Consider the following 57,671-nt stretch of genomic DNA (forward strand, 5'->3'; position numbering starts at 1 on the left):
ATCTTTTATGACAAAAAAAAAAGGGAAGATTACTCCTCCCCTTCTGAATCAATTCCTAGTATGTAATTAGCTGCCTGGTGTGCCTTTTGGGCAGCGTAGATCAGCATCTTTGGATCTTCCTGTAGTGGCTTAAACCATCCTTTTAGGTAAGCCAGGGAATTTTTAAAGTTGGCATCTTTGATTCCAGCATAGGCATTTAGGAAACTAGCTCCCATTTCTGCAATCAATTCTTCTTTCGAATATTCAACAGAGCCGAAACCAACCAATGCAGGTCTTTCTGAAAATCTACCCAAACGGGTACTATGGCCAGTTGAGTGCAACATTTCATGAAAAAGTACAGAATAGTACTGTTCGTCTCCTTTAAATGATTCCTTGCTAGGCATATTGATATAATCAGTTGAGGGGCTGTAAAATGCTTCATGGCCATAGTGAACAATTTTTGGGCAATCTGAATATCCATTAATAATCTGCTCACAAGTTTCAATTGGCTTAAAAACTCTTTCCACTGTTTCATTTATGGCAAATTCGATTCCTTCAATTTGGCCGATGTTGAAAACTGTCCAGATAAATGGAGTAAATTTTCTTCCGAAAAGGTCCTCATCTTCTCCGGCTTCATTTTTTGTTTGACCTTTGACGAATTTGGAGATCTTCCAGAATACCACTTTAGTCCCTTTTTGACCTTTTTTGATATTTCCGCCTAGCTGTTTCGCTTGTTTGAAAGTCAGGAAGTAAGGATGGTCAAATTTTTTTGAAATTGTCACCCAAGCTAACCAAAGCGCATTGAACCCTAAATAAGGGCGATTTGAAGCATAGTTTTTAGGGGCATTTTTCGGATTCCAAACTTGTTCCCAAGTGAGATTTTCATTTTGGATTCCTTCGATGATTTCATTGGTTACGGTTTCCGCTAGTTTGTTGAAGTTTTCCCAAGCTGTCATTTTGATAATAATTTTAGGGTTGAAAAAGAGCCAACTAGTACCAAAGTATCCCCCATCATATCCAAGGATGTAAGGAACATCGACCCGACAAATCCAGAGCTTTTCCCTGGAGTGAGGGGAGCTTGGTTTTTCTGGCAGAGTGGGGATATTTGGCTGAGTAGTGACATTTTTTTTATCCACTGGTGTTGAGGTACCGACCGACAAGCGTTTTCTGGAAACCCTGAAGCTGGATAAGACAAAAACCTGAAGAAAAATGTCGGAGGTAGTCCGTAGGAGACCGCCATTTTGCGGAAGGAAGAAGCGGATTTTTGACGATTCCAGCATCAGGGTTTCACCTTTGCTTGGTTGGACGGTCTAACACCTGTTAAAACTGGAACGGATCAGACAAGCCACTCGGAAGAAAAACGCTCCCTGACGAAAGGAACAGAAAAGCGAAAAACGGCTTGCCCCCCTAAAGGAGGATTGGGGCACTTATTCGAGAAGCGGGTTTCTATTGTTCTAGTCTCGACGGAACAAGGAAAGTAAAGCGGATTGAATGTGTGGCCGTGTGGAGCTGAAAGCTATTTGACTGCAACGAAAGAATGGAGAGAAAGGAAAATTGCTGAAAGTGGAGATTCCGGCACCGGGCCACTGTTGAACTGAATGACCGCCCCATTCCCAGACTTGTTGGGAATGGGTTAAGGGAAGTGGAATAAAACTGTTGCCGTGGGGAATAGTTAATCTCTCCAGGAATAAAGCGCAGCAAGCAGTCATTTAGAAAATGGCGCGCATAAAGCGGAATAAATGGAGTGGTTTATATGGGGAAAATGGCTTAAGGATAGTAGCGATAAGCCTTTCTTAGGAAGTTCAAAAAGGAAGCCTAAAGCTTCCCTTCATCAGCGAAAGAGAAATACCCTTCACTGGTCACTATGATATGATCCAGAACTGGTAGATCCAGAAACTTCCCAGCTTCAACTAGGCGTGTGGTCAATCTTTCATCCTGCGAACTTGGAAGTAGATTTCCACTCGGATGATTGTGTCCAAGGATTACAGACTGACAATTACTTTTTAATGCTGCTGCAAAGACCAATTTGGGATCCACTACCGTTCCGGCTGTCCCACCAGTTGAGATTTCTACTACTCCCAGAACTCTATTTCCTCTGTTCAGCAGGATGATTTTAAAGGATTCAATAAATTGGATTTTATCCTCACCCCATACTTCCTTGAAAATCTGGTATGCACAGTTAGAACTACTCACTTTTCGAGCTTTTTGAACATCAATTTTGGGTCTGTAAACTAGCTCGATTTCGGCGACTTGGGAGGATGTTTTGATCGTTTCCATAATAATAACGGTTAGGAGTTAGAAATTAATTATGGTGCAACCCCAGCTTTTGAGCGATCAAGGCCAATTGGAAACTGAATAAATGAAAGAATGTGGGCAGGCGGTGTTTATGCGGTAGTCTATTGGCCGCTTCAGATGTAAAAAAGGTAATTTTGAGGCATTATTGATATCACTTCCAGATTTTATAGTTCGCTCTACATTATTCGTGGTGGCATTCAGGCCAAACGTTATTATCTTAGGAATCTCCAAAAGCTACAGCAATTTTTGAGTAGCCTCAAATAAAAAAGTTAAATGAACATAGCCCAGATTGAGTCAAACCTTCAAAATCTGATCAAGTCCTTTTCCAAAGAAACTTTCATTTACGATTTGCTCTTGGTGTATGGCCTGCCAAAAGCTTCCATCACAAGATTGCAAAAAGGAAACCTTAACCTATCCAAATCAGAAGGGGAGATTTCCTGGAAAAAGAAACTTCGATTCCAAGAAGAGTATTCAGCCGACTTGCATCTAACTATTTCTGAGCTGGCCCAATCCATCAAGCATGAAGAGCGATTTGTAATCGTGACTGACTATGTGCTTTTCTTGGCAATTGACACCAAAACGGGTGAAAAACTGGACATAGAAATCCAGGATTTGCCGAAGCATTTTGATTTCTTTCTGCCTTGGGCTGGGATGGAAAAAGCCCAACACCGAAATGAAAACCCCGCTGATGTCAAGGCCGCGGAACGGATGGCAAAGCTTTTTGACGAGATCAAAAAAGACAATCCGGTCAAATCAGAGGAAGATTCTCATGCCCTTAACGTCTTTTTGACTAGACTTCTTTTTTGCTTTTTTGCTGAAGACACTCACATTTTTCAGGATGGGCAATTTACGAATGCGATCAGCTCTCACACTGCGGTAGATGGCAATGATCTTCGTCCCTATCTGGAGAGTTTATTTGAAGTGTTGAATACCGCATCAAAAGACCGAAAAGATCTACCGGCTTATTTAAACGCCTTCCCCTATGTCAATGGAGGCTTATTTAAGGATTCTTTCCAGGCACCTGAGTTTAACCGAAAATCTAGACAGCTGATTATCGACGCAGGGGAGATGAACTGGAAGGATATCAATCCGGATATTTTCGGGTCAATGTTCCAAGGAGTCATCGATCCTGAAAAAAGAGGAAGTCTTGGCGCACATTACACCTCTGTACCCAATATCATGAAAGTGATTGAGCCTCTCTTTCTGGATGAATTCAAGGATGAGTTTGAAAAAGCAAAACATAATCCCAAAAAGCTCAATGAACTGCTCTACCGTCTGAGTAAAATCAAAATCTTCGATCCGGCCTGTGGCAGTGGCAACTTCCTGATCATTGCCTACAAGGAACTCCGAAAACTGGAAATAGCGATTATCCATCACCTTCAGGACTTGCAAAAAGCTGCGGCTGGATTTAACAGTAAAAGCGAACAACTTTCCTTTATCCCTAAGGCACAACTTAGCCTTGCTGCATCTTTTCAAGTTGAGTTGTTTTCGAGAATACAACTTAGTCAGTTTTTCGGGATAGAGATCGATGACTTCGCTCATGAGATCGCACAACTATCGCTCTGGCTGGCGGAGCATCAGATGAATGTGGAATTCCATCGTGAATTCGGAAAGACAAGTCCTACCCTCCCACTCAAGGAAGCTGGAAAGATTGTCTGCGGCAATGCCTGTAGGCTGGACTGGGAGGAAGTCTGTCCGAAGAAGGAAGGAGATGAAATTTATATATTGGGAAATCCTCCATACTTGGGAGCAAGAAATCAATCACTCTTACAAAAAAAGGATTTGGAGGATGTTTTTAGTAGCGCCTCGGGAACAAATAGTCTAGATTATATTTCGGCTTGGTTTATAAAAGCAGCAATATATAACGACAAGAATAATTCCCATGCTGCATTTGTTTCCACTAATTCAATAATTCAAGGTGAACAAGCTGGAATATTATGGCCTCAAATACTTGCTGTTAACAATCAAATATTCTTTGCTCACACCTCTTTTCTTTGGAATAATAGTGCTAAAAATCAGGCAGCGGTATACGTAGTAATTATTGGTATTGGAAAAGCATCAGTTAAAAAGAAAAAAATCTTTCTGGGTGATAATGTAAAGATGGTAGAAAACATTTCACCCTATTTGACAGAAGGATCTAATACAATCGTCGGCAAAAGATCAAAACCAAGAAATGGTCTGCCTTCATTAGTTTTTGGCAATCAGGGGATAGATGGGGGACACTTGATTTTATCTAATGAGGAACGAAAGTCCCTATTGAATAAAAATCCAGAATTAGAAAAATTCATCAGACCGTTATTTGGAGCAGAAGACTACATGAAAAATGAAAACAGATGGTGTATTTGGATAAATGAAAGGGATAAAGATGAAGCGCTGGCCTTTCCTGAAATTCAGAAAAGAGTAAAAAGTGTGGAAAATTATAGAAAAGGAGGTGGACAAGTAGCTAGATCGCTAGTCAATTTGTCTTATAGATTTCGATACATTCATGAGGCAAAAAGATCTACTCTTATTTTACCTAGAACGACAACTGAAAGAAGAGACTATTTAGTAGTAGGTTTTTTGGACAAGAAAAATATTGTAACGGATGCTGCTCAAGTAATTTATGACCCAGAGCCATTTGTATTTGGATTGTTATCATCAAAAATTCATATGATCTGGGTCAAGGCAACCGCAGGAAGGTTAAAAATGGACATTAGATATTCAAATTCTATTTGTTACAATAATTTCCCCTTTCCTCCAATCTCGGACCAACGAAAGCAGGAAATCACCCAATGTGTCTTCCGTATTCTTGAGGAGCGAGAGCGTCACTCAGAGAAGACTCTAGCACAGCTGTACGACCCGGACAAAATGCCAGAAGGCTTAAGGGAAGCCCATCGGCAGAATGACCTAGCCATTGAGCGCTGCTACCGCAGTCGGCCGTTTGAATCCGACGAGGAACGTCTGGAATATCTATTCAAATTGTATGAGAAAATGATCGCAGAAGAGAAAGTAAAGGACAGTCTATTTGAAAAAGAGAAAAAGGGAAGGAAGGTAAAAAAATGATGGAAAGTCTACTAAGACAGTTTTTGGCCCAAGATACTGAAACGGAAATTTTGGAATTTAAAGTGGCAAAAACCCAATACGATAAAGACAAATTGGGCAAATACTTTTCAGCCCTAAGCAATGAGGCCAACCTTAAAAACAGGCCTAATGCTTGGTTTATTCTAGGAGTAAATGATAAAAAGCAAGTGGTGGGCACTGAAATCTCGGACAAGCAAATCAACGAGTACAAAAAAGAAGTGTCAGACCATACCTCACCAAATATGACATTCCGAGAGATTCACAAGGTGGAAATCTAAGGAAAAAAGGTTTTGTTATGTGAGATACCTGCTGCAGCTAAAGGCATACCCGTTTCTTGGAAACGGCAATATTATGGTCGAGATGGCGAAAGTCTTGGAGTCTTGAGTCTTGATGAAATAGATAGGATCCGAGAGCAATCAAATGCTTTTGATTGGAGTGCCCAGATAATAGACGGTGCTACCCTGAATGATTTATCACCGGAAGCAATCGCTGTTGCGAAACAAAAATTTGCAGAGAAGAATACTCACATTCACGAAGAGGTTTTAAAATGGGATACCTGCACTTTCTTGAACAAGGCCAAGATCACTATTCAGGGTAAAATCACAAATGCTGCAATTCTACTATTGGGGAAACCAGAATCAGAGCATTTCATCAGTCCTGCAACGGCAAAGATTTCTTGGATTTTGAAAGATAAAGATGGTTTGGAAAAAGACTATCAGCACTTCACCTGCCCTTTGATCCTTTCTGTCCAGTCGGTTTTTTCAAAAATCCGGAATCTCAATTACAGGTATTTGCAGGAAGGTAGCATTTTCCCGGAAGAAGTCAGCCAGTTTGACCCCTACATCATAAGAGAAGCATTAAATAACTGCGTGGCTCATCAAGATTATACTTTAGGCGGGAAAATCAATGTAGTGGAGAGAGAAGATGGCGTTTTGACTTTTTCCAACTCCGGTAGCTTTATTCCTGGAACAGTCGAAAAGGTAATTGACTCCGATGCCCCAGAGACCAAGTATCGCAATCCCTTTTTAGCAAATGCAATGGTGGACCTGAAGATGATTGATACAATCGGCAGTGGGATTCGGAAAATGTTTATCATTCAAAAAAGCAAATTCTTCCCCTTACCCGACTATGATTTCTCTGACAATAAGGTTTCTGTCAAGATTACCGGGAAAGTGATGGATATTAATTACGCCCGGAAACTGGCACAGATGCCGGAGCTATCTCTTCATGATATCATGCTTTTGGACAAAGTTTCAAAAGGTAAAAAATTGACGAATCCGGATATTCAGCTATTGAAAAAAAGGGGCTTGATTGAAGGCAGAAAACCCAATTTTCATATTTCCGCCATAGTTGCTAGGCGATCTAATCAAAAAGCAGATTACATCAAACTGAAAGGAATTGATGATCAATATGCAATGGAATTGATTCGGGAATATTTGAACAAATTTAAAACTGCCTCTAGGGGAGAATTTGAGGAGTTTCTTTTGGAAAAACTTGGAGATAGATTTTCTGAGGATCAGAAAAAACATAAAATCAAAAACCTCCTCCAAAAAATGAAAAAACAGGGAGAAATTAGATTGAATAAAGATCGAAGATGGGAACATGATCCAAGCTATGAGTATGGCGGGATTTAAAGCTTTCTAGACCACAGGAGATTTAGACGAGTTTAGACGGGATTTAGACGAAATTTAGACGAGAATAACGCGCATCATTCTGATTATCATTGTTTTAACAAAACCAAAGATTGGATTTAGACGAAAAAAATGGCAACAGTTCAAACAAAAGTTTTAAGTGAGATCAAAGAGTCTAGAATGATTTCAACTACCAAGAGTACTCCAGATGAAGAGGTTGCAGTACTTCAAAAGTTGGAAGCCTTTGGGGTACTTCAGAAAGAAAACCATTCATTTAGACCCACAGCACGCTTCTATAAGTATGCTGATCAATTAATTGAGCAAGAAATTCCAGTAGAGAAGTTTGCCTTTGATGATCTACCAAGTTCCCAACAAACCTTCAATAATACAATTCATGCTCAAAGCATTGGACAAATAAATCAAGGCTCTGGAAATTTCAGTTTTGAACAGATTAACATTGAAATAGTGAAAGAATCATTGAAAAATGAGTTGAGTGAAGATCAAATGGACGAGGTCATGCAGGCACTAAAAGAAAAGGGGAAAAGTGGTGTTTTTCAAAAGTTGAAAAGCTTTGGAAGTGACGTACTTGCGAATGTAATCGCTGGAATTCTTTCTAATCCGGGACTCTATGGATAAGAGAAAATCTAACTGGCTAAAAAGAAATAAAATATAAATAAATTATTTAAAAAGTGCTTTAGAACTCATTCAAGCCACTTTTTCTCTTTTTGCTGTAAAAACAAATAAAAATAAAGTAAGAGAATAAGGCTGATGTTTAGCAAGTGATGGCATTAAATTCTTATAGAATGGTTAGGTGACAGAAGTCAGAATATCGAAAAGTAGAAAAACTCGTCTAATTCAATATTTAGTTTATTAGGTTAGACGAACTTTAGACGAGAAAACACCTAATATTTTTGATAAACAGCGACTTAAAAAATTAAACTTAGACGGATTTTAGATATACTTTAGACCATTAACCTTTTTGAAATGCCCAATATAGTAGAAGTAAATTATCACCAGACTGGCAAAAGTACCCAAACTAACCCTATGGGAATGCGCGATATGCAAGCCCGGGCATATGAGGCTAGACACGCCCAATATTTATTGCTTAAAGCCCCACCTGCATCCGGGAAATCCAGGGCATTGATGTTTTTGGGACTTGATAAACTTTTCTACCAAGGCATCAAAAAAGTGATTGTCGCTGTACCGGAACGCTCTATTGGGAGTTCCTTTGCCCACACCGATCTAAAATCCCATGGATTTTTTGCAGACTGGGAGCCAAACGATGCCTATAATCTGTGCATGCCCGGAAGTGATGGGAGCATGAGTAAAGTCAAGGCTTTTCACAATTTCATGGCAAACGAAGAGAAGCTTTTGATCTGTACCCATGCCACACTGAGATTTGCATCAGAAGAATTGGAAGAAAAAGTATTTGACAATTGCCTCCTTGCTATAGATGAATTTCACCATGTTTCCGCGGATATCAATAATCGTCTGGGTGATATCCTTCGGAATATCATGCAAAAGTCTTCGGCGCACATTATTGCGATGACCGGCTCCTATTTCCGGGGTGATAGCGTGCCGGTACTTCCTCCGGAAGACGAAGCCAAGTTTGAAAAAGTCACCTACAACTATTACGAACAGCTGAACGGATATAATTACCTGAAATCCCTAGGAATTGGCTACCACTTTTATCAGGGCAGATACACAGAAGCCATTTTGGAAGTATTGGATACGGACAAGAAGACGATTCTTCATATCCCAAATGTGAACTCAGGTGAATCCACTAAGGACAAACACAATGAAGTAGACTTTATTCTGGATGCGATCGGAGAAGTTATCAAGCAAGACACTGAAACTGGTGTGATCTATATCAAACGGCACTCAGATGGCAAAATCCTGAAAGTTGCTGACTTGGTAGAGGATAATTCCAGAGAGCGGGATAAAATCGTAGAATACCTGAGGAAAAGCAAAGACGAGGAGGATATGGATTTGATCATTGCTTTGGGTATGGCTAAAGAAGGATTTGATTGGCCTTATTGCGAACATGCCCTGACTGTTGGTTACCGTGGATCCTTGACTGAAATTATCCAGATTATTGGCCGATGCACACGTGACAGTAGCAATAAAACACATGCACAGTTTACTAATTTAATTGCCCAGCCAGATGCTGCGGATGATCAGGTAAAATTATCCGTCAACAATATGCTGAAAGCTATTACAGCTTCTCTACTGATGGAGCAGGTCTTGGCTCCCAACTGGAAATTTAAAACCAAACTATCCGATGAGGATAAGGCAAAGCCAGGCGAACTCAAAATACGTGGACTGAAAGAACCAAGCTCCAAAAGAGTAAAAGACATTATTGAATCGGACCTAAATGACCTGAAGGCGGTAATTCTTCAGGATGATCAAATGCTCAAGGCTATGCCAGGGAATGTAGATCCAGAGGTAATCAATAAAGTTCTAATCCCGAAGATCATTCAAGTGAGATACCCTGACCTCTCGGCCGATGAAGTAGAAGAAGTTCGCCAGCAAGTAGTGGTCGATTCTGTGATTAAAAACGGTGAAGTCAAAGAAACTGGGGACAAACGCTTTATCCGAATGGCCAATACATTTGTGAATATTGATGACCTTCATATCGACCTGATTGATCAGGTTAATCCTTTTCAGAAAGCTTTTGAGATCTTGTCAAAATCTGTGACCACCAAAGTTCTAAAAGTGATACAGGAAACTATAGAAGCAACTCGAATTTCAATCAGTGAGGAAGAGGTTTTACTTCTATACCCAAAAATCAAGGAATTTATAACCATGTATGGCAAAAAGCCAAACATCAATTCCGGAGATCCATTGGAAAGAAGAATGGCTGAGGCGATCATTTACATCAATGAACAAAGAAGGAAGCATGCAGCATCGTAAAAAGTATTCTTCTTTGGATGAAATTTTTAATGATGAGGAGTTTCATCTGATTGAAGAGAAAAAGAAAGTTTCGTCAACTAGTACTCCTGATGACCGATTACTTGCATCATTTCACCAGATCAATGACTTTTTTGCAAAAAATGGAAAAGCCCCAGAAGCGAATATCTCCAATGTATCTGAATACCAGCTTTACTCACGGTTGAAAAGTATTCGTGAGGATGCTTCTAAAGTCGAAATGCTGCTTCCTGAAGATATCCACGGCCTGCTGCAAAAGAAAGATACTTTTTCGGTAGAAGAACCGAGTGGGCAATATCATAAGAAGCCGAAAAAAGAAATAAAGTCCATCGCTGACATATTGGATGATGATTTGGACATTTTGGGAGACGATGCCGGACTTTTTGATTTCAAACATACTCCAAAACCAGAAGAACGGGCAAGTGCCGATTTTGTAGCCAAAAGAAAACCATGCAAAGATTTCGCTACCTATGAACCGCTTTTCAAAGAAGTGCAAAAGGATTTGGCAGAGGGCAAGAGGAAACTGATAGATTTTAAAGTGGATAATTTGAAAGAGGGTGCCTTTTATGTACATAATGGAGTTCTGTTTCTATTGGAGCATGTAAACATTTCACAAAAAGAGCATTACAGAGAGGATGGCACCAGAGTCCGTGAAGATGGAAGGACAAGGTGTATTTTTGAAAATGGCACCCAATCCAATATGCTCAAACGGTCTGTCGAAAAAATTCTTTATGCCAATGGGAAGGTAGTCACTGAGAATTTTGAAAAATTAAACCAGTCATTCCAGGAAAACTTTGGGATGATTACCGAAGAAGACAAAGAATCAGGCTTTATCTACGTGCTGAAATCTCTGAGTTCCAATCCAGAGATCGCATCAATAGACAACCTATTTAAGATCGGCTATTCAAAAATCGCGGTTGAAGACCGGATCAAAAATGCATCAAAAGAACCAACCTATCTAATGGCGGATGTGGAATACATCGCCGGATGGAAATGCTATAATATGAACACCCAGAAATTCGAACAGCTGATCCATAATTTCTTTGGTTCTTCCTGTCTGAACATTGACGTATTTGATGATAAAGGAAAAAGATATACTCCTAGAGAATGGTTTATTGCCCCTTACGAAGTGATCGAACAGGTCATTGGTTTAATTATCAGTGGTGAGGTGGTGAAGTATCGGTATGATGCGGAGGAGGAGAGGATTATCTTGAAATAAAGGCTTATAAGTTATGCTTTATAAAACTAGTGACCGACTAGCTGAAAAACTGCTTACACTTCCAGAGTCAGGTATGGGATATCAGATAATAAAAACAAAATCATTCACGGGGTCTAAACAATATATCTTTTTTAATGGCATCGTTGGCAGCGATTTTGGATACCCTGGTAGTTTCAGCAACTATGAATTAAAGGCCATTGATTTTGATATTGATATTTCTAATCTTGTCATAGATAAAACAAGAGGAGCTATTGACTCTTCATTTGAGACAACAAATGGTTCTGAAATTCAGAAATTCGTCAGGTTGTCTGCATTCGAAAATGATTTTCGTGTTGATACAGAAAGCGGTAGATTGTTACCGGGGAGTTTTACAACTGATCTTGAAGATTTTTTAACAATGACAATTCCTTTCAATAATTTTGACCCGATAGCTTATTACAGCTTACCCAACCCTTTACCAATTAAGTGGCTATTCTACTTTAAATCAATCGCCGGTGATACTTTTCAAAGAGGAACTGTTCAGCCGGCATTTGGACAAAATGGAGGTGGAAGAGAATACTATTTTAAAAATGGCACTTCTGAAAAATCCTTGATTTCAGTAAATCCATTTGGTTACTCTTAAACTATGGAACAAATAATTAGTACTTTGACAAATCCTGAAGATCCTAATTTCTGGACAGCGTTAGGTGTTGTAGTTACCGCCTTGGTAGCTTTAGGTGGATTATTGGGTTGGGTTTTGACTAACATCCTCAATAATAGGGTTTCTAAAACATCAAAGATCCTCATTCAGGCAATGATTGAGATTTTTCTCGATTGGGTGAAAGTAAAAAGTAAAAGTCAGACTGTTGATGATGAAAATATAAGAATATGGATTTCAGAAACAGGCGGTGCCATTTTAACAGGTCGATCTTACATGGTTTTTAAAAGATTCTTAAAAGAGCTCAAAAAGTCAGCCTACAAAGATTTACTGACTCCTGATGAAAACACTTATAAATCGTGGGTAAGCAAAAGTGATTCCAAGCCGACCTGGGAACGAATTGATTGGTAATCACATTTAAAATCCCCTCCTATGGAAACAGTTCCTTAAGTAGGAAACTTTCCATTTAATCCGTCACAAATCTTGACGTTTTTTGTAACAGAATTAAATAAAATGAATTGCTATTAAAGTGATTGGAAAATCAAAAAAAGCCCCGAAGGGCTTTTAATCAAGACTCTTCCGATTCCGGCTCTTTGACTGAAACATACACCGTGTGAGTTTTGCCGTATTGGTCTGGTTCTTTCAGTTTGGCGACGTTGAACTTGACGTAGGTTTCTCCTTCGTATTCGAAGCTGTGGTTTTGAAGTTCAGCCATGTTGAGGCTTACTTCGACGATGTCCATGTTTTCGACTTGTTTGCCTTTTCCGATGTACTTTTTTGAAAATGCCATAGATTTTTGGTTTTAGTTAAAATTTATGCATGTCTTTTAGGAAGGCTTGGTGAGTGGATAAAAATTAGAATTCAAAAACTGGGAGGTAGTCCGTAGGAAACCCCGTTTTTATAAGATATTCTGCTAGCAGCCCCAATTTTTAGAAACTGACAAGCGGACTGACCTTTGTGCATACAATTGAACAAAACCGGAATTTGGCATATAAATTCATAACGAATCAGTTGAAAGAAATGTACGAGCCATTATGGAATCTACTTGAAGAAATAATAGAGATTTCAAAAACCATTCATATTAAATACAAAAGCCCCTCATAAGCAAAGAACTGATCTTGAATCCTTTGGTTTAACCTTAGGATTTATCCTTAAAAAAGCTGGAAATTTTCATAAAAAAAGAAATACTAACAATTTCAAAAATCTCATATTTTTAGACAAAAAGAAAATGAAAAAATTATTCGCTAGCTTAATTGAAAGAGTAAAAAATAAAGAGACCAGCTTAACATTTTATGAACAACTTGTTGACAAAACTTGGCTAAAAATAGATGAATCCAGAAATATACTCAGACAACTAGAATTCCAAAGGAATGGTGAATTATTGGATTCTAATCATGGAAATGTCACAAGGAAAAAGTGGGAATTAACGGCTTCTGGAAAAATTATTATCTCCTTTGAAGGCAAAGAGCAGCTCTTTTATGCGACATTTTCAGAAATATTCAAGCTTACTTTGATAAAATCTGGAAGTATAGACTCATCTGAGACGTTTTTAGAAGAAAAATATGTAATTAATAGTGTAAAGGAGTTTTTACAACAAGAAAATGAAAGACTGATTCAAGAAGAACAAAAGAAAATCGAGGAAGCAAGAAAAAGAGAGGAAGCTATTGATTTGCAATTATTTAAAAGTGGAATTCCAAATCCAAAGCAGTACAGAGAAGTAATGAATACAATGGCGAACCTTAGCAAAGATATTGACAAAAGGTTTGACTCAAGGATAAATGATTTTTCTAAAAATCCACCAAAAATTGAGAACCTTATTAAGTTCTATGATTTTTTATCAACACATGAGCAAAACAATGATAAACCATTTTTTTCTAGCAGGACCACATTAGAATCTCAGAAAGACGACTGTATTAAAGTTATAAGGGAAATAGATTCGAAAATTGATCATATTAATAATTCAAATCCTAATTCCCAATCAGAATCAATAGAACTCAGGAGAAAAAAAAGAAACCTAATTCAATCCAAGGAAATATATCAAGCATACTATAATTATCTCCTAGAAAAATCTTAACCAGTTTACAACTGAAAATTAAAACTTGAACTAGGAAGCAATTTGTAAAATAAAACCCGCATCAATTAATGCCTGCATGTTTTTCAAAAACATCAAAAGAATAAAAAAACGACGTCTTACTTAGAATTTTCAAATCCTAGCTACTGGAAAATTATCTCCTCAGCCAATGGCACCGAAGTCTCCCCAGAAGCCAAAGCCTCATAGGTGAACTCTTTGAAAACAGAACCATCTGCCAAAACCCGCACATCGGCCGAAAGTGGTTGAAAGGATTCATCTGTTTCTCCTCCCAAATGGACGGCATTGAATACAAATCCCAAACTGTGGATAGGGGAAGAAGAACTCACCAAGATCGAAGACGACTCAGGCTCTAAAGTCAAAGTATAAGTATTCCCCTGTTCTACCACCTGAGTCCAATCCAAATCACTTGGCTCTCCCAACACAGGAGCAACAAAAGTAGATGTTCCAGCCAGCATACTATGAACTGAAAAAGTAACCAAATATTCAGAATAGTCTCCTCCCATTTCTACTTCGATCGTGACGTTTTTCTCCACCAATTTGGGTTCTTCATCTTCGGAAGAACAGGCGAAAGCTAGACCGGCAAAAACAAAAAGTAGTAGGTAGTTCAGTTTTTTCATAGTGGAATTGGTTTGGTTTAAAAATTCAGTTTTAATAATGGTTAGTCAATAAATATAGCAAAACCATATTTATTCTAAGTCCTCTTTAACCTGTTTATTAAGTTGATAAAATGACTCTGCTCCCTTCTTTCTGGGCTTGAATGTCCTTACTGTTTGTAATACTCCTTGGGATATGCAATAGGCTCGGAGTGAAAAGGAAGTTATTGGCTCTACTGAATCTTTTTCAGTTTTAAGGTTCTTCAAATGGATTGATCCATTTGAGAGTCGGTATGAACAATTTCTTTTATGGATTAAGTCCTGAATTTTGCAATCCATCACACGTCCCAAAATCGAGGAACTGAAAACCGTATTCACCTTGCTTTTCGCATGGATTTCCTCCAATGATTTTTTCAAAAGATCTTCATCAAACTTTGCTCCCACAACCATAAAACCCGCCTCCTCAAAAGCGATTCTTGCCTTATATTGGTTGACAAAAAATATCAATGAAGCATAGGAATCCGAGACAAAAACCGAGCGTGTAGTCTCAGAAATATTAAGAATTGAAATACCATAGGATGCACATTTGCTTCGGTAAAGGCTAAGCACTTCCTTATCTACAACTCCACCGTCTTGATCAAAAAAATCAAAATAGATCTGCCCCTTCTCGTCTTGGATGGCATTCTTGGAAAAAAGGCGCTGAATATCCATTTCAACACCCTTGTATGTCAAAATGTCAAATGTCCCGTTCCTGGTCATTGTCTTGCTCACGATTTCGCATTTTTGGATTCTTTCCCTCCTCGCTATCGATACTGTTCAGTCGCTTGATTTTGTTGATATCAAAATCATCTCTGACTTCTTTGGGTAGGTTCGGATCTGCAGAAATTTTGGAATACTCCTCCTTGATATTGTTTAGATCCCGGACTGCATCCTTGTCATTCGGATTCTTGGAAATCCTCCGTTCCACTTGTTTTTGAACTTCTTTGATGGCCTGCAAATACCCTTCGCTAAAGGATTTTTCCTCCTGACTTTTCTTACCCAACATTTTCTCAACACCTGTGATCAATAAGTAGGAAAGACCTCCATCTATCAACACCGAAAGGATTAAACCCCGATTATTGGACCGAATTCCTTTAGGTGCGGAAGGGGAAAGTTGAAATTCAGTTCCATCGGCCAATTGCACGGTATCCCCTTCTTTATATTTCTTTTTTTGCTGAGGACTAAGCTTTTCTCCATTGACTTCCTGTGGAGCTTTGATATCCCTGGGATTGTAGGAAAGAAATTGCTTGGTTCTGTGATCATACTCTATAATCTCAGATTGGAAATTTCCTTCCTTGTCCACGTAGCTTTTCTTCAAGTTTGCCAATTCCTTTTTAACCAATTGATTTCGTTCTGATTCACTCAAGTTTGGATGAGCTCTTGCCTCTCTATAGACCGGGTCAATCCGCAATGCTGGCTTACCATCTTCGCCTCGAACAATTGATAGCCTTGCCGGTAACTTATCAACCTGAACATCCTTTCCCTTCAAATCTTTCAATTCGACGATATCGGTCATTTTCCCATTTTTTAAAGCATGGATTTCTTTTTCCGGAATGGTAAATTTTCCGTCTTTGACAACTCCGAAAATTTCCAGATCCTTCATTGGTAATACATTTTGATTTCTCATGGTGTTATTAGTTTGATAAAAATTGAATTAACTCATCTTTGGTAGACAGCTTGGATAGCATCTGAATGAATAATGTGGGATTGATGTATTCAAGCCCCTTTTTAATGGTCACATGGAGATGATCCCCAGTTGCCTTCCCGGTACTTCCAGAAATCCCTATCACTGATCCAGGTAAAACACTTTCATTCTTTGTCACCCAGATTTGGGAAAGATGGCCGTAAACAGCGGCATAGTTTCCATGTTGGACTTTGATGAAATTCCCCAGAAGTGGATCATGTCCAACAGAAGAAACTTTCCCATGCAACATGGAATAGACCTTTGAGAGATTGGCATTCAAATCAATCCCTCGATGGAATTTTCTTTCTCCCGAAAATGGATCGGATCGGTAGCCATAAGTTGAAGTCATCAAAAAACCTTCAAGAGGAAGCGAGGCGAGCAATACCCTGCTTTCTTTTTCTATAGGATTGGCCACGTGGGAAAAATATCCTTTATCAATTCCTTCTTTTTTCGACAAAACCAATTTTGATTGATCCACTTTTACCGTGGGTAATTCCTTCTGAAATTCAATTGAATTGAACTGAGGATATGCCTCCTGGACCACAAAAAGTAAAATGATGATGATTGTTAATCTTGTCATTATTAAAGTGTCTATTCTACTGGTGTCATTTCGCGATGCTTTTCAATAATCTCCGTCACTTGGTTATGAATTTTCTCAAAATGCTTGGTTAGAATCTCTTCCTTTTTCCCCTTGAAGTCATAGTATTTCGGAGTAGTTCGATAAGAGCTTTCTTCCTGATTTATTTCCTTCCTATTGAGATTTACTCGGCAATGGACATTGGAAGTCTTATACTTTCCATCGAATTGGGTTCCCTCGGTGGCAATGATTCCCGCGATTTCTCCTGTATGCATGGAAGCTATTTTCCCAGCCGGAATAAGCGGCTCGTATTTTTCACTATAAGAAACCGAAGTCCTATCCCGATCTATAGACAGGCTTTGGCCAAGCTGCTTGCGTTTGCCAAACATCATTTCCAACCATGACAAAGTATCCTTGTGTCGCACTGACCCACAAAGAACATTTCCAATCACCGAAGTCATGGTTGAGGCGGTTTCCTTGCCTTGCAACTGATTCAATTGGGGTAATTCCTGGAGTCCCAATAACACCGCTACTTTATTACTTCTCGCTGTGGAAATCAGGTTTTCGATTTTGTGGATATAGAAAGTTGGGGCCTCATCTGCAATCAAGGCTGTTGGCAGATTTCCTTTGGTATTAATCAATCGAGTCAGCCGATTGATGATCACCGAGTAGCAAGTTCCTGTAATGCTTTGGGTTTCTGTACTGTTTGCCAGCACCAAAATGGATGGGGAATTTGGATCTGAGATTTTAAGATCAAAATCATCCCCACTAAATACCCATGCAGTTTCTTTGGTATTTAGTCTGGAGAGAAAGATTTTCAGAGTTCCAACCTGGCCTTCCAGCTGCTTGAACACCTTTTTTTCATAGGCACTGCGAAAAGGAGATACCATGGATCTTAGCTCCGGATGTTTGGTCAGGCAGTTGAAAATATCCTCGTAGTCTCTATTCAGGAAATCCAATACATGTGCAAAAGTCGAGTACTTTCCATCCTCATACCTTGACACAAAAAAAATGCAGGCTGAGAGAAAATTGATCGCCGATTGTTCGAAGAATCGATCTGCCCCTCCCGATGAATCCGATTTTTGAAGTGATTGAAAAATAGCCTCTGCAGTTTCGGAAGCATTGGCAACGGTTTTAATATATCTCCTATTGATTGGATTGATCCTTCTGGAGTATTCCACTTCGTCCAGATTGATCACATGAAATTTGAAATTCGAGTTTTTCTTTTTGTCCTGCGCTTTCAAATAATGGAAATAGGCGATTTGTGCCAGATCAGGAAACTTAAAATCATACAGACACATGGTAAACCCTTTTCCTATCATTTGACGAATAAATGGATTGATCACACCGAATGATTTACCGGAGCCTGGTGTCCCGATCACAAACGTCCCTCTAAAAGGATTCACCAAATTAACCCATCCTTTGTGGACTTTTCCTCTGTAATAGAATTTCATAGGGATATTGACCGAAAAGGGATTCTCCAACTTCTTTTTGTCCTGCAGAAATGATTCACCCTCGATATTCCATTCGTCCTTGCCCAAACCAGATTTGATCATTTTGGACACATTATCTAAAGAAGTATGGATGAGAACGGATCCGATCAATGTGCTCAGAATATAACCTAAGCTTTCAATGGATGTCAAATCGAAAACCAGAAATGAATCCTCCAATGTGTAGATGTAGACCGATCCAAAAAACAGAATGAAGCCTATGGTAATTGGAAATACAATTTGGCTTCTGGGGTTTAAATCCAGATTTTTCTTGGCAGCTGTACCAATGGCTGAAAGTGCTATTGCTACCAGAATGGCAATTTTCCCAAGCAGTACATTTTGATAGATTTTGAGATTTAATAGCTTTTCAAATAGAGGAAAAAAGTACTTTCCGATCCCTTCCAAAACCATCAGCTGAGGAGCATAGACAAACATGAGAATGTCCATAAATACCATCAAATAAACAACGAATTGGAAAGTCCCGTGCAGGCTCTTTAATTCCCTTCTCTCATTCATATCATCTTTTTTAGAGCGTGTCTGCGTTTAAAAGATCCGAGTATTTCACCTGTAGTTTGAGAGCTCTTCCACTAATCTGAGTCTCGGTCAGTTCGATGGTGAATACTTTGGAATTAGGGAAGGTGACCTTTTTGAAAGCATAGATATTGCGATATTTTTTATCAAAACTCTCTGTGGAAAACAACTGGTATTCGGGTTCAATCTCGATGGACTGTACATTGGTTGTTTTGAGAATTCTCTTATCCTCAATCTTAAATCTTAGCTGATCCAGGTCAAACTTTAGGTTGGTCTTGTTCTTAAAGGAGATATCCAAAAAGATATAATCATCTACCGTGTAGATGTTATTGACTTGTCCAGTCACTCCATATTCATTGGTCTGAGTGATTTTATTCTTCTTTTTGTCTTTGAAAATCTCAGTGGAAAAAAAACGAAGCTCTTGATCACTCATCGGGATTTCTCCTACCTCCAATGGACTGGTATTTATAGGCAGGATTTCAATTTGAGTCTTCAGCTGGTGTTCATCATGCGCATACCACAAATCATATTGGGCAATGAACTTTTGCCCAATGATCGTCACCACACCAAGGGATTTGTTGTATCCGTTTAAGTTGGAAACACTATCGCGAACTGCCTTGATCCGAAACACATTTTCCAATGGAATATCTCCAAGCATATTGTTCGTGGAAATATCCACGTACTGGATCGGCTCCGGAGAAAGAAAATGCAGGGAAATATCCTCGTCTATATAGACCTTGGGAAGTTGTGACTTCAACAAAGTCCCATTCTGCTGAGCAAAGGCCGAAATGGAAATAGACAAGAATAGGAGAATTAGTATTCTGAGTTTCATAGGGATTCAATTTTAGTTTTGGATCATTTTTTCATTGGCCTGCAACTCGCTAGGATCTATCAAGAAAACCGAGGTTCCATACTTGATATTGGCTTTGTTCTTTTTGATTGTTTTGGAAACAGCTTGGGAAGTTGAGGTAAACATTCTTTGAAGTGCAGACATATATAGCTGGCTCAAATCATCCGAGTTTTGCTGCATCGAAATGTTCATCCCTCCAGCAGTTTTGCTACCGAGTTCTTTGGAGAATTCCCGAAAAGCACTGGCAGGAACATAAAGTCCTTCCATCCCATCCACATCATAAATGGAAAGGTTGATTGGGTAGATTTGATCTCCCAGCATCACAGAGGAAATATTCAGCTTTACTCGCTGAGCATCATAGCCAGAAATCAAAGCATAGAGGTAAGTCCCTTTTCTGACGATGGCATTCCCAATCAGAATATCATCCAAAAGTCTGATTCTTAGCCTGGCACCAAGCGTCCCGTTTTTGATATCCTGATCTATAATCGCCTCAATAAAATCCCTCTTATTTTCTTTGGTGACTGTATTGAACAGGGTGGCCGCAGCATCAGATTTTTGGACTTTGTAAATCTCCCTTTCAGTATTTTCTTTTGGAGCGTCCTTTTCCTTTTGCTGCTGCTCTTGATAGACAGGATCATTCGCTTTGGAAATGGAATCTATGAGCACCATTTGTGCTTTGAAGAGATCCATTGGATCTTCGTATTTATTAGCTGGAGCAGACTTCTTATTTCTTTCTAATTGGTTGATTGCCTTCAGCAATTCCTCATCCTCCTTGGAAAAAGCCTGTGTATTTGAATTAGCTTGATTTACCGCTGAAATAGGATTGGAAACTTTCGCATCACTTGAATAAAATCCAGAATTTTTCAGGGCGTTATCAATGGAATCTAGGAGCCTTTTTTCCTCTTCATTATAAAGACTCTTAATCTGACTTGATTCTTCAACTTCCAGCTCCAAGCCTTTGATAGCAGTATAGCCATCATTACCTCTTCTATAGGTTTCCCTTGAAGCTTGCATCTTCGAATCGATCCCTTTGTTTTGAATCTGTTCGGAAACCTTCCCTATCTGATGCTGAATCCCACTGAGTCCTTCAATTGGGATTGCAGGACCTTCCTTGCTGAATGACTTATAGCCGTAAAACAGCAAACACAAAAAGGGAAGCATGATAATAGGCAGAATATATTTTGGCTGTTTAAAATCAATGTTCATCTTCATTCGGTTGATTGTTAAAGTATTGCAATTGCTCAATTGCTTTCTCCAGGTATGCTGAATCCTCCTTCGAAATGGAGTCTTGTCCAATGATACGATCTATCTCAGTTTTCAATTCTGATATTTTAATTGCTCTTGAAGACAGATTCTGAAAAGCTGACAATTCCTCACCGAAGCCCTCTGGGATTGTTTTCATTTCGCTCTTCAATCTTTCAGACTGATTTCCTGAAGTAGGTTCTATCACAAAAAATGTGAGGACAAACGAGGCTACAATTACCAGGATCATGGAGCAAAAAATCAATTTCGCATGTCGATCCAGAAAGGCCTTGGTCATGCCCTCAAATGCTTTGACCTGTGGGGAGAACTCATTTTTGAATTCACGGAATACTGTCGTGCCTTTTACTTTAGAAGGTATTTTTCGAAACATTGGAGAGGTCTTTATTTTCTATGGTTTTCCAATTGGTGATTAATACCCCATGGCTATTGTTTTCGCTTCTGGGGATATCAATCAATTCCCCTTCAGTGATAATCGAGCGGGTAATGGTGGCACTTCTTCGGTCGATCTTTTGCTTGCCATAGTATCGGAATCGGTTTTGATCTATAACAATGGAATCCGTCTGTATGGAAAGCACCGAACTGGAAGAAAGAATGGAATTGAAATAGCCTTTTTCCTTTAGGTTATTGTACTGGCCAACTCCTGTTTCATCCACAAAGTACATAGCCTTTCCCATCTGATATTCGATATGTTTATCGTCTGGCGTAAGATTGAAAAAGAGGCTATGAAACAAATCAACAGCTGCTTTGTATTCTGCCGGCCTGTTCATTTGCATGTTGGTTTGCTTCGCCAAAATGGGAATATCATTATCCAGGATATAAATCGACTGTCTTGCATTCGCTACTTGTTGGTAGGCATAAGCCGATACAAATCCGCAAATGATGATGGAAGTCAAAAAGCTTCCCATGGAAAGAAAAGTTGCCAACCTGATTTTTGATTCTATGTTTTTGATGATCATGGTTAGATTAGTTTAGCTCTTGAAATAGATTTGGAGGTGGATGAACTCATTCTTCCAGCGGTAGTGGCTGCCGAGGTAATCCCCGAAGTAGAAATGATCCAAGTGGAAATCGAAGGCACTGTTGTAATTGCAATGGCCGTGACAAAAAAGGCAACTATCACCAGCCCGAAACTCAAGAAACCATTGGAGGCCAGCCAAGCCATTTTTTCCAATCTATCCGCTCCGCCTCCGGTGGAAAGCAAATATTCGTATTTGTCGATTTCCACTTCTAAGGCATATTGTTGAAGTCTCCCAGTGATGTACAGGATTAAATAGGCAACTCCTACATAGAGATTAACCGAAACAAAACGGGCGATCCAAGTGGTAAAGGCATCCCGAAAAGCCGGGAGAATACTTGCCACAACTGAAAATGGACCAAGGATAACCAACACGGTCGAATAGATAATCTGAATCATAAAAATGATATAGACACAGATCCTCAAAATCCAGATGGCAACCAATTCTATGATTTGCGTAGCAAGCAGCTGAAGGCTCGTTTGCATTCTGATCCTCATCTGCACAATCGGAGCAAGTATCTGATCTGAGAAAAATCCTTTTACTCCATCCACAACCACCGTCCCAAGATCCTTATCGGATTCCTCTGCTTGTTCGGATGCCATTTCAGTGACAGCTTGATATTCGACCAATTGATCAGCCATTTCGACCATATATGCAGCACGATCCAGTCTTAGGGCATTGTTTGTATCATTTTGAGTTCCAAAAAGTGCTTCCGTTTTGGTAGCAATCAAATCAGTTGGGAATGCTACTATTTGACAGAAAATAGGCCACCACATCAAGAGAATTACCAGAGCGAAGGGCCTTAAAAGAGGCATGATTTCAAGTTTTTTATCCCCTGCCATCATTTCGTAGCATTTTAAGCTAAAGAAGATCAGCATGAAAATGCAGGCTAAGGTTTGGGCATCTTTCATAAATGGACCTGAGTGAGCAAATCCATAGTCCCTCATTTCCTCAAAAAAAGTCATCACTCCACGATCGTAGATGCTATTTCCTTGCAAATAGGTGATCGTTTCCTTGTATTCGTCATGGTTGACAGCCTGAGCGTAGCTCGTCATAGATAAGCCAAGGAATAGGATCAGTCCGGTGAATAGTTTCTTCATTTCAGGATCTGTGTTTGGTTGGCGATTTTTTTAGCTCTGTCCACCTCATCCTGTGATTCTGTAAAAGTGATTTCACTGCTAATTTTTCGATTGCTCAGTTTTCGAAAGGCCAGCATATTGGCAGACATATCAAGTTTGTATTGCCATTTCTCCAGGACTTCTCTCATTTCAAGCATAATTCTGTGATACATCAGGATTCGCTGACCTCTTTCCATATCCAGACTTTTTGCAAAACCAAAGCGCTCTGAGAGCGAAGCCATATTATTGAGATACCATTGATAAGCACCATGCTTCGTCATGTACTCCATCACTTCGGAAGAAACTCCCTGAAAAGCTACTTCCTCTGGTTTTTCCAATGGCTTGAGTTCCTTTTTGTAATAGAGCTGAAAAAGGGGGTCTGTCACTGAAAGTGCACCTGAAATACGAGCCATTTCTGCATTTGCCAAGTTTTTAATTGTATCCGAATGCTGCTTATAATAGTCAGAAGAAATCTGCATAGCTGCTGCAAGCCCCAATCTTTGGGTCTGTTCTCCAGCTGGAGAAAGAGGCCTTTTATCCAAGTCTGGATAATTGGGATGCAAAGCCCAGGTAGAATACCAAAGAGGGTTTGTCGGTATCCCCAGAAATCGTTTTGGCTCAGGATAAAATTTATCCTCATCCCATTGTTTAAAAACCATTCTTTCCTGTTGGGCGACAATTGCTTTATCATGAATAGGCGTTTGCCCATAAAGCGAGACATAGAAACAGCTGAAGATCAAAAATGTAAGAAGTGCTTTCATCGGGTAAGAATTTTCTGTTTGATGAGGATATCGTTGATCAGTGCCAGATCCTTGTTGATGTAGGATTGATAGGGGTTAAGTGACCTGATCACACCATTTGTCTTTGCCCAATAGATGCTATTCCGGGCAGAGATGACCAATGCAAGAATCACTTGCAGTTCCTTTTGCACGTCATTTAAAAGTTCGTCCCTGACATTGTAATTAATCAGCAGGTTTTCCCCTTCCTTTAAGATTAGGCTTGAGACTTCCGTTACAAGTTGGATGCTTCTAGTCTTTGCTTGAGAAATATATTCTTCAGTAAAAAGGAATAAAACTGGATTGTCAGAAGCCAATTGAAATGCTTCAGCTGATGCCGAAGTGATATCCAAAACCGTTTCCCCTAAAATTCTAATCTGAATGGCATCTTTGAATCCCTCATTTACTTGGGTCAATGAATTGACAATCATGGTCTTCACCATCGCTAAGATGGATGAATTGAGAGTGATATCATCCGTGTTTTGCTTGATGATATCCAATGTTTTGTGGTAGCCTATTTCGCTGACATTTCTCATGGCAGCGTTTGCATTGACAATCGTAAAATGGTTTTGGTCAAAAACTACTGTTTGAGAAATAGCCTCAATAGCACCGAAACACATTAAAAAGAAAAGGAGCTTTTTCATTGGGTAAGGGTTTTAGCTTTTTGAATGATTTCCTCGACCAAAGCCATTTCCGTGGCCACATATCCCAGGTAAGGATTGACTCCTAGACTTCTCTCCAAATGGTGCTGCAGAGACTTTGAAGCGGTGTAAGAAATCCCATTGATTTCTCTCAACTCGTCAATAATATGCTGAAATAGGATCCTGCGCTCAGAGACTTTCATTTGGTTGACTACTCCAATGCTGGCCGAAAGTCCAATGAGGTAATTCATCAGGGAATAAGATCTCTCTACAAAAAGCTTTTCTGTTTCTATCGCAAAAAGTAACAAGCTTGGATCTTGCTGGCAGTAATAGACGATTTGCTGCTGATTTTCTATGATTGAGTTCACTAAGGGTTCAGCCGTTGTTCCAATTCCAAATGCATCAATCACAATGGACAGTTTTGCAAATCGCTCCTGGACAACTCGGTATTTTTCCTTCACCGAATTCACCAGATTCTTGTTTACTTCTTCATTGACCGCATTCTTCCCTTGATTTGCTTTCGCTTCTTTTTGAAGATTGTATTCAGATTTGGATTCGTCGACCAACTGATGTAGCAACGTAGCATTCACCTGGGCATGACCCAATTCAATGTTTGCAAAAAAGACCAAAAGAAGAATGTTAAGGAACTTCATCGTTGTAGGGTTTTGGTTTTTCTGGCGATATCCTGAGCTACTTGGATATCTAAATTGATATAGCCTTGAAAGGGGTTTAAGGCTTTGACAAAACCCTTCATTTGGGCAAAATACATGGCGCGGTACATGCCATAGGTATGGGATCTCAGGATCACCATTTCAGTCAAAATCTGATTGATCAATTTCGATCTTTCCCCTGCATCCATCAGGTTATTTTCTCCCCCTTTAAGGACAAAAGAACTTACCTCCAGAGCCAAAGAAGTTGCCCTCTGCTGGAACATAGTAGCGTTCCTTTCAGCAAATAGAAGTAGAGCTGGATTCTCTCCGGCCAATTCCATCACTTCATTCAAATCCCCTGAAATAGCCGTAGCCATCCTTGCGATTTCTTTGACATTGGAAAGATTGGTCAGGATAGAACTGACTTCGGAAAGTCCCTTGTAGATTTTGTCCTGCATCGTATTAACAATGGTAAGATTTCCGGTCACGGCCAATTGTCCTCGTTCGATCAGGGTCAATCGTTCATTGGTAGCCTTCAACTGAGAATTGATGACTGCTGAGTGTGCAGCTGTGGCCGATGCAACGGCTGGATCTACATAAACAGCCTGTCCAAAAGCTGACTCTGAAAAAATCAGAAATAGAATGAATTGAAAGTATTTCATAAGGCAATGCGGTAATTGGTTGACATTATGATTTCTCTTAAAGGAATCCCTCTTTTATTTACTTTTTCAAAAAAGCTATGTAGAGAAACCTTTGATTCTTTGAAGTCTTCAACAAATGCATCCAACCCGTCCTGGTATCCTCCAAAGGCATTTGTATAAATTTCTACAGCAGATTTCTCGGGTTTCTCAGTCGTGTATGTGAGGTATTGGTGCAAGGAAACTTCAACTCCATAAACCTCACCAGTAGAACCTCTTCGGATATAGACTTCCTTGAACCTTCCTCTTCCATCTTGATTATCCAATTGGTTGATGGTGAAGATCTTTTTTCGCTCATTTTCATTAATGGAAAGCAAGGAGGCTATCTGGGAATAGTTGTCTTTGAACTTGGTCTGATCCAGAAGGCAAATCGTATCAGAATTATTGATGATACTTTCTTTGACTACCTCATTACCGATGATATCCCCAAGCTCCTGAGTAACCACAATTGCTTCTCCCCAGAATTTCCGGACAGTTTTATAGAGATAAAGGATATAGCCCGCCATCAACGGAGAAGCAATTGCTTTCCATGCTTCTTCAATGATCAGGGCTTTACGGTATTTGGTTCGAAATCTCATTTTCTGGATAAAAACATCCATGATGATCAGCGTCACAATTGGAAATAGAACCTTGTGCTCCTTAATGCTATCAATTTCGAATACCACAAATGATTCAGTAAATAAAGAGCTGTCTACCTCTTCATTTAACAAGTTTTCGAATTCACCTCCCTTGTAGAACTTTTTGAGAACGAAGCGGAATTCATCGATTTCGAAACTGATTCGTTCTTTATCCATTATCTCGGGAATCTTATCCAGCGCGAACTCATAAAAGCTGTTGAAGCAAAGCCTTTTGGTTTCCCCTTCTTCAGAAAAATAGGATGAGTAATACGCCGATATCGTATTGGAAATTACATCTGCCTCAACCTGAGAAACTGTCCCCTCAGCTGTCTTCCAAAGGAGTGAGACAAGCGTTAAGAGGTAGTCCTTTTTCTCAATGTTGTATTCCTCTTCAGAGATGGCAAAAGGATTGGTAGTAATTGGCTTTTCCTCGGTATAAGTGATGTATTTCCCCTGGTAATACTGACACAAACCCGAATAGGAATGTCCAGTATCCACGATTACCACATCCATAAGCCATTTAGGATCTGGGCGATTGTTCCACATGCAATACTGCTCAATGAGCGCATTCATGAAGAATGATTTTCCTGAACCAGAAGGACCAAGTACAAACTTGTTCCGATTGTTGATCCGATTGATCTGCATCGGCAAATCAGCCGGATCGATTTTCAAGGGAATTCCTTGGCGATCTGTGAAACGGATCTGAAAACCGCTTTCCTCATCCTTATTCAGTGATTCTTTCAAGAAAAAACACAAGGCAGCATCTGCCGTGGTCAAAAAGTAATCGTAAACCTTCAGCTCTGCCGTATTGCAGGGAAGGATAGTCCTGAACAGTTCCAGTTGGTTGTACGAGTTCTTGTTGGCGACAATTCCCTGCTGAAACAAAGAGGACTCGACATAATTACAAGCAGATTGGATATGCTTCTTTTTAGCTGAAACAACCACGTTGAAATGGCAATTGACTAGAAGTTGGTTATGCCTTGCCACATCCTCCAAAAGTCTATCAATATCTTCAACACATAAATTATTGGCTGGATCGGGTATTCCCGAATGTCGTTTTCGCTTGAGTTCAAGCTTGGTCTGGATTGGCCTCTGCTCAATAATTTCAATGATCTGATTGTAAACAACTGTTTCGAAGTTTGGGATATCGAATAGGAAACCCATGTTGTCAATTGGGAATCCTTTGAGGCTATCCTTGTCATTTCGCTCCAAGTGAGTCTTAACCTGTTCAGGAAGCTCGACTTTGTCCGTATCTACCAAGGAAATGGAACGGAAGGCTCTATCCCCACTTTCTACTTGAGTTTCCTCGGAAAGAAGATTATCCAGGACAATCCCTTCCTGATGAAAATTCATACTGAGAATTCGCTTTACATATCGGTCTGTTTGGATTCTGTTGAGTGATTCCGCCTTTATTCCTGTTCTTTCAAATAGGTCTGTGATCTTTCCAAGAGTTTGAATAAAATCATTAACCGACTTCTCGCTATATCTGCCTTTTGATCTTTTGGTGATTACCAAAAAGGTCTTCAGGTCTGTATATTCCCTTCCTTGGAAATGCTCGTCATACTTTTTCTGTAAGTACTCCTTTGAGTTATTTTCACTGTAAACTTTCCTTGAAAAAATATCCTGCTTTTGAATCAAATGCCCCTCACCGAGGATTTTGATCACATTGGTATAAAGCTGATGGAAAGTATCATACTTTGATGAATCAGCCGAAAATTGAATGACAGGATTATCCAATTTGAGAATGACCCCAAAATCACCCTTCAGATTGAAAAGGCAATGGAATCCATTGATCTCATTTTCAATCCCTAAATAGGGTAACTTGAATTCATTCTTTTTTTTCTTGAACATTATTTTCTTGATTTTAAGGAGGTAGTGATCTGAAAAACCCCTTGATATCTTGTTTTGCTGTGTAGTCCTTTTTTCTGTTGTTGAGAGGTTAGGAATAGACCTAATACGATAATTGAAATGGTGATCACACCTCCCAAAACCATACTGGTCAGACTCCCGATGAGGCCTCCCAATACGACTCCAATTACCAAAGAGGCAATTCCCCATCCGATAAATTTTCCCTGAAACCCACGATATATAAGAGGTTTTTGTAACCCCTTATATATCGGAAATTGCTTGGCCATTAGACCCCGAAAAACGCTTTGATGATCACGCTCACTAATACTAAAAACAGGCAGGAGCCGCCCCAACCCATCAATTCTTTATTGATATCCTGGTCTCCTGAATTCCATTTGATGTAGACCCGGATGCCTCCTATAAGTCCGACAACTGCTCCGATCACCAGACAAAGACTAGCTACGGGATCGACATATGCCAGTAGTGAAGATTCGGCTGCTGTTATTCCTTGCACTCCTTGTGCTTTGGCAGAGATTGTGGCGAAGCCAGTTAGTAAGGTGCTGGCGATGATTTTTTTGGTTCTTTTGAACATGATAGTTATGGTTTTGGTAAGAAAATATTTCATTGAGATTCATTTGTTAAGGGAGTGGCACTCCAAATAGGCCACTGAGGAAAAGACCAATGGTTGATAAAAAGAGACAGGCTCCAAACCAGCTGATCACCTGAACATCTATATGATGCCTGCCCATCTGCCAATTGTTGTAAACCCGAAGGCCACCCAGCAATCCCGAAACGGCTCCAACTACGAAGGATAACCTTGAGAAAGCGACATAGAATTTCTCCATATCATTCTCTACAGTATTGAATTCTGACACTCCAGGAGGAGACTGAGCAATGCTTTCTGAACTGGCCAAAAGCAGAAATAGAAAACCGCTAACTAGAAAATATTGGCGTGTCCTCATGAGTACACAATGGTTTTTTTCATTTCAATTGTGCCTTCTTTAGCTAGGGCAAACAAGGAATCGATATTGGTCACTCCTCCAGATGACTTGACTGGATTTACCTCATTGATTTCTATCCCATCAACTTCTTCGGTTTCCTTGTTCGGATTATTTGCAATGGAATTAGCTGGGTTAGGAGCTATTGGCTCATCATCCTCTATAACTGTGGGTTTCTCGTCAAACTCTGTTAAATCTGACTCGAATGTGTATGCATCACCTTCTTGGATTCCTGCAACTCGAGGCTTTCGCAATACATCGATTATGACATTTGCGGCATAATACACTACATAGAATAGGGCTAGGTATAAAAAGAAGTCTGTCCAGGTCATCGTTAAATCTTATTTAGTGATTGTTTTATTTCATTGATCAGTTCGGGGTTTTCCTTGAAAAACTCCCAGCATAAAAAATTCACGAAGGAGGTCACATCCACTCGAAAAGTGGGATTCAGAAGCTTCAAGACTTCTTCAGTTCTAGCATCTATTCGAATCAATCGTTTTGAATCCCCTTTCACTTCAAATTTTCTCATGCTTTCCAAAAGCTTATTGATATCTGATGCTTCCTTGTCGACATTATCATTTTCTTCAGCTACTGATGGCAAAACGTCATGATTTTCACCGATAGTTATCTCACCTCGGACACCTTGCACCAACTTATTTATATAGTCTCCGCTTCCCATGTAGATTCCGTTTCTATGTGGTCATCAAAAATTTTATTGAAAATTGGATCCAGGATAGGAACCAGTGTTTCGGGAGTATAGGAAGTAGTCAGACGCTGAAAATCTATTCTGTCAGATACCGGGGAGCTGAGTTCTCCAAATTGTCCCAAAGCTTGGTTGACACTTTCCAGTGTTTCGTATTTGACGGAGGATTTGACCCGATTGGGAATCAAGATGATATTACTTGATGGGTTCACCTTTTTGACCACATAACAAAACTCAAAAGTGCTGGTCACGCTATATTCGTCATAGCAGAAAGGGCAAATGATCAATTCAGACTCTTTGAAAACTTGGATCAGATTATCGTCATCCATTTTCCCAGCCAAGTCAATGACTGTTAGCTGAGATGGATCTTGGCTTGCTTTCTTTTTGATGGACTTAAATCCAGGAATATTAGCAAGCTCAACTTCATACAGCTTTTCATTCTCCAGCAGATCCGAATTGAGGTATTTGTTGTACAAAGACTGCTGAAAATCCATGTCAAAGACTTTCACCTTTCTATTCCTTTTTTGGACGGCGAAATTGGAAAACAGAACCGCAAGGGTACTTTTTCCAACTCCACCTTTTTGGTTTGCAAACAGTATGATCATCCTTAAATTTTTATCTCGTGATTTCATTTTCTCCTTTTCGTTTCTTGTTCCTTCTCCTGCCATGGACAGCCTCGTCATCTACATCATCGGCGATATTAAGCGTTGGGATCAAGTCGAATTCCTCCTGAGCTTGAGTCCTTGATTGATCGCCTGACTCACTGAAATATTTGGCTAATGCCAGCTGTTGATCTGGCGAAAGAATGTCTTTGGTTAAAATGTCACCTTGGGAGGTTTTCAGATAGGAATTCCCATCTCGATTCTCGAATTGAAGGGAATGAAACTCCATTCCTTTTCGGACTGTTGGGAAATCGTTTAGGGCTGATTGTAGCTTCACCTTTCCTCCAATCTTGTCAACCAACAGCTCTTTTATCTTATCCTTGGATTGGTAAGTCTTTCTCACTCCCTCCTGCTCCATCAAGCTTTTCAATGGAAATACTTCACTTCCTTTGAAAATGATCCTACTGGAATTATCGATGATGGAATAGCCATAAGGAGTCCTCCCTTCTTTCCCATGAAATTTCAGTTCTATGCCAAACTTGTCTTTAAGGAAATCTCCAAGATCCGAGCGATAGCCATAATGTTTTTGGTTCTTTCCTCCATGTGTTGGCTCAAAAAGTGGGACTGGCTTGGTTTGATAAACCTTGGAGTATTTGTCGAGAATTGCTTTCAGCTGAAAAGCCCTGGACTTATTCAATTCATAAGATTGGATTTTCTGATTGATCTCAGACATCGGGATTGCCCCTTGAACTGAGCCATACTTGATCAACTCCAACTGTTCATTTTTTTCTCTCAGCTTAAATCCCAGGTTCTCCAGAATCATCATCCCTTGAGCCTTCGTACTGAAATGAAACTCTCTTAGCTTTTCGACAGCCTTCCCTGCTTCATGCTTTGGATTCAATCGCATGATTTCATTGATCGCTTCCTGAGCTCTCAGTTTTTCAAAAGAATCATTGATCTTCTTTCCTTCCTTATCAATTCTGGAGGAGACAATGTGAACATGATTATTAGCGGTGTCTTTGTGAAAAACAATCAGGAAAGGATTGCTGCCATATCCCATTTTATCTACCCACTCATGAGCGATATCAGATAATTGCTCCTTGGAATACTCTCTGCCTTTGCAACTGATCATGGCATGGAATTGCTTGTCTTTGACAATAGAGTTCCTGTTCGAATGAGCCATCAAATAGTTTTTGACTTCATGAGGTCCTACCTCCTTTGTGTCCTGGAGATAACCAAAATTTCGAAGCCTGGTCAGCTCTCCCTTTTCATTCTGGGTTTTGTTGGTGTTGTATGTCACGCCATTGAATGAACTTGTACTGGAAAGGATCTTAACTCTCATTTGATTACTCGATAGATCTGTTTTAATACCTTATTCATGAAGTCACGGTATTCCAGGTGCTTTGACATCAGAACCGTGTGCTCTTCAAAAATTCTTGTTGGAATTTTATCCCGGTAGGTATTGGCATGTTTTGCCAATTGGTTGATATTGTTGTTAACTCTTGCTTGTTCGGAGACTACTTTATCGATCGTATTAAGGATTCCTTTTGTATCAATAAGCCTGTTCTGATCATTACTAAGTTTGACTCTGATCAAATAGCTCAAAGACACCTTTAGCAATCTGCTTTCTTCTTTCAATCGGGTATAGATCTCCGGCTTTAACCTGACAGATACCCAGGAAAGATTTTCATTTTTCTCTTTCATGGCTGTGCGTTAACAGGAGTAAAGAATTGGAATCTCTAGATGAAAAAAAATACCTAGAATTGCGCAAAAATGAGATATAGGTATATCTGCGTATCCATATATTTATATACGCAGATATACCTACTCAATGGGTTGAAACAAGGATTTTTGAATTATGAATAAGAGTTTAGTGAGTTGATCAACTCTACTCTGTTTTTGCTTTCAGACTTTTTGTAAATTGCCTGAAGGTGTTTATTTACTGTTCTTTCGGAAATAAAAAGTTTATCAGCAATCTCCTTACTGGTCAATCCTTGCGAAGCTTGTTCTGCAACTTCACATTCTCTTTTCGTCAGTCCAAGTTCAGTACATCTTTGATTGAAAAATGCACTTTGATCAATCTGTATTTTCTGATCAAAACCATTCAACTTTTCAAATGCCTTCCGGTTTTCATAAATCATCTTTCGGATAAATAAGAAAGTTATCACTACGAAGCCGAGATTAGTGACCATAACCTCAGTAAACTGGGAAGCATCAACGTAACTAAAAATTGGCAAGAACACCCAAGGACACATTGCTGCGTAGCTTAGAATTGCCTCTAACCTGTGTTTTGTCTTTTTATATTTCTTGCGAATAAATAAAAATATCAATGTGTCTAAATAAATGGCATACAAAACCGGTATGGCCATTCCATACCAAATAACATTTGATAGATCATTTGATAATGGAAGCAGAATCCCAAAGGATAAAATGAATGGGGCAATAAAGAAATACCAGACACCTTTTTTAGCATGCCATTCCAGATCATCTAATCCGAAAACCTTATAGAAATAAAATGGGAAATAAGAACCCATACAGAAGCCAGTCCCATATGCAAGATTGATTTGCAGATTGATATCCAATGGAAGGTTTGGGTCTGGAAATAACCCGCCAGTAATGTTATAAAGAATCAGTAATCCTAAAAGGATCAAGTAATACTTTCGAATTTTATCTGATGGATTCTCAAGGTAGAAAACCAGCTGAGTTACAAAAAACAAAACCTCGCATACAACAAAAATGAAAGTTGCAAGATGCATTTCAGTTCCAAAAACATTCATAGCGCCTCCTTTTTATAAAAGTAAAATGGGAACCCAAATTCATCAGAAGAAGCATAGGTAGAGAATCCTAAGTTTTCATACCATTTAAAGTTACGCTCTGTGGATGTCTCCAAGCAGACAGGAAGTTGCTTTTCTTTGGCCATTCTGAGAATTGACTCCATCAGCATTGATCCCTCTCCTCTCCCTTGGCTTTCCGGTTCCACGCCAATAAACCATACATAGAGAAATGGTTCTTTGGGTTGAGTTTCTTCAATGCTTGATTCTCGTTTGAGAACTTTGGGTATTTTAGGAATCCCTATTCCCTGGAGAGCCAGTTTCAGATCCCAAACCCATAATTTAAAAGGCTTACTCTTCTGATCTGAATATTTTATCAACGCGCAAGAATTACCGGAATCAGAAACAAATACTTCCCCATTCTCCAAACAGTTTTCCAGACTGTACTCCATGAGAACTTTTCTACCTTTTTCGGTTTTCCCGACCACAAAGTCAACGGATTTATTTCCCTTGAATGATTCTACTAATATGTTGATGATTTTATTTCGATCCTGTTCGATGAATTTTCTCATTTATCAGTATTAAATTTTAACCGAGTTGCGAGGTTGAATAATCCTTTTGAGATGATTCTGCAAAGAATCTCAAAAAAGGCAAGTCAGTGTTTGGGAGGAAAATTCGAAGAATTTGTGTCACAAATACACAACTTGCAGGGAACACGCAAAAGGTTGCCTAACCTTTAATTCAGGTAAAAACCCACAAAACCTTCAACGCTCTTAAAACTCTTCACGTATCCAAAACCCTAAAAACATGACTAAAACTCTCGGTTAAATCTCTTTAAACCTCAGGATATAGATGATTACAAATCCTATATCCATATATCTAGACATATACATATGTAGATATATGGAAATCACATTAATCCTATTTCTAAATACATTTATAGGCATATATTTGTCTTAGGTTATTCATTGAAAAGCTGCAAAAGGAAAATGGGACAAGATTTCATCCACCCATTCATTGATAGAGCTTTCCTGAGAATTCTATTTATGCAGATTTAATTCCTTAAATATCGGAAGCATTCCGATGCCAAGTTTTCACCCAAAATGGATAATCTGTAAAAGGGTATTGGACTATTCCGTTTGAATATATCTATATATACAAATATATGGTTTTGCGATATTTTACACGAAATTTAGGCCAGGAGAATCAAGATTTAAAACATTAATGACTGAAAATCAGCGATTAAAAATTGTTAGAAAATTTTTAAACAGGACCCAGGTGGACTTTGCTTCCTCCATTGGGTTGACTCAAGCTGGCTATTCAGATATTGAAAGAGGTAAGAACAATGTCTCTGGAAAAATTAAGATTCTCCTTAAAAGAGAACACGATGTCAATATAAGTTGGTTGGAAACTGGTGATGGAGAAATGTTCCTTCCGATGAGTGAAAAACAAAAAACAGAAGAACAAGCAGAAATCTATAAGTTGAAATTGGAAATAGAAAGACTAGAAAAAGAAAATAATCGACTGATTTCAGAAAACAATCAACTTCGTAAAACTTCAGATCCAAGAAACTAAAAGAAGTATACGGTCTACATCTGAATTATTGTTGTTAGAATAAGCATACTAACAATAATAGAACAAATCCCAAAGGTAAGCTGTACCCTCAAATCAGTTTTCCCCTTCAATGTCTTATAACCGGAAAAAATCAATGTACCCAATACGAATAGTATAAAGGGGAATGGTTAACAACTCACCGAAAATTGAAAACCAATTTGGAATTTCTATTAGATCGAATGAACCGATAAGAAGTATTGAAAAATAGAAAAAGGCAAAAATACTTCCGAATAACAACGATCTAATTAATGACATTTTACTCATTTTTTATTTAAGGCTCCACAATTCCCTTTCTCGGTAACTCATTCTAATAATCAATCCAAATTCTTGTTGCAATCTGGAAACAAATCATTAATTAAAAAACACCCTAAGGAAGGACTTTTTATTATGTTTTTATATAAAAACATCTTTAATTAAATACTTTTTTGTATCTTGGATTAAACTCCAAGCCAATGAAAACTATATCCATCATGAACCACAAAGGAGGAACAGGTAAAACTACTTCCTCCATCAATATCGGAGCTGGTCTGGCAAAAAAAGGATTAAAAGTCCTCTTGCTAGATATCGACTCTCAAGCAAATCTGACAGAAGGTTTGGGCATCGCAGATCCTGAAGAATCGGTCTATGACTCTATCCGGGAAAATAAAAAATTGCCAGTTCTGAATATTTCTGACAACCTTGACTTGGTGCCTTCTTCGATAGATCTTCTAGGTGCAGAAATGGAAATCGTATCCAAAATCGGAAGAGAGCAAATTCTCAACAAACTGCTTAAACCACTCAAACCAAATTACGATTTCATTCTTATTGATTGCCCTCCTTCGGTAGGACTCTTGACCGTAAATGCAATGGTAGCCAGTGACACAATCTTACTCCCACTTCAGGGAGAATATTTTGCATACAAGGGTGTGGACAGGCTATTGGGAATCGTCCAAGAAGTAAGAGAAAACCTAAACGATAAATTAGACATTGGAGGAGTTTTTATCACCCAAATCAATACCCAAAGAATCCTCACCAAAACCATTGTCGACAAGCTGACTGAAGATCTCCAGGATAAAGTATTCGACAGTAAAATCCGGATTAATGTAGCCTTGGCCGAAGCACAGCTTCAAGGTCAAAGCATTTTCGATTATGCTCCAGAATCCAACGGAGCAAAAGACTATAAATTACTAGTCGAGGAAATCATTACCAAACTAAATTGAAATCAAAATGGCAAAGAAGCTAAATGACCCAAGCAAGGGCAATAAAAACCTAGGAACTTCAAAAAGAGGCCTTGGAATGCTCATCAATTCCGAACCTGAATCACAGCAAAAGGAAAAACCCTCCAGTAAAGAGTTTGACACCGAAGACGTAAAAATCTATTCCCTCCGAATCCCAACTCCTATGTTCGACAAACTCAAATACGAAATAGGCCGAGAAACCAAATTATCCATGAGGGATATGATTTTAAAAGCAGTTGCGGAGCATTATGGGATTTAGGATAGGGTTATTCATTTTTCCCAAAAAATTAGAAACGGCTCAGGAATAGCCGAAGGCAGGACATGGCATTCCTGATTTTGAATAAAGTAAATCAGTTTACAAATTATTCGTTTGTCTCATAGTATTATGTCAACCCTGCTTTTGGCAATACACTGTTAGGTGGGCGTCGTATTGATTTCAAAATTTGCCCATACAATTTCACGGTCAACCATTGTGAACCTTAAGAAGTGGTTGTAAATAGACTCAACATTGAAAGTAGGTTCTAATATTAGCCACCACGTTTTATTTTCGCTTTTTAGATTTATTTCTGTAAGAAAGTACATCCTCTTTATCCCATCCAATGGCTTCTCCCACTTGGTGTCTTTATACTTAATGTAAGCTACCCGATAAAGATTTTCAATGACTGTGTTATAGTCAGCAGCAAATTTCTGTACCAGAACATTTTTTTCAGTAACGTCTTCATGTTCATCGTCAACACAGATACTTAACTCTACTCTGTTGTCTGGTGAAACATTGTCTACACGCCCAAACCATTCTTTGTCTTTTTGCTTAGGACTTTCGCAAAAGTATCCACACCTAGGAAAAAGGAATAGAAAAAGTTGGAGGAAAAAGCAGTTACGAAAACAGCAATAGAGATGTACTGCGAATTTCTATTGAGCAGTCAGATAAACTACACTTGCACCTACTTTGCCCACTACCTCCCAGCTTTAAGTAAAATCCTACTTGAAATTGTAACTCGTACCACTCCACATAACCTCTATAGTAGCCTGCTTGCCCGTACCGTTGTGAAGATAAGCTATAGCTTCTTTTTTAGCTAGTAATCGAAACTGAATCAAATCACCTTCCTCTAGCAGAATCTCGTCTGGTTGACATTGGGCGGAACGAATTAAATCGACTGAGAGGGGATGACTTCATCATTTTTCTTGCAAAAAAAACTATATGACGACTGATAATAGCAGTTGGTCGTCACATATCATCCCTATGCCTACGATGCCTGTAAAATCACTTTAAATTGATTTACTATTACTGCTATATAATTAAAACTAGTTACTCAAGCTCTCTCTTAATAGCTATTTAAGTAAACATTTAGAATGGGAATAATGATGATTTTAAACCTAAAAACATGAAAAAAATCTGCATTATATCATTACGTGCCTCAATTAAATCTATTACAATTAAACCATGTATGCGAATACATTCCCTTTGGGGATAAGCTACAAATACAATCTTCAGCTACGATTTAGCCCTGCCGCACAATTAGACTAGGCGAGGTAATAAAATATCCATTTTGAAACTAAGGAAACCGCAATAATAAAGAGAGACGGAGTCTTTTATTCAGATCCAACTATTTCTAGTAAAACAAAAAAATGAGACAAAAACTAAATATACTATTTGCAATTACTTTTTACTTGATCACCCTAACGGTTTCAGGACAGGAGCAATTGATATTTAATACGTTAGAAGAAACCATTAGCTATGCTATAGCAAACAATAACGATCTTGCTAAGGCTAGGAAAAACCAAGAAATTATACTGGCGCAGATTGCAGAAGTGAAAGGCCAAGTATTGCCACAGATAAATAGTTCAGCAGGTTTTTCAGATAACTTTTCGTTACAACAACAACAGCTACCCGCCGAAATCTTTGGTGGCGAACCCGGAACCACCATTGCCGTAGCTTTTGGAAATCGCTTTCAATATTCCGTCGGGGTGAATGTACAACAGCAACTCATAGATTTCAGACTGTTTAGCTCCATCAAATCCACTACTGCGCTTTCAGAACTTCGTGAATTACAAACGCTACTATCTACCCAAGATCTGATTGTCAATGTAATCCAGACCTACGTACAGATACAGGTTTCACAAAAACAGATCGAATTACTGGAGCAAAACTATAAACGCACAGATAATCTGATTGAAATATCCTATGCAAAATTTCAGGAAGGAATTATTAAAAAGTTAGATCTAAACCAACTATTGGTCAACCGTTCCAATATCCAAACTCAAGTTGAAGATGCTGAATTTGGCAAAAACCAACTAGTCAGACTCTTTAAGGTGTTATTAAATATCCCAATGAGTACTGAGGTACAATTGAATGAAAACATCGAAGATAGACCTCCATATCCGTTAGGTTCTGAATTATTAATGGGTGCAAACCTTCAATATCAGCAATTAGATAAATCCATTGAACTGTCCATCATTGATCAAAAACTCGTCAAATCGGAATACCTCCCTACCATGAGTGCAAATTTTGGATATAACTATTTGGGACAAGCAAACAAATTCTCAGATTTTGATCCGAGCGTTTATCAAGATCAATTTAGTGGCACATGGGGCCTGTCTGTAAGGATTCCTATTTTTGATGGTTTTCAACGCCGAAAACGATTAAAGCAAAAGGTATTTGCCACAGAGCAATTAGAACTAGACCGCGCAACACTTCAGCTCAACATTAAAAAAGAATTTGATGATGCCAGTGAGCAATTAATTCTGAGTAATTCACAGATAAAGAGCCAAGAACTCAATATGGATTTGGCACAAGAAAACTATGAAGGCATTAGAGCTTCATACAATGAGGGTGTAGCAAATCTATCAGAACTGCTTGATTCAGAATTTGCATTAAGACAAGCACAGTCTAACTACCTGAATGCACTGCTTCAAGCTAAAGTGTCCGAGATAAGTTTATTGAAATCAAGCGGAAAATTATCCCAACTGATTTCAAACCTAAATCCTTCAAATTAATCATCCCCTCCTTCAATATTAAAAAAATGAAAACAAGAACTATCATAATCATAGTAAGCATCGCATTTATAGGAATAGTTGGGTTCATATTATTTCAGAATAAAAAAGAAATGAACGAGAAAGCTTCAGCCGTACCGGAGGAGTTTGCTATACCTGTTCAAATTGCAGTGGTGGGAGCGAAAAAAATATCTAACGGATTGACCGCAACCGGAGAATTTAAAGGTTGGGAAGAAGTCACATTGGTCGCAGAATCGCAGGGAAGCGTTGAATATCTCCGATTTGATGAAGGTGATAAAATAAGAAAAGGACAAACTATTGCCAAAATAGATGCGGTTTCTCTTAGTTCACAATTAGCCAGTGCAAATTCTGCTTTTTCAAAAGCAGAAAAGGACGTAGCTCGATATGAGCGTCTTCTAAAGGTAGGAGCAGTTTCACAAAGTGCCTTAGAAGATATCCGAATCCAAAAAGAAAACGCAGCGGCTAACATTGCACAGATCAACCAGCAGCTAGGCTTTACCGAAGTAAAATCACCTATTGACGGAGTCATTAATTCCTTAATGGTGGAAGAATCAAGTTTTGTGATGCCAGGAAACAAAATTGCAGAAATTATACAAATCGATCGGTTGAAAATCATTGTCAACATCGCTGAGGATAACCTTTCGAAGATCAAAGAAGGTCAAGAAGTCTCAGTTAGAACTGACGTTTATCCTCTGAAAGTTTTTACAGGAAAAGTAAGAACTATAAGTGTGAAAGCTGATGCCTCACGCAAATTTCAAGTTACCATCGAGATGAATAATACGGATGAAAATCAACTTCGCGCAGGTCTTTTTGCCGAAGTTAATTTTGATCCACTAAGCTCAAATGAGCAAGATGCTATGGTCATTCCAAGAGAAGCTATTGTTGGCAGTCTTCAAAGCCCTTCAGTATATGTGATAAAAGATAGTACAGTGACGCTGCAAAAAATCAAAGCAGGCGCCGTAATCAACGGAGATGTGATCGTATTGGATGGCCTTCAAAATGGTCAACAAATCGTGACTAAAGGCATTATCAATTTGGCTGAAGGAACAAAAATCAAAATCACAAACAACAAGTAAGATGACTATCACAGAACTATCGGTTAAAAGACCAACACTTGTTGTAGTTATCTTCACGATAATCGCACTGTTGGGAGTAATAAGTTATTTGGGATTAGGCTATGAACTTTTACCAAAAATTACTTCGCCGCAGATATCAATTAGCACCATTTATCCAGGAGCGTCTCCCAGTGAGGTAGAAAACTCTGTCACAACAAAAATTGAAGATGCAGTAAGCGCACTAGAAAGTGTGAAAAACATCACGTCTACTTCCCAGGAAGGCATATCAATCGTAAATATAGAGTTGGCCTATGATGCAGATGTGGATAAAGCACTACAGGATGCTCAGCGAAAAGTGAATAACATCGTCGGACAGTTGCCCAATCAAGTTAATCAACCTAGTGTAGACCAGTTCTCATTAGAAGATTTGCCTATTATGCGTCTTGGGGTTTCCTCAGAAATGGACGTAACTGAGTTTAATGATCTGGTAGAAAATGAGATTAAAGAAAAACTGTCGCGGATAGAAGGAGTTGCCAGAGTACAAGTAATAGGTGGAAATGAGCGAGAAATCCGTGTCAATGTTGATAGAGACAAACTGATAGGATATGGTTTGAGCATACTTCAGGTTACTCAGGCTATTTCTACCGCAAATCTTGATTTCCCAACGGGAAACATCAAAAATGATAAGCAGCAGGTGACAGTCAGGCTTTCTGGCAAATTTAAAGACGTAGAAGACATCAAAGGTCTTGAAATAACAACTGGAACCGGGTCAATTGTAAGAATTGAAGATATCGCTGAAGTCTATGATACAACCAAAGAAATAGTAACCATTTCTCGAATCGATGGTATAGCTTCAATAGGCCTGACTATCTCCAAGCAAAGTGAAGGAAATACTGTACAGGTAGCAGAAGATATTAAATTTGAAATCGCAAAGATTGAGCAGGATTATGCAGATAAAAACCTAAAAATAGCTGTAGCACAAGATAGTTCGATATTTACCCTTGAGGCAGCTGATGCCGTAATTTTTGACTTAATGCTCGCAATAGGTTTAGTGGCTATTATCATGCTATTCTTCTTGAAAAGCTGGAAAGATTCGATTATTGTGATGGTGTCCATTCCGGTGTCTATCGTTGCAACTTTTATTGCGATGAATCAATTGGGCTACACGCTGAATTTGATGACCCTACTAGGACTTTCATTGGTGGTAGGGATTTTAGTGGATGATAGCATCGTGGTTTTAGAACAGATCCATGCTGAAATGGAAAAAGGAAAAACCCGAATGCAGGCTGCCATTGAAAGCTGGAAGAGTATCGGACTTTCGGTCATGTCGATCACACTGGTTTTGATTGCTGTATTTCTTCCAATTACATTTGTCACAGGTGTAATTGCTGATTTACTGAAACAGTTTGCTATAGTTGTAGCATTCGCAACGGGGATCTCTTTAGTAGTTTCCTTCACCTTGACTCCCCTACTCTCTTCCCGTTTTTCTGAAGTCATTACCCTTCGCAAAGAAAAATTGTTGCACAAGCCTTTAATAGCTTTTGAAAGCTTTTTAACTGATCTAAGTAATGTGTATAAGAATATTTTACAATGGACACTATCACGCAAACGTCTTACTGCTTTTGCATTAGTTGGATTAGTAATAGGCTCATTATTATTGTTGGTTTATGGATTTATAGGAAGTGAATTTGTAAAAAACGGAGATAACGGAGAATTTATCGTTGAACTCGAGCTTCCAAAGGAAAGCACTCTCGAAGAAACAAACCTAGCTGCATTAGGCGTTGAGGAAATCCTATTACATGATGAAATCCTATCCTCCGTATTCTCCACAGTGGGGACCGGCACTGGAGGAGGAGGAAATTCTTCTAACCTCGCTCAGATAAATGCTAAAATGATCAGTTCTGATCAGCGTACTGTATCCTCAGAACAATTTGCCCGAGATATTAAAATCAAGCTTACAAAAAATATTCCTGGTGTAAAATTCAAGACTGCAGCTGTAGGAATGATAGGTGGTAGTACCGCCGGACCTATACAAGTTCTATTGACAGGTAGCGACATTGACCAGTTGATGGAAGTAGCGGAAGAAGTCAAACGTACCGTGGAAGGAGTAAATAGCACCCGTGAAGTAGAACTTTCGGTAGAAGACGGAAAGCCTGAAGTTGCCATAAATGTAGATAGAGATAAAATGGCTGCCCTCAATCTTACGATGAGTACAATTGGAAATACCATGCAAAATGCCTTTGCTGGAAACACCCAGTACCAATTTCGAGATGGAGAAAATGAATATGACATTAATGTAAAACTTGATCAGTTTGATCGACAAAATGTTGATGACATCAACAAAGTAACATTTTTGAGCAGTACGGGTGAGCTTATAGAGTTACAACAGTTTGCCAATGTGGAGCAATCTACAGGCCCATCAAAGCTTCAACGGGACAATAAGCGAAGTAGTGTAAGTGTAGGCGCTCAGGTAGTTGGTCGTCCGGTAGGTACAGTTTCAACGGAAGTTCAGACTGCCATCGAGCAAATGAAAATGCCTGAAGGAGTTGAATTTGAAATGGGTGGCGATTTGGAAAGCCAAACAGAAGCTTTTGCAAGTCTAGGCTTAGCCTTATTGATGTCGGTTATTTTAGTGTATTTAATAATGGTCGCACTTTATGAAAGTTATGCATATCCGCTAGTAGTTATGTTCTCTGTGCCTACCGCAATGATTGGAGCATTCTTAATCCTAGCACTGTTTCAGGAGAGTTTGGGTGTGTTCACCTTCTTAGGATTGATAATGCTGGTAGGATTAGTTATCAAGAATGCAATTTTGATTGTGGATGCCGCAAACCATTTTAAGGAACAAGGAATGGATTCAATAGAAGCAATAGTAAATGCAGGACTTTTAAGACTTCGTCCCATATTAATGACCACCCTAGCAATGGATATTGCCATGATACCCATTGCCTTTGCTTCTGGAGCAGGTGCCGAATGGAAAAATGGACTTGCCATGGTATTGATAGGTGGACTTTCCAGTTCTTTAATATTTACGGTGATCATAGTCCCTGTTATGTATGTGGTCATTGATATTTGGAAGGGCGAAATAGATCGTCAAAATGCGAAAGAAATTGCAAAGAAAATTGCTGAGTTAGAAATCGCTTCATCACATTAACCTAGGAGGAAAGTAGTTTGGTAAAAGGATAGCTGAAAAGCAGGATATCCTTTTACAAGCTGTTAACTCAAATTCGAAAGTTCAAATAATATAATTGAGCAAAATCCTAAAATTGCGGCTGAAAACTAACTTATTATGGAGTTTTTAACAGTATACAAACAAACTATAATTTTCACAATTATAGTTTTAGCTGTATTCTTAACACTAAGATTTCTGACACAGCAGTTACATGCTACTTTAGAAAAAAGGTTTAGAAAAAAACACCCAGGAGAAGAGCCTATTATAATTCATTTAATACAAAAAATTCTTAATGCATTATGGATTGTTTTAGGGATTATGGCCTTGGCTTACATATTTATTGATGAAGAACAATTTAAGGGGGCTACCAGAAACATTTTTATCATTCTGTATATAGGCATAGTAGCAGTAGTCACTTTAGTAATAGCCTCATTAACTCAAACTTGGTTTAAGCGTTCTATTGAGGATAAAATCACCCAAAATCAGGACCCCACTAGTTACTATTTTCTGAGGTATCTAGCCATATTTGCAGTCCATTTTATCGGAATAGTTCTGGCCTCCTTAGCTTTGCCACTATTAAAAGGAGTAGCACAAACTGCTTTAGGAGGAGCGGGAGTATTAGCAGTAATCGCCGGTATAGCCTCGCAAGAAGCACTCGCAAATTTAGTAGGTGGCCTTTTTATCATTTCGTTTAAACCGTTTAGAATAGGCGATATCATCAAACTGGACGAGACGAAGGTAGGCACAGTTACCGATATAACCTTACGTAATATGGTTATTAAAAACTATCAAAACAAAATGATTGTCATCCCTAACTCTTTCATAAATAGGGAGAAGCTTGTCGATTATGATTTAGGCGACCGCATGTGCTGTCAATGGATAGAAGTTGGCATCTCATACAGCAGTGATATTGATTTGGCCAAACACATCATGCGTGAAGAATGTGAAGTCCACCCCAACCTAATAGATTACAGAACTGAATTTGATAAGTACAAAAATGTGAAAAAAGTCATTGTTCGTATAATTAGTCTAGGTGAATCAGCAGTGACTATAAGAGCATGGGCATGGGCGGCAAACTTCAAAGAAGCTTTTGAAATGAAGTGTGATCTATATGAAAGCATTAAAAAGCGTTTTGAGAAAGAAGGTATAGACATTCCGTTCCCACACCGAACTATGGTGTTCAAAGAGAACAAAATGGAGTTTTTAAAGTTTGGTCTCTCCCATGAAGTTAGGAGCTCTGAAGCCTCATAATTTCAATAACACACCTACTAGTATATAGTCTTTCTTGGATAGGAAAGCATATTTTTGAAGATACGATACCGTAATTCGAAGAAGGGTTTTTCTTGATAACGGTTAGTATATGGCGATTTTCAACGCGCTACATAGATTGTTAGCAACCTTATTCATTGTTTTTTTTTAGAATTTCAAGAGGAAGTTCGATTTTAAAATGAATGCCTTTGCCAATCTCAGAATGCATCAGACGAATATGTCCTGATAATTTATTTAGCACTGTTTTTACTATTGCTAAACCTATTCCGGTACTGTTTTCTGACTTCGTGTTTAGTGTTTCAAATATTTCAAATATTTTATTCTTAAACTTCTTGCTGATCCCAGGACCATTATCTTTATAATCTATTAAAATTCTATTATTTTCCATCTTTAATGAAATAGAAATGATGCATCTATCCTTATCATTAAATTTCAGACTATTAGTCATCAAATTTTGAAAAACCACTTGGATCGCATGTTCTGATGTCCTAACAATCTGGTCACAATACACAAGCTCTAACTTCACATTACCTGCATTTACCAAATTAGCAAAGACAAGTTTGGCTGTGTCTTCGAGTTTAAACTCACTAAAAACAAGATTTGCTTTTGAAATCTTAGCATACTCAATTGTGGACTTAACAAGAGCCAATCCATATCTAGCTCTATTTTCAATTTGGCCGATCTTTTCTCCGATAGAAATAGAAATTCCATCAGCATCATCTTCTTTCAAAAAATCAACTATGGATAAAATCCCCCTCAAGGGTGTTTGCAAATCATGAGATAATTGATAAGAAAATACATCAATATCATGATTGAGCTGCTCCATGATTTTTATATTCTCGATTAAGATTAAGTTTTTTCGTCTTAACTCAAGCTGCGCAATCACCTGATCTGCAAGAGCTTTTAAGGCAACCTGTTGAGAATTACTTAACTTTTTAGGCTCATTATCAATAACACATAAAGTTCCTAAACAAAATCCCTCAGATGTATTCAATGGTGCTCCTGCATAGAATATGACATTCGGTGCATTAGTGGATAATGGATTGTCATTAAAACGTTCGTCTTTCGTAGCATCTTCGACCACAAGTATTTCCTCTGGTTTGTTTATGGCGTGAGCACAAAAAGCAATTTCCCTAGGTGTTTCTCTTACTTTTAATCCATGGTGCGATTTAAACCATTGCCTGTTAGTATCAACCAAAGTAATAAGTGCAATAGGAACATCACATATTTGAGATGCAATAAGCGTTAGTTGGTCATATGCATCTTCTTCCAAAGTATCTAAAATATTTAAATCCTGAAGCGCTTTGATCCTTTCGTTCTCGTTATGTGGTGTCTCTGGTTTTATCACAATTCTTAAATTTAATTCTCTATTCAATAAAAAAATGGTCCTACCATGGTTCTTCCCTTAAGTTAGTAGAGAAAATGGATTTTATTAGACTCAACACAATGGGATAAACAATTATGAGCATTTAAGGCTGAATATTGTGCCCTAAAAAGTGTATTTCAACTACTACCCAGATTTTCACTGTAAGACTTTCATTAAATCCTTGCTAGAACCAAAAAAAAATTCCAGTTCTGCTGAGTAATACTATTGAAGGAAGTGATATTTTATATAGCAGGCTAAGGCACTAATTCTTATGGATTTTATCTTAATTATTGTTGCTAACAGTTTATCCATTCGTCGACACTTTATAGCATTTCACCGACATAAGTAGCACCATTGACCTTATCTTTTTTAAAAAGAAAATTCTATTTATGTTTTTTCATGGAGATTTTCATAAAAACTTCATCTTTTAAGAATGACTATGGCAAAGAAAGCAATTCCTTCCATCCTTTTTATAGAGGATGATATGATTGAACGAATGAAATTCGATAGAACTATATCAAAATTAAAGTTCGAAAATAAAATCATTGAAGCCCACAATGGTGAAGACGCACTTAGAATATTAGAGGGAAATGAAGAAATTCCAAGCATCATATTTTTGGATTTAAATATGCCAAGAATCAGCGGTTTGGAATTTCTTCAAAAACTTAAAAATGACGAAAGATTAAAGTTCATACCTACTATTGTACTAACCACTTCCAATAATCATAAAGATCTACTTGAATGCTACCGTATAGGTATTGCAGGATATATTCTAAAACCATTAAAATATGATGAGTATGTAGAAAAAATTGAAAAAGTACTGTCGTATTGGAATATAAATGAACTCATTTCAATATGAAAGGAATTGTTTTTACGGAATTTTTAGAAATGGTACAGGCCAAATTTGGCTTTGAAATGGTCGATTATATAATTGAAAGCTCAGATTTAAAATCTAAAGGTGCTTACACTTCTATAGGCACCTATGATTTCGGGGAAATGTTGCAGTTAATTAGTCATTTGAGCCAAAAAACGACTATTCCTAAAGAGACCCTTATTTTTGAATATGGTCTTTACTTTTTTAATTATTTGGAAAAAGCCTATCCATACATTTTTGAGCAATATCAGGACCCATTTAGTTTTCTAAAATCGGTGGAGAATCACATTCATGTTCAGGTAAGAAAAATCTACCCTGATGCAGAACTTCCTACTTTTGATGTGAAAGAAATAAATTCTAATCAATTAGAAATGATCTATTATTCAAAAAGGGCACTTTACAAGTTTGCTGAGGCCTTAATCCAAAAAACTTTTGAGCATTATCACAAAAATTGTACAGTCACCCTTCAGATGCTAAAGAAGGATGGCACAGAAGTAAAGTTTGAAATTGATCATGACTAAAAAGAAAATAGAATTACTAGAAAGAGCTTTACTAAGAGAGAAAGAAGCTAGAAAAGAAGCTGAAAAGATTCTGGAAGATAAATCTTTAGAATTATACGAGTTGCATCAAAAGCTAAAAATCGCAAATTCTCATTCTAGAAAAGCAAAAGTTGATAATTCAAATCCCCAGGAAAGAATACATTATTCGAATCTCGCTGATGCCTATGTGAAAATTGATCTCCAAGGCAACGTTTTAGAGATGAATGACTCAGCGGTAGACTTACTCGGATACGATAATCAATTAGAGAAACTAAACGTAACTAACCTAGTTTTTAGAGATGATTATCTTTACTCGGTTAATGCTTTCAAAGAGCTTTTGAAAAAAGGGACATTTACAGATTATATTTCAAGGATTTATATCAAAAATTCACCTTATAAATTAGTACATATAAATGCCAGTGTAATTCATGATAATCAACGAAACCCAATTGCTGCAGAAGGAATTATAAGAGACATAACTAAGGAATCTGAAGCTAAAAAACTTATTGAATCCCAAGGTATTGAGTTAAATACTATCTTCAATAATGCTCCATTTGGAATAGTTCTTTCAGAAAATGATAGAATTCTTAAATCGAATGATGCCTTTCAACAAATGACTGGCTACTCAGCGGATGAATTAAAAACTCAAGATCCACTCAAACTCTTACAGCCTACAAACTTGGACGAAATTGAGAAGGTAAAAACAATTTTAGAATCTGGACAAAAAAATCATATTGTCATTTATTCAAATCTTAAAAGAAAAGGTGGTACGACAATCAAGATTAGATCACATGTGACTTCAATTTTTGATGAAAATCTAAAACCAAAATATACACTTTCTTTTTTGGAAGATATTACAGAAGAGTCTAGGAAGAATGAACTCATTTTCGAACAAAAAGAAAAACTTGAAATCATAGCAAATAACTCTCCTCTTGGAGTTGCTTTATCTAATGTCGGCACGCTTACAAAAGTGAATCGGGCTTTTTGCAATTTATTGGGCTATTGTGAAGAAGAGTTGAAAAAAATGTCCTTTAAAGATATAACTCACCCTGATGATTTTTTGGAGCATGTATATAATCGGGAAAAATTACCTTCTGAGGCGTCAGAAAACCTAACTCTCAATAGGAGATATATAAAAAAGGACGGATCTATTCTACTGGCCAAAACTATAGTGAGCCCTGTGAAGGAAGCTAGTGGAAAAATTAAATATCAAGTAGTAATCTTAGAAGACATATCTGAACAGGAAAAAGCAGAAAATCAGAAAAAGCAGCTGTTAGAACAACTAAGAAAAAGCAATCTAGAGCTTAAAGAATATGCACATGTAGTTTCCCATGATTTAAAGGCACCACTTAGAAGCATTTCCGCCATTGTTAGCTGGATAAGAGAAGACTGCTCTGATATAATGGATGAGAGAGGAAGCAATAATCTCGATTTGATTGAGAGCACTGTGGAAAAGATGGAATGCCTGATCAATGGTATTCTTTCCTATTCTGAAATAGAACGAACAGAGGAAGAGTTTTCTCTTATTCCTATGGGGCAATTACTAGAAAATATTATTAGCCTCCTCTATATACCACAACATGTGAAAGTAATAGTTAAGGGTAGTCTTCCTGATTTTTACGCCAATGAAATGCGAATAAGACAGCTTTTTCAAAACCTTATTAGCAATGCTATTAATTATATGGACAAAGATGAAGGATTGGTGGAAATTGGTCATATAGAAGATAAAGAGTATTGGATGTTTTATGTAAAAGACAATGGGATTGGTATTGCCAAGCAATATCACCAGAAAATTTTCGGCATGTTCCAATCGCTCGATTCATCCAAGAAAGGTTCCACAGGGATAGGACTTTCCATAGTGAAAAAAATTGTAGAGCTATACAATGGTGAGATTACACTAGAAAGTAAGGAAGGAATTGGAACAACTTTTTATGTGAAACTTAAGAAAATCAGACACTAATGTATCTCAACACAGATCAACCACTTAAAGTCATTGAGCAAATCCAGACAACCTTTACCAATCAAACTATGGTAATATCGGTTGCAGAAGCATCTTCCATTGATCTTTTCGAATTAATAAGTGAACTTAATAAAGCGGGAATTCAATATATTGGCGGGATTTTTCCAAAAGTCATCTCTAACAATAAAGTGTATAATGAAGGAATAATACTCAGTGGGTTTTCTAATGTGAAGCACACATTTTTAGTTACAGAACTTGATCGTATCGATTTTGAAATTGAACATTTCGAGCTGGAGGGACCCAACCAATTTCTTTTCACTTTTGCGGATGGACTCACAAAAAATCTTTCACTTTACCTAGATAGACTCTATAATAATTATGGTGGAAGTCTTGCCTATTTTGGCGCAGGAACAGGCAGCCTTACACTTCAACAAATTCCATCTATATTTAATAAAGATGGAATTTTTCAAGATGCTGCTGTAGGTTTGATTTCCTCTTCAGATATAGCATTAGGTGTCAAACATGGATGGAAGAAAGTTTCAGGTCCGTTTATCGTCACCAAAGCAGACCAAAACCTGGTTAAGCAAATAAATTGGCAAAAAGCTTTCGAAGTGTACCAAACAATAATCAAGCAACACTCAGAAAAGGAAATTACCGCAGAAAACTTCTTTGAAATAAGCAAAGCTTATCCATTCGGAATACTTAAAGATTCATCAGAATACGTGGTTAGAGACCCCATCGATGTCAATGAAAACGGAGATTTGATTTGCATAGGCGAAGTGATTGAAAATACCGTAGTTGATATACTCAATGGTGATGCTGAAACATTGATCAACGCTGCTACTGAAGCAGCTAAAGAGGTTTTAGGCAAAATAACCTCACCAAAACATGCCTACGTAAGTGACTGTATATCTAGGGTATTGTTTTTAGAAGAAGAATACGAAAAAGAGTTATTAGCCATATCAGAACAGATAAATTCCAAAGATAATCCAATTCCTATTGAAGGTGCATTATCTATAGGTGAAATTTCTTCCTTTGGTGATGGCTATTTGCAACTATTCAATAAAACAGTGATCATTGGTTTATTTAACTAGCTATGGATCAGTTCAGTAAGAACATAATGGATGTATTACAGTTATACGAATTTTCAATGGCAATTGGAAGATCGTTCGATTATAAAGAAAACTGTAATTCTTTTTTAAAACTGATAATGGCAAGGAAAGATTTGAACTCTTGTTGGATTTATAATAAGATTGAAGGCAAATGTACCATCACCTATTCAATTCCGGAAAAAAGACAATTGGAAGTAATGAATTGTGATGAATCTATAGTTGAGAATTTGCATCAAAAAATGAATAATTTTTCACTTCCTGTTGGACAGGAAATACAAAAAATCTCTCCATTCATCTTGAACGGAGGAACTGTCTGCGTATTCAATCTAAAAGCATCGGGACTACTTTTTTTTTACAGCTCAAAGCGATCCACTTTTACACAGCTAGAAATCAACCAGTTATCACCAATTGTCGAGAAATTCAGTTATTCTTTGGAAGCTTCAGATGCATTTACAAAACAGGAAAAACTATTAAGAAATCTTGAAAAACAAAATCAGGAACTCAATGATTACGCCCATGTGGTTTCCCATGACCTAAAATCTCCTTTAAGAAATATTGAAACACTTGTAAGTTGGGTCAAACAAGATTATAAAAACCTGATAGATGAGAAAGGTATTAAAACACTCAATTTGGTAAGTGAAAATCTGGAAAAAATGGACAATCTAATAGATGACATTTTAATACATTCTACAATTGAAAAGAAAAGCACGGAAATCCATACATTAGATTTATCTGACTTGGTTTCCAACACAATTTCTGCCATGGGGATTCCTGATCATGTCACTATTAAGATCGATAAATCTTTGCCAATCATACAAGGGAATTCGTTCATGATGCAGCAGCTATTCCAAAACCTGATTGACAATGCTATTAAATATAACGATAAGCCAAACTGTGAAATAGAAATAGGAGCAAGAACAATTAACAAGGGACATGAATACTATGTGAAGGATAATGGAATAGGCATAGAAAAAAAATACTTTTTTAAGATTTTTGAAACCTTCCAACGCCTGAGCAATAATCCTAAATCTTCTGGAATAGGGCTTTCAATAGTGAAGAAAATTGTCCAAAACAATGGTGGTAATATTTGGGTGGAATCTGAAGTGAATTTTGGAACTACTTTCTATTTTACACTTTTTAATACTTAAATAAATACCTCTTTCTAAAGTAATCCAATGAATCAGTTCTATTGAATGCATGTTAGCTCTTTATACTAAAAGCCTCTAAAAAAACACTTAAGCATTGAATTTTCGGTTTGGAGACTATAAAACCTTAAACTAAAGAAAGTATCAATTCAAATACTCTCAATAATGGTGGTAAGCGTATCCCTATGGTTTTAAATTTATTCCTCGCTGGTCTAAGGCTTTGAATATTTCCAAAAGAGTCTTTGAGCTACAATTACGAAGCTGTTGGATTTCGTTCTTCGTGAAATTTTTAGCTAGCTGGTTCCAAGTCTGAATATTATTTTCCTCAAGTACTTTTTTACAGCGTTCGGAGATCTCAGAATATCTAACCTCATTGCTAACAGCCCCCATTTTCTTCTCAAATATCTTTTCTACCTGCTCTTTTAAAGCGGCTAATTCTTCTATGGTTAGCTTTCTTAAGATTTCATTACTTATCATAGCTCTAGATTAAAACAAACTTCCTAATATAGTGTAAACTACCTGAAAATTACCTGTACCAGATATAGCCAAGGAACTAGCCTTCGCCCTAAATTGAATGGGTATATCTGTACGACACCCAATAAACTCAAAGACTTTTATAGCCACTGAAGGATCATTGGGTATCGGAATGTATTGACCACCATTCTGGGTATATAAATCCCTTGGTCCTAGGATAGGATCGACAGTATTGTCATATGGAATCGAAAATGGGTATCTAACACCGCTATTGAGACTAGTTTTTGCTTCAATTATCAGGTTTTGTGGAGCGTTTAATGTGTGCATATAAACACTATACCTGAATATATTAAGAGTACAAGCCTGTTCAGAATCTGTAATATCTAAAGTAAGTGGGTTCAAAAGTGGGTCCAGAATAAAAGAGACTATATTAGCATCAAAATTAGATTCAAAACTTGATTCATTATCATCAACTCCTGCTTCCTGAATAAGGTCATTTATTGACTGAGTAATATTTGATGCGCCTGTAACATTAAGAGTACCTGGAAGTATCTGCGCACGGGAAATTGTTGCAAGTAGTACCAAGAGAAGGGTAAATACATATATTTTCATTACCGAATACATTTATTTAATTACCTATTCTATAGATGCTTTGATAGCCTGTTGGAAATGGCTCATTATTGGGGTTCAATACTGTATAGTTGATTCTATAACCATTGCCTAATCCATCGCCGGTGTACCCATTCCCAAAATCATAGACTATAATCTGCTCAGATTGGCTAAGATCTACATGCCCTACTCTGGGGTTAGCAGTAAAATCACCTCCTATTCCAGTTTCAATAATTTCGGCACGTACAATTATGTTATCAGGCAAAGGCATATTTGCCGATACATAAATTCTTGCAGGCTGGTAATTGATAGCTCTATGTGTAAAATTCAGCCATAAATTATCAGGAAGCCCCCCTCCAAGAGTTGTTGCAGGCATTCCTGCTTCCACTGTCGTTTCACCTGACCCTGAAATAAGCTGTCCTTCAGGCTCAAAATCGACAATGGCCAGAGGTTGAATATCAACTGTTAATGAAATAGATTTTTGATCTCCTCCGAAAAGTAAAAGGTTAATACCCGAGACATCCAAAACATCTTGTGCTCTCACTGTGGTTAAAACAGCAAACATTCCAACTAATACTAATTTTATTTTTTTCATTTTAATTACCGATTTCAAAATCCTTGCTCTTAATTATAATCTTTCGCTCCTTTGTTTTCAGATTAAATACAACCAATCCATTATCTATTGTCGTATCAACAGCAATGTTTTCAACTTCAGGCTCCAGATCCAATTTACTTTTCATTCTTATTATTGAGAGATTGTATTTTCCGGGTATAATTTTTTTAAAGTCAAAAGAACCAGTTTTATCAGACTCTATAAAATAAGTTCGTGCGTCACTTTCTAGTTTTAGATAGGCACTCAAATCCAACGAATCATCCGTAACTACTTGTAGCTTTCCTGCCAAATTCACTCCTCTGGTCACTTCTAGCACAATTTCTGTTTTTTGACCTTCCTGAATTTTTACTTCATATGGAAGACTGGAAACCAAAACCCCATCACTAGGTAGAGTCGATTCATCTACCAAAATGTATCCATTACCTGTTAGAAGATTATTGAATTCAAACCTACCTTGTGAATCTGTTCTTACCGTACGACCTGAAGCAATCACCTGAATCCCCTTGAGCTCAATGCTTGGATCATTAGAAGTGACAATACCTCTTACGCTTCCTTGTTTTAGTACTTTTTTAAGGGGTGCACCAAACTTGAAGGTATATTTTAAAAAGGCAAACATTTCCTTATTACTAGTCTGATTAGGAATCATATAATAATTCAACCTAGCCTCAAACTGATGGTTTTGACCAATTCTTATCATGGCATTGGCATTAACAAAGTCTCTTTTATTATAAGCTTCTTCAGGACTAAACCCACTATTGTAATTAGCTCCAACTCTAAGTATTTGATTAATATTGGCATTAAAGCCACCTCCATACAGATAATAATGACTTAACACATTTGTTATATTATACCTATTCGTCTTGTTATGATTGAAATTACCCCTTATAGTAAGCCAACTAGACAATCTGTAATTAACATTTAAAAATTCACTTGAAGTATTCCTATATTGACGGTCATCACTTAGCAAATTTCTTGTTTGAGATACTCGTCCATTGAAATTTAAAGTGAATCTACCTTTGAAAAACTTATAGCGATAATCTATTCCTCGCTCATCATAATTAAAAATAGCCCGTTCTCCCTTATCTTCTCTAGAGCGAAAATCCGCCCTTATATTGAAATAATTTGATTCATTTATATTATGTCCAATACTTCCATAATAATTCTCAAAATATGGAAGAACAGCCTGCATCGTAGTATCAATACGCTCATGCACCTTTGAGTAACCTTGGCCAATGCTGAAATACCACTTTTTCAGGTTATAGCTCAAACCGTTAGAGTATTGCAAACTATTACTCAGACTTCCAAAAAACTCCTCCCCGGCCATGGTTACTCCACCGCGGTAAGAAAAATTCCCAAAAGAACGCGAAACATTTAAATCACCAGCGAAATCTATTGTACTAGTACTGATACTTGAGGCAACTTCAAGCTGCGCTTGTGTTTTCTCATCCTTATAAGTTGTAGAAAAAGATACTATTTGCCCCGCTTTACCAGCGCTCTTAACAGCCGAGTAACTATAATACTGCGAAATTTCTTTGGACCCAGTAGATGACAATCCTAAGGTCAGTCGACTTGAAAGAAAATACTGAGCCTTTACACCATAAATTGGCTCTTTTGAGTAAGAGGATAGACGGGGCTTAGTAAAGAATCCACTAAATTCAAATCTACCAACTCGTTGATCTAAACGAGCACCAAATCCATATCGACCTATAAAGCCTAATCTACTAATGTTAAATACATGATCACCAAAATATACTTTGGTACGGTCAGCATTTCTATATACCAAACTGTATTGGTCATTGACGCCAAATCTAGTAAGATTGCTTTGGTTCGGAGCCCTTATAATGAAATCTAAACGATGCTGTTTCTTAAGATCTAAAAACCCTGCACCACTTAGCTCAAAAAATCTGGAATTTTGATTTGAAAAACCATTCCCGTAAATATTTTGATAAACGCTTGCTTCCACAGGAAACCTAAAATAAGCATCACTCTTGGGTAGTTTTGAGGGAAAAACTCGGGTAGTGCTAAAGGACTTTATGGTCTTTCCTGAAGCTTCACTAGTTACTACTAGCTCACAGTTAATTAACTGGACACTATTCGCTTGAGCGCGTGACTTTTCATTTACCCTAACCAATACTGCAGAGTCAGGGGGGATTATATAGAAAGCTTTATCTTTTAATTCATTAGAAGATTTCACACTAAGACGTTCAGGTACATTGCCTTCGTTACGAATTTCAAAAATTGTCTCTATAGTTTCTCCCGCCTGAATATTGAGTGGGGCAGATATGGTTCTTAGTTGAATATTATGAAAATCCTCTATGAAAAATTCTATTGGAATAGCAGATTCCATTCCATTGGTTATATTTTTTAATCGAAATCGCCCCACATGGTGACCAGGATTTTCATTTACAGGAATAAAAAAAGTCACTAAAATCAACTCCTTTTCCCTAGCTTTCAAGCTAAATTGACTACCAGCAGTAATTAAAGTCCAAGACTCGGGTAAACTAAATGAGGGTGTTAAAAGCAACTCTGTATTACTTACATTATTAACTTCAAAAACAACAGAATGTCTTACTCCTGGAGTGAAAGTAGTCTCGATTTGTTTAATGCTAACTATTGGACTTTCCTGAGTAAAAGCATCTTCTGAAACTAAAAAAAGTGTAAGAAATGGCACATATAAAATTATCTTTATAATCAACCTGGAAAAAATAACGAGACAATAGGATACCATGACCTTTGTCTCTCTTATAAATGTATAGTCATTAAACATGGTGCCTTTTTTTATTAATTTCTCTTTGAATATTTGAAATTATTTTTGAAATAGGTTTATGTTAGCACCTACAAACTCATTTCTGGTTTCAGCAACCAACAAACACTGGTAATTGCCTTTGGGCAGATCTGAAATATCTATCTTAAAATCTCTGCATACTCCTGGGAACACAAGATTTCTGTCAGTATCCAGAACTTTTACTTTCTGCCCTAATACATCATAAACCTCCAAAGTGAGCTTAACTCCCTCTATGAAGGAACCTTGATTTCTAATTTTTACGCCCAAAACCTTCGCCTCCGATTGTTCATCAAACTGGACATTTTCAAAGTCAAGATTTGACTCATTGAACCCATTTACGTTAGTCAATAGTGCTACCGCATACTGTATCTTTGTATTTAGTCCAATACTACTATTGATAACTTCTTCTTTAATTGGGTTTTCTACACTTACCATTATCACACTCCAGAAAGATCCTTTGAGACTAGTATCCACAGGGATTTTAATTTTAAATTTATGTACATACCTCTCATTTGGCATAAGCACCCTTTCGTTTACTGCATTATCAACCCAATCGCTTGAAGATTGTGGATGCGGATCTTTTTCTGTAAAAAATCTTGACTTTTCACATGATAATATTGCTTCGTTAATCACAAATTTCACTCGCTGCTCAACGTCAGAACCATTTATTAATATAATCTCACCTTCAATTACATCACCAGAAATACCATTGTAAATATGAGTTAGGCCATTGATGATAGTTACCGATGCTAAAACATTGCAGACTAAAAAGACAAACAACATAAATGTTAGGGCTATTCTTTTCATTTTGATTCGAGTTTATTTCAATTGATATATTTCAAATGTGGAAAATTATCGACCTATTTTTCTTTAAGAATCGTCGAAATGCATACTTATTACGATGAATAGAAAAAATGTTTCTTTTAAAAAAAATATGAAAGACATAGATTAAAAAAATACATCTTATTAGAAGATTCAAATTTCAATATTGAATCTATAGTAATAACATTAGAAGTCAATGAATTTCTTTGCTGCTTAAACAGAGCAATAACAACCGAAGCCACAACAGTATTTGTTAAACCTAAAAATAAAACTAACTGAGAATAGAAAAATAAAGCATTTTAAAATGCATATTAAATGAGATTAAAAAAAATTCATTATATAAAACAACATAAAAACCCCTTCAAATTATCATCTTATTCCAACAAACAATTTAGTAATTATGCGCGATTAGAAATTCCACCATTCTACTCTAAATCAATCACATAAATTAAAAAAAAAACATAACATCACTTTTAAAATTTACTTTAGAACACTCCTACCTTAAAGATACACTTTCCATTTTCTCCAAACTAAGCGGCTTTACTATGTAATCTAAAACACTTGAATATGATTTTGCCCGGATCACATCATTTTCATCCAATGATGAGGAAAGCATATATATATTTATTTTCGAAGTTATTTCAGGATTTAACTTATCAAATCGACATAAAAACCCCCAACCATCAATTTCCGGCATATTGATATCCAAGAAAAGTGTAATTTCTTCGCA

Annotated in this window: 56 protein-coding genes (1 of these 56 running past the window's edge); 21 read left to right on the forward strand and 35 right to left on the reverse strand. The window is 37.7% G+C overall.

Annotated elements, in window-relative coordinates:
• Window positions 1-29: 29 nt before the first annotated feature.
• Both J0A69_RS19525 and J0A69_RS19530 read right to left on the reverse strand, forming a co-directional pair.
• On the reverse strand, window positions 30-1,259 hold the full coding sequence (locus J0A69_RS19525; RefSeq protein WP_206588304.1) for an ArdC family protein: 1,230 nt from the start codon (window positions 1,257-1,259) through the stop codon (window positions 30-32).
• A 535-nt stretch (window positions 1,260-1,794) separates the two neighbouring features.
• Window positions 1,795-2,256 (reverse strand): JAB domain-containing protein, encoded by a 462-nt coding sequence (locus J0A69_RS19530; protein ID WP_206588305.1) that lies wholly within the window; start codon window positions 2,254-2,256, stop codon window positions 1,795-1,797.
• A 291-nt stretch (window positions 2,257-2,547) separates the two neighbouring features.
• Here J0A69_RS19530 and J0A69_RS19535 point away from each other — a divergent pair, with 291 nt between their 5' ends.
• From J0A69_RS19535 to J0A69_RS19570, 8 genes are all read left to right on the forward strand, one after another.
• A complete protein-coding gene (locus J0A69_RS19535; RefSeq protein ID WP_206588306.1) occupies window positions 2,548-5,316 on the forward strand; it encodes a class I SAM-dependent DNA methyltransferase in 2,769 nt (922 codons plus the stop codon).
• Complete coding sequence (locus J0A69_RS19540) at window positions 5,313-5,612, forward strand: AlbA family DNA-binding domain-containing protein (RefSeq protein ID WP_206588307.1); 300 nt, start codon at window positions 5,313-5,315, stop codon at window positions 5,610-5,612. Before J0A69_RS19535 ends, J0A69_RS19540 begins: the two co-directional genes overlap by 4 nt.
• Window positions 5,613-5,624: 12 nt before the next feature.
• Entirely contained in the window at window positions 5,625-6,968 is a 1,344-nt protein-coding gene (locus J0A69_RS19545) for an ATP-binding protein (RefSeq protein ID WP_206588308.1), read from the forward strand.
• 129 nt (window positions 6,969-7,097) lie between these two features.
• Window positions 7,098-7,601, forward strand: a complete 504-nt coding sequence (locus J0A69_RS19550) for a hypothetical protein (RefSeq protein WP_206588309.1) — start codon at window positions 7,098-7,100, stop codon at window positions 7,599-7,601.
• 348 nt (window positions 7,602-7,949) lie between these two features.
• Window positions 7,950-9,878 (forward strand): DEAD/DEAH box helicase, encoded by a 1,929-nt coding sequence (locus tag J0A69_RS19555; protein WP_206588310.1) that lies wholly within the window; start codon window positions 7,950-7,952, stop codon window positions 9,876-9,878.
• Window positions 9,847-11,112: a GIY-YIG nuclease family protein gene (locus J0A69_RS19560; RefSeq protein ID WP_236033026.1), complete on the forward strand. Its 1,266-nt coding sequence runs from the start codon at window positions 9,847-9,849 to the stop codon at window positions 11,110-11,112. Before J0A69_RS19555 ends, J0A69_RS19560 begins: the two co-directional genes overlap by 32 nt.
• Before the next feature lie 13 nt (window positions 11,113-11,125).
• Window positions 11,126-11,734, forward strand: a complete 609-nt coding sequence (locus J0A69_RS19565) for a hypothetical protein (RefSeq protein ID WP_206588311.1) — start codon at window positions 11,126-11,128, stop codon at window positions 11,732-11,734.
• A gap of 3 nt (window positions 11,735-11,737) precedes the next feature.
• On the forward strand, window positions 11,738-12,160 hold the full coding sequence (locus J0A69_RS19570) for a hypothetical protein (RefSeq protein WP_206588312.1): 423 nt from the start codon (window positions 11,738-11,740) through the stop codon (window positions 12,158-12,160).
• Between the two features lie 157 nt (window positions 12,161-12,317).
• On the opposite strand, the gene J0A69_RS19575 is transcribed toward J0A69_RS19570, so the two are convergent.
• Complete coding sequence (locus J0A69_RS19575) at window positions 12,318-12,539, reverse strand: hypothetical protein (RefSeq protein ID WP_206588313.1); 222 nt, start codon at window positions 12,537-12,539, stop codon at window positions 12,318-12,320.
• A 438-nt stretch (window positions 12,540-12,977) separates the two neighbouring features.
• On the opposite strand from J0A69_RS19575, the gene J0A69_RS19580 reads away from it, so the two are divergent.
• On the forward strand, window positions 12,978-13,823 hold the full coding sequence (locus J0A69_RS19580; protein WP_206588314.1) for a hypothetical protein: 846 nt from the start codon (window positions 12,978-12,980) through the stop codon (window positions 13,821-13,823).
• 140 nt (window positions 13,824-13,963) lie between these two features.
• Here the strand turns inward: J0A69_RS19580 and J0A69_RS19585 are convergent, their stop codons facing one another.
• The 25 genes from J0A69_RS19585 to J0A69_RS19705 all read right to left on the reverse strand — a co-directional run bounded on the left by J0A69_RS19585 (window position 13,964) and on the right by J0A69_RS19705 (window position 33,875).
• Entirely contained in the window at window positions 13,964-14,458 is a 495-nt protein-coding gene (locus J0A69_RS19585; RefSeq protein WP_206588315.1) for a hypothetical protein, read from the reverse strand.
• Between the two features lie 69 nt (window positions 14,459-14,527).
• Complete coding sequence (locus J0A69_RS19590) at window positions 14,528-15,205, reverse strand: hypothetical protein (protein ID WP_206588316.1); 678 nt, start codon at window positions 15,203-15,205, stop codon at window positions 14,528-14,530.
• Window positions 15,171-16,100: a DUF4099 domain-containing protein gene (locus J0A69_RS19595; protein ID WP_206588317.1), complete on the reverse strand. Its 930-nt coding sequence runs from the start codon at window positions 16,098-16,100 to the stop codon at window positions 15,171-15,173. Before J0A69_RS19595 ends, J0A69_RS19590 begins: the two co-directional genes overlap by 35 nt.
• 7 nt (window positions 16,101-16,107) lie before the next feature.
• Window positions 16,108-16,737 (reverse strand): M23 family metallopeptidase, encoded by a 630-nt coding sequence (locus J0A69_RS19600; protein ID WP_206588318.1) that lies wholly within the window; start codon window positions 16,735-16,737, stop codon window positions 16,108-16,110.
• An 11-nt stretch (window positions 16,738-16,748) separates the two neighbouring features.
• Complete coding sequence (locus tag J0A69_RS19605; RefSeq protein ID WP_206588319.1) at window positions 16,749-18,740, reverse strand: type IV secretory system conjugative DNA transfer family protein; 1,992 nt, start codon at window positions 18,738-18,740, stop codon at window positions 16,749-16,751.
• Between the two features lie 10 nt (window positions 18,741-18,750).
• Window positions 18,751-19,587 (reverse strand): conjugative transposon protein TraN, encoded by an 837-nt coding sequence (gene traN, locus J0A69_RS19610; RefSeq protein ID WP_206588320.1) that lies wholly within the window; start codon window positions 19,585-19,587, stop codon window positions 18,751-18,753.
• Window positions 19,588-19,599: 12 nt separating this feature from the next.
• Window positions 19,600-20,811: a conjugative transposon protein TraM gene (gene traM, locus J0A69_RS19615; protein ID WP_206588321.1), complete on the reverse strand. Its 1,212-nt coding sequence runs from the start codon at window positions 20,809-20,811 to the stop codon at window positions 19,600-19,602.
• Window positions 20,801-21,238, reverse strand: coding sequence for a hypothetical protein (locus J0A69_RS19620; RefSeq protein WP_206588322.1), 438 nt, complete (start codon window positions 21,236-21,238; stop codon window positions 20,801-20,803). The genes traM and J0A69_RS19620 overlap by 11 nt, the downstream gene beginning before the upstream one ends.
• Window positions 21,216-21,824 (reverse strand): conjugative transposon protein TraK, encoded by a 609-nt coding sequence (gene traK, locus J0A69_RS19625; RefSeq protein ID WP_206588323.1) that lies wholly within the window; start codon window positions 21,822-21,824, stop codon window positions 21,216-21,218. Before traK ends, J0A69_RS19620 begins: the two co-directional genes overlap by 23 nt.
• Window positions 21,825-21,826: 2 nt before the next feature.
• Complete coding sequence (locus tag J0A69_RS19630) at window positions 21,827-22,981, reverse strand: plasmid transfer protein (protein WP_206588324.1); 1,155 nt, start codon at window positions 22,979-22,981, stop codon at window positions 21,827-21,829.
• Complete coding sequence (locus J0A69_RS19635; RefSeq protein WP_206588325.1) at window positions 22,978-23,760, reverse strand: hypothetical protein; 783 nt, start codon at window positions 23,758-23,760, stop codon at window positions 22,978-22,980. The genes J0A69_RS19630 and J0A69_RS19635 overlap by 4 nt, the downstream gene beginning before the upstream one ends.
• Window positions 23,757-24,419: a hypothetical protein gene (locus J0A69_RS19640; RefSeq protein WP_206588326.1), complete on the reverse strand. Its 663-nt coding sequence runs from the start codon at window positions 24,417-24,419 to the stop codon at window positions 23,757-23,759. Before J0A69_RS19640 ends, J0A69_RS19635 begins: the two co-directional genes overlap by 4 nt.
• Window positions 24,416-25,069: a hypothetical protein gene (locus J0A69_RS19645; RefSeq protein WP_206588327.1), complete on the reverse strand. Its 654-nt coding sequence runs from the start codon at window positions 25,067-25,069 to the stop codon at window positions 24,416-24,418. Before J0A69_RS19645 ends, J0A69_RS19640 begins: the two co-directional genes overlap by 4 nt.
• Window positions 25,066-25,728: a hypothetical protein gene (locus J0A69_RS19650; RefSeq protein ID WP_206588328.1), complete on the reverse strand. Its 663-nt coding sequence runs from the start codon at window positions 25,726-25,728 to the stop codon at window positions 25,066-25,068. Before J0A69_RS19650 ends, J0A69_RS19645 begins: the two co-directional genes overlap by 4 nt.
• On the reverse strand, window positions 25,725-28,232 hold the full coding sequence (locus J0A69_RS19655; RefSeq protein ID WP_206588329.1) for a TraG family conjugative transposon ATPase: 2,508 nt from the start codon (window positions 28,230-28,232) through the stop codon (window positions 25,725-25,727). Before J0A69_RS19655 ends, J0A69_RS19650 begins: the two co-directional genes overlap by 4 nt.
• Window positions 28,232-28,516, reverse strand: a complete 285-nt coding sequence (locus tag J0A69_RS19660) for a DUF4133 domain-containing protein (RefSeq protein ID WP_206588330.1) — start codon at window positions 28,514-28,516, stop codon at window positions 28,232-28,234. The genes J0A69_RS19655 and J0A69_RS19660 overlap by 1 nt, the downstream gene beginning before the upstream one ends.
• Window positions 28,516-28,821, reverse strand: coding sequence for a DUF4134 domain-containing protein (locus J0A69_RS19665; protein ID WP_206588331.1), 306 nt, complete (start codon window positions 28,819-28,821; stop codon window positions 28,516-28,518). The genes J0A69_RS19660 and J0A69_RS19665 overlap by 1 nt, the downstream gene beginning before the upstream one ends.
• A 46-nt stretch (window positions 28,822-28,867) precedes the next feature.
• A complete protein-coding gene (locus J0A69_RS19670) occupies window positions 28,868-29,191 on the reverse strand; it encodes a DUF4134 family protein (protein ID WP_206588332.1) in 324 nt (107 codons plus the stop codon).
• The gene (locus J0A69_RS19675; RefSeq protein WP_206588333.1) at window positions 29,188-29,559 is read right to left on the reverse strand and encodes a hypothetical protein; all 372 of its coding nucleotides are present in this window, start codon (window positions 29,557-29,559) and stop codon (window positions 29,188-29,190) included. The genes J0A69_RS19670 and J0A69_RS19675 overlap by 4 nt, the downstream gene beginning before the upstream one ends.
• A 2-nt stretch (window positions 29,560-29,561) precedes the next feature.
• Window positions 29,562-29,906, reverse strand: coding sequence for a hypothetical protein (locus J0A69_RS19680; protein WP_206588334.1), 345 nt, complete (start codon window positions 29,904-29,906; stop codon window positions 29,562-29,564).
• Window positions 29,885-30,535: a ParA family protein gene (locus tag J0A69_RS19685; RefSeq protein WP_206588335.1), complete on the reverse strand. Its 651-nt coding sequence runs from the start codon at window positions 30,533-30,535 to the stop codon at window positions 29,885-29,887. Before J0A69_RS19685 ends, J0A69_RS19680 begins: the two co-directional genes overlap by 22 nt.
• 10 nt (window positions 30,536-30,545) lie before the next feature.
• Window positions 30,546-31,874: a relaxase/mobilization nuclease domain-containing protein gene (locus J0A69_RS19690; protein WP_206588336.1), complete on the reverse strand. Its 1,329-nt coding sequence runs from the start codon at window positions 31,872-31,874 to the stop codon at window positions 30,546-30,548.
• On the reverse strand, window positions 31,871-32,236 hold the full coding sequence (gene mobC / locus J0A69_RS19695; protein ID WP_206588337.1) for a plasmid mobilization relaxosome protein MobC: 366 nt from the start codon (window positions 32,234-32,236) through the stop codon (window positions 31,871-31,873). The genes J0A69_RS19690 and mobC overlap by 4 nt, the downstream gene beginning before the upstream one ends.
• 152 nt (window positions 32,237-32,388) lie before the next feature.
• Window positions 32,389-33,309, reverse strand: a complete 921-nt coding sequence (locus tag J0A69_RS22750) for a helix-turn-helix domain-containing protein (protein WP_206588338.1) — start codon at window positions 33,307-33,309, stop codon at window positions 32,389-32,391.
• Window positions 33,306-33,875: a GNAT family N-acetyltransferase gene (locus J0A69_RS19705; RefSeq protein ID WP_206588339.1), complete on the reverse strand. Its 570-nt coding sequence runs from the start codon at window positions 33,873-33,875 to the stop codon at window positions 33,306-33,308. Before J0A69_RS19705 ends, J0A69_RS22750 begins: the two co-directional genes overlap by 4 nt.
• A 652-nt stretch (window positions 33,876-34,527) precedes the next feature.
• On the opposite strand from J0A69_RS19705, the gene J0A69_RS19710 reads away from it, so the two are divergent.
• The 7 genes from J0A69_RS19710 (at window position 34,528) to J0A69_RS19740 (ending at window position 44,624) form a co-directional block, all read left to right on the forward strand.
• Window positions 34,528-34,878 (forward strand): helix-turn-helix domain-containing protein, encoded by a 351-nt coding sequence (locus J0A69_RS19710; RefSeq protein WP_206588340.1) that lies wholly within the window; start codon window positions 34,528-34,530, stop codon window positions 34,876-34,878.
• 491 nt (window positions 34,879-35,369) lie between these two features.
• A complete protein-coding gene (locus J0A69_RS19715; RefSeq protein WP_206588341.1) occupies window positions 35,370-36,116 on the forward strand; it encodes a ParA family protein in 747 nt (248 codons plus the stop codon).
• Between the two features lie 7 nt (window positions 36,117-36,123).
• Complete coding sequence (locus J0A69_RS19720; protein ID WP_236033028.1) at window positions 36,124-36,393, forward strand: hypothetical protein; 270 nt, start codon at window positions 36,124-36,126, stop codon at window positions 36,391-36,393.
• A gap of 1,367 nt (window positions 36,394-37,760) precedes the next feature.
• Complete coding sequence (locus tag J0A69_RS19725; RefSeq protein WP_206588342.1) at window positions 37,761-39,128, forward strand: TolC family protein; 1,368 nt, start codon at window positions 37,761-37,763, stop codon at window positions 39,126-39,128.
• 26 nt (window positions 39,129-39,154) lie between these two features.
• Window positions 39,155-40,222 carry an efflux RND transporter periplasmic adaptor subunit gene (locus J0A69_RS19730; RefSeq protein ID WP_206588343.1) on the forward strand — a complete coding sequence of 356 codons (1,068 nt, stop codon included), beginning with the start codon at window positions 39,155-39,157 and terminating at the stop codon, window positions 40,220-40,222.
• 1 nt (window position 40,223) lies between these two features.
• Window positions 40,224-43,355 carry an efflux RND transporter permease subunit gene (locus J0A69_RS19735; protein ID WP_206588344.1) on the forward strand — a complete coding sequence of 1,044 codons (3,132 nt, stop codon included), beginning with the start codon at window positions 40,224-40,226 and terminating at the stop codon, window positions 43,353-43,355.
• 135 nt (window positions 43,356-43,490) lie between these two features.
• The gene (locus J0A69_RS19740; RefSeq protein WP_206588345.1) at window positions 43,491-44,624 is read left to right on the forward strand and encodes a mechanosensitive ion channel family protein; all 1,134 of its coding nucleotides are present in this window, start codon (window positions 43,491-43,493) and stop codon (window positions 44,622-44,624) included.
• Window positions 44,625-44,772: 148 nt separating this feature from the next.
• On the opposite strand, the gene J0A69_RS19745 is transcribed toward J0A69_RS19740, so the two are convergent.
• Window positions 44,773-46,017: a sensor histidine kinase gene (locus J0A69_RS19745; RefSeq protein WP_206588346.1), complete on the reverse strand. Its 1,245-nt coding sequence runs from the start codon at window positions 46,015-46,017 to the stop codon at window positions 44,773-44,775.
• Between the two features lie 430 nt (window positions 46,018-46,447).
• Here J0A69_RS19745 and J0A69_RS19750 point away from each other — a divergent pair, with 430 nt between their 5' ends.
• The 5 genes from J0A69_RS19750 to J0A69_RS19770 all read left to right on the forward strand — a co-directional run bounded on the left by J0A69_RS19750 (window position 46,448) and on the right by J0A69_RS19770 (window position 51,641).
• Complete coding sequence (locus J0A69_RS19750; protein WP_206588347.1) at window positions 46,448-46,867, forward strand: response regulator; 420 nt, start codon at window positions 46,448-46,450, stop codon at window positions 46,865-46,867.
• Entirely contained in the window at window positions 46,864-47,403 is a 540-nt protein-coding gene (locus J0A69_RS19755) for a heme NO-binding domain-containing protein (protein ID WP_206588348.1), read from the forward strand. Before J0A69_RS19750 ends, J0A69_RS19755 begins: the two co-directional genes overlap by 4 nt.
• Window positions 47,396-49,381, forward strand: coding sequence for a PAS domain-containing sensor histidine kinase (locus J0A69_RS19760; protein ID WP_206588349.1), 1,986 nt, complete (start codon window positions 47,396-47,398; stop codon window positions 49,379-49,381). Before J0A69_RS19755 ends, J0A69_RS19760 begins: the two co-directional genes overlap by 8 nt.
• Window positions 49,381-50,475 carry an FIST signal transduction protein gene (locus tag J0A69_RS19765; RefSeq protein WP_206588350.1) on the forward strand — a complete coding sequence of 365 codons (1,095 nt, stop codon included), beginning with the start codon at window positions 49,381-49,383 and terminating at the stop codon, window positions 50,473-50,475. The genes J0A69_RS19760 and J0A69_RS19765 overlap by 1 nt, the downstream gene beginning before the upstream one ends.
• 116 nt (window positions 50,476-50,591) lie before the next feature.
• A complete protein-coding gene (locus J0A69_RS19770; RefSeq protein WP_206588351.1) occupies window positions 50,592-51,641 on the forward strand; it encodes a sensor histidine kinase in 1,050 nt (349 codons plus the stop codon).
• A 180-nt stretch (window positions 51,642-51,821) separates the two neighbouring features.
• Here J0A69_RS19770 and J0A69_RS19775 read toward each other — a convergent pair whose 3' ends face one another.
• The 6 genes from J0A69_RS19775 to J0A69_RS19800 form a co-directional block, all read right to left on the reverse strand.
• Entirely contained in the window at window positions 51,822-52,115 is a 294-nt protein-coding gene (locus J0A69_RS19775; protein WP_206588352.1) for a DNA-directed RNA polymerase subunit alpha C-terminal domain-containing protein, read from the reverse strand.
• A gap of 9 nt (window positions 52,116-52,124) precedes the next feature.
• Window positions 52,125-52,724 carry a hypothetical protein gene (locus J0A69_RS19780; RefSeq protein WP_206588353.1) on the reverse strand — a complete coding sequence of 200 codons (600 nt, stop codon included), beginning with the start codon at window positions 52,722-52,724 and terminating at the stop codon, window positions 52,125-52,127.
• Between the two features lie 16 nt (window positions 52,725-52,740).
• On the reverse strand, window positions 52,741-53,316 hold the full coding sequence (locus J0A69_RS19785; RefSeq protein ID WP_206588354.1) for a hypothetical protein: 576 nt from the start codon (window positions 53,314-53,316) through the stop codon (window positions 52,741-52,743).
• Window position 53,317: 1 nt separating this feature from the next.
• Window positions 53,318-56,101 (reverse strand): TonB-dependent receptor, encoded by a 2,784-nt coding sequence (locus J0A69_RS19790; protein WP_206588355.1) that lies wholly within the window; start codon window positions 56,099-56,101, stop codon window positions 53,318-53,320.
• A 39-nt stretch (window positions 56,102-56,140) separates the two neighbouring features.
• Entirely contained in the window at window positions 56,141-56,926 is a 786-nt protein-coding gene (locus J0A69_RS19795) for a hypothetical protein (protein WP_206588356.1), read from the reverse strand.
• Window positions 56,927-57,437: 511 nt separating this feature from the next.
• Window positions 57,438-57,671: the 3' portion of a response regulator gene (locus J0A69_RS19800; protein WP_206588357.1), read on the reverse strand. Its footprint extends 156 nt past the window's final position; 234 of the gene's 390 nt are visible here — the last part of the coding sequence; its start codon lies off the right edge, out of view; the stop codon is at window positions 57,438-57,440.

Origin of the sequence: Algoriphagus pacificus (genome assembly GCF_017254845.1) — a bacterium.
Lineage (GTDB): Bacteria > Bacteroidota > Bacteroidia > Cytophagales > Cyclobacteriaceae > Algoriphagus > Algoriphagus pacificus.

Bases quoted from the DNA above. Each gene is read 5' to 3' on its own strand.
- J0A69_RS19525 (WP_206588304.1), bottom strand. From the start codon at position 1,259: ATGCTGGAATCGTCAAAAATCCGCTTCTTCCTTCCGCAAAATGGCGGT.
- J0A69_RS19530 (WP_206588305.1), bottom strand. From the start codon at position 2,256: ATGGAAACGATCAAAACATCCTCCCAAGTCGCCGAAATCGAGCTAGTT.
- J0A69_RS19535 (WP_206588306.1), top strand. From the start codon at position 2,548: ATGAACATAGCCCAGATTGAGTCAAACCTTCAAAATCTGATCAAGTCC.
- J0A69_RS19540 (WP_206588307.1), top strand. From the start codon at position 5,313: ATGATGGAAAGTCTACTAAGACAGTTTTTGGCCCAAGATACTGAAACG.
- J0A69_RS19550 (WP_206588309.1), top strand. From the start codon at position 7,098: ATGGCAACAGTTCAAACAAAAGTTTTAAGTGAGATCAAAGAGTCTAGA.
- J0A69_RS19555 (WP_206588310.1), top strand. From the start codon at position 7,950: ATGCCCAATATAGTAGAAGTAAATTATCACCAGACTGGCAAAAGTACC.
- J0A69_RS19560 (WP_236033026.1), top strand. From the start codon at position 9,847: ATGAACAAAGAAGGAAGCATGCAGCATCGTAAAAAGTATTCTTCTTTG.
- J0A69_RS19565 (WP_206588311.1), top strand. From the start codon at position 11,126: ATGCTTTATAAAACTAGTGACCGACTAGCTGAAAAACTGCTTACACTT.
- J0A69_RS19570 (WP_206588312.1), top strand. From the start codon at position 11,738: ATGGAACAAATAATTAGTACTTTGACAAATCCTGAAGATCCTAATTTC.
- J0A69_RS19575 (WP_206588313.1), bottom strand. From the start codon at position 12,539: ATGGCATTTTCAAAAAAGTACATCGGAAAAGGCAAACAAGTCGAAAAC.
- J0A69_RS19580 (WP_206588314.1), top strand. From the start codon at position 12,978: ATGAAAAAATTATTCGCTAGCTTAATTGAAAGAGTAAAAAATAAAGAG.
- J0A69_RS19585 (WP_206588315.1), bottom strand. From the start codon at position 14,458: ATGAAAAAACTGAACTACCTACTACTTTTTGTTTTTGCCGGTCTAGCT.
- J0A69_RS19595 (WP_206588317.1), bottom strand. From the start codon at position 16,100: ATGAGAAATCAAAATGTATTACCAATGAAGGATCTGGAAATTTTCGGA.
- J0A69_RS19600 (WP_206588318.1), bottom strand. From the start codon at position 16,737: ATGACAAGATTAACAATCATCATCATTTTACTTTTTGTGGTCCAGGAG.
- J0A69_RS19605 (WP_206588319.1), bottom strand. From the start codon at position 18,740: ATGAATGAGAGAAGGGAATTAAAGAGCCTGCACGGGACTTTCCAATTC.
- traN (WP_206588320.1), bottom strand. From the start codon at position 19,587: ATGAAACTCAGAATACTAATTCTCCTATTCTTGTCTATTTCCATTTCG.
- traM (WP_206588321.1), bottom strand. From the start codon at position 20,811: ATGAACATTGATTTTAAACAGCCAAAATATATTCTGCCTATTATCATG.
- J0A69_RS19620 (WP_206588322.1), bottom strand. From the start codon at position 21,238: ATGTTTCGAAAAATACCTTCTAAAGTAAAAGGCACGACAGTATTCCGT.
- traK (WP_206588323.1), bottom strand. From the start codon at position 21,824: ATGATCATCAAAAACATAGAATCAAAAATCAGGTTGGCAACTTTTCTT.
- J0A69_RS19630 (WP_206588324.1), bottom strand. From the start codon at position 22,981: ATGAAGAAACTATTCACCGGACTGATCCTATTCCTTGGCTTATCTATG.
- J0A69_RS19635 (WP_206588325.1), bottom strand. From the start codon at position 23,760: ATGAAAGCACTTCTTACATTTTTGATCTTCAGCTGTTTCTATGTCTCG.
- J0A69_RS19640 (WP_206588326.1), bottom strand. From the start codon at position 24,419: ATGAAAAAGCTCCTTTTCTTTTTAATGTGTTTCGGTGCTATTGAGGCT.
- J0A69_RS19645 (WP_206588327.1), bottom strand. From the start codon at position 25,069: ATGAAGTTCCTTAACATTCTTCTTTTGGTCTTTTTTGCAAACATTGAA.
- J0A69_RS19650 (WP_206588328.1), bottom strand. From the start codon at position 25,728: ATGAAATACTTTCAATTCATTCTATTTCTGATTTTTTCAGAGTCAGCT.
- J0A69_RS19655 (WP_206588329.1), bottom strand. From the start codon at position 28,232: ATGTTCAAGAAAAAAAAGAATGAATTCAAGTTACCCTATTTAGGGATT.
- J0A69_RS19660 (WP_206588330.1), bottom strand. From the start codon at position 28,516: ATGGCCAAGCAATTTCCGATATATAAGGGGTTACAAAAACCTCTTATA.
- J0A69_RS19665 (WP_206588331.1), bottom strand. From the start codon at position 28,821: ATGTTCAAAAGAACCAAAAAAATCATCGCCAGCACCTTACTAACTGGC.
- J0A69_RS19670 (WP_206588332.1), bottom strand. From the start codon at position 29,191: ATGAGGACACGCCAATATTTTCTAGTTAGCGGTTTTCTATTTCTGCTT.
- J0A69_RS19675 (WP_206588333.1), bottom strand. From the start codon at position 29,559: ATGACCTGGACAGACTTCTTTTTATACCTAGCCCTATTCTATGTAGTG.
- J0A69_RS19680 (WP_206588334.1), bottom strand. From the start codon at position 29,906: ATGGGAAGCGGAGACTATATAAATAAGTTGGTGCAAGGTGTCCGAGGT.
- J0A69_RS19685 (WP_206588335.1), bottom strand. From the start codon at position 30,535: ATGATCATACTGTTTGCAAACCAAAAAGGTGGAGTTGGAAAAAGTACC.
- J0A69_RS19690 (WP_206588336.1), bottom strand. From the start codon at position 31,874: ATGAGAGTTAAGATCCTTTCCAGTACAAGTTCATTCAATGGCGTGACA.
- mobC (WP_206588337.1), bottom strand. From the start codon at position 32,236: ATGAAAGAGAAAAATGAAAATCTTTCCTGGGTATCTGTCAGGTTAAAG.
- J0A69_RS22750 (WP_206588338.1), bottom strand. From the start codon at position 33,309: ATGAATGTTTTTGGAACTGAAATGCATCTTGCAACTTTCATTTTTGTT.
- J0A69_RS19705 (WP_206588339.1), bottom strand. From the start codon at position 33,875: ATGAGAAAATTCATCGAACAGGATCGAAATAAAATCATCAACATATTA.
- J0A69_RS19710 (WP_206588340.1), top strand. From the start codon at position 34,528: ATGACTGAAAATCAGCGATTAAAAATTGTTAGAAAATTTTTAAACAGG.
- J0A69_RS19715 (WP_206588341.1), top strand. From the start codon at position 35,370: ATGAAAACTATATCCATCATGAACCACAAAGGAGGAACAGGTAAAACT.
- J0A69_RS19720 (WP_236033028.1), top strand. From the start codon at position 36,124: ATGGCAAAGAAGCTAAATGACCCAAGCAAGGGCAATAAAAACCTAGGA.
- J0A69_RS19725 (WP_206588342.1), top strand. From the start codon at position 37,761: ATGAGACAAAAACTAAATATACTATTTGCAATTACTTTTTACTTGATC.
- J0A69_RS19730 (WP_206588343.1), top strand. From the start codon at position 39,155: ATGAAAACAAGAACTATCATAATCATAGTAAGCATCGCATTTATAGGA.
- J0A69_RS19735 (WP_206588344.1), top strand. From the start codon at position 40,224: ATGACTATCACAGAACTATCGGTTAAAAGACCAACACTTGTTGTAGTT.
- J0A69_RS19740 (WP_206588345.1), top strand. From the start codon at position 43,491: ATGGAGTTTTTAACAGTATACAAACAAACTATAATTTTCACAATTATA.
- J0A69_RS19750 (WP_206588347.1), top strand. From the start codon at position 46,448: ATGGCAAAGAAAGCAATTCCTTCCATCCTTTTTATAGAGGATGATATG.
- J0A69_RS19755 (WP_206588348.1), top strand. From the start codon at position 46,864: ATGAAAGGAATTGTTTTTACGGAATTTTTAGAAATGGTACAGGCCAAA.
- J0A69_RS19760 (WP_206588349.1), top strand. From the start codon at position 47,396: ATGACTAAAAAGAAAATAGAATTACTAGAAAGAGCTTTACTAAGAGAG.
- J0A69_RS19765 (WP_206588350.1), top strand. From the start codon at position 49,381: ATGTATCTCAACACAGATCAACCACTTAAAGTCATTGAGCAAATCCAG.
- J0A69_RS19770 (WP_206588351.1), top strand. From the start codon at position 50,592: ATGGCAAGGAAAGATTTGAACTCTTGTTGGATTTATAATAAGATTGAA.
- J0A69_RS19775 (WP_206588352.1), bottom strand. From the start codon at position 52,115: ATGATAAGTAATGAAATCTTAAGAAAGCTAACCATAGAAGAATTAGCC.
- J0A69_RS19780 (WP_206588353.1), bottom strand. From the start codon at position 52,724: ATGAAAATATATGTATTTACCCTTCTCTTGGTACTACTTGCAACAATT.
- J0A69_RS19785 (WP_206588354.1), bottom strand. From the start codon at position 53,316: ATGAAAAAAATAAAATTAGTATTAGTTGGAATGTTTGCTGTTTTAACC.
- J0A69_RS19790 (WP_206588355.1), bottom strand. From the start codon at position 56,101: ATGTTTAATGACTATACATTTATAAGAGAGACAAAGGTCATGGTATCC.
- J0A69_RS19795 (WP_206588356.1), bottom strand. From the start codon at position 56,926: ATGAAAAGAATAGCCCTAACATTTATGTTGTTTGTCTTTTTAGTCTGC.